This window comes from Streptomyces sp. x-19, assembly GCF_046549115.1.
GTDB classification, from domain to species: Bacteria; Actinomycetota; Actinomycetes; order Streptomycetales; family Streptomycetaceae; genus Streptomyces; species Streptomyces albulus_C.
The window spans coordinates 1-57065 of sequence record NZ_JAJPWK010000030.1 but is presented as its reverse complement, the minus strand read 5'-3'; the positions used below and the strand labels follow the sequence as shown (position 1 = coordinate 57065).

46 protein-coding genes and 7 tRNA genes are annotated in these 57065 nt (G+C 73.4%); 32 read left to right on the top strand and 21 right to left on the bottom strand.

All coding sequences use genetic code 11. The features are described from left to right. The first annotated feature begins 28 nt into the window (after positions 1–28). The 7 genes from ACLJT4_RS37330 to ACLJT4_RS37300 all read left to right on the top strand — a co-directional run bounded on the left by ACLJT4_RS37330 (position 29) and on the right by ACLJT4_RS37300 (position 7395). A complete protein-coding gene (locus tag ACLJT4_RS37330; protein WP_275464007.1) occupies positions 29–1561 on the top strand; it encodes an MFS transporter in 1533 nt (510 codons plus the stop codon). A 156-nt stretch (positions 1562–1717) separates the two neighbouring features. Further along, complete coding sequence (locus tag ACLJT4_RS37325) at positions 1718–2131, top strand: DUF3151 domain-containing protein (protein WP_016578474.1); 414 nt, start codon at positions 1718–1720, stop codon at positions 2129–2131. Between the two features lie 168 nt (positions 2132–2299). Beyond that, entirely contained in the window at positions 2300–3190 is an 891-nt protein-coding gene (locus ACLJT4_RS37320; protein ID WP_411129414.1) for a tryptophan 2,3-dioxygenase family protein, read from the top strand. Beyond that, the gene (locus tag ACLJT4_RS37315; RefSeq protein ID WP_411129412.1) at positions 3183–4508 is read left to right on the top strand and encodes a kynureninase; all 1326 of its coding nucleotides are present in this window, start codon (positions 3183–3185) and stop codon (positions 4506–4508) included. The genes ACLJT4_RS37320 and ACLJT4_RS37315 overlap by 8 nt, the downstream gene beginning before the upstream one ends. After that, positions 4505–5257, top strand: a complete 753-nt coding sequence (locus ACLJT4_RS37310; protein ID WP_411129410.1) for an alpha/beta hydrolase family protein — start codon at positions 4505–4507, stop codon at positions 5255–5257. Before ACLJT4_RS37315 ends, ACLJT4_RS37310 begins: the two co-directional genes overlap by 4 nt. A 132-nt stretch (positions 5258–5389) precedes the next feature. Then, positions 5390–6742, top strand: a complete 1353-nt coding sequence (locus tag ACLJT4_RS37305) for a sensor histidine kinase (RefSeq protein ID WP_411129437.1) — start codon at positions 5390–5392, stop codon at positions 6740–6742. Continuing rightward, positions 6739–7395 (top strand): response regulator, encoded by a 657-nt coding sequence (locus ACLJT4_RS37300; RefSeq protein ID WP_020929250.1) that lies wholly within the window; start codon positions 6739–6741, stop codon positions 7393–7395. The genes ACLJT4_RS37305 and ACLJT4_RS37300 overlap by 4 nt, the downstream gene beginning before the upstream one ends. 137 nt (positions 7396–7532) lie before the next feature. On the opposite strand, the gene ACLJT4_RS37295 is transcribed toward ACLJT4_RS37300, so the two are convergent. Continuing rightward, positions 7533–9191: an ABC transporter permease gene (locus ACLJT4_RS37295; protein WP_411129407.1), complete on the bottom strand. Its 1659-nt coding sequence runs from the start codon at positions 9189–9191 to the stop codon at positions 7533–7535. Then, positions 9188–10165, bottom strand: a complete 978-nt coding sequence (locus ACLJT4_RS37290) for an ATP-binding cassette domain-containing protein (RefSeq protein ID WP_411129405.1) — start codon at positions 10163–10165, stop codon at positions 9188–9190. The genes ACLJT4_RS37295 and ACLJT4_RS37290 overlap by 4 nt, the downstream gene beginning before the upstream one ends. Before the next feature lie 93 nt (positions 10166–10258). On the opposite strand from ACLJT4_RS37290, the gene ACLJT4_RS37285 reads away from it, so the two are divergent. After that, positions 10259–10819 carry a GbsR/MarR family transcriptional regulator gene (locus ACLJT4_RS37285; RefSeq protein ID WP_411129403.1) on the top strand — a complete coding sequence of 187 codons (561 nt, stop codon included), beginning with the start codon at positions 10259–10261 and terminating at the stop codon, positions 10817–10819. Positions 10820–10870: 51 nt separating this feature from the next. Here ACLJT4_RS37285 and ACLJT4_RS37280 read toward each other — a convergent pair whose 3' ends face one another. After that, the gene (locus tag ACLJT4_RS37280; protein WP_411129401.1) at positions 10871–11890 is read right to left on the bottom strand and encodes a hypothetical protein; all 1020 of its coding nucleotides are present in this window, start codon (positions 11888–11890) and stop codon (positions 10871–10873) included. A 237-nt stretch (positions 11891–12127) separates the two neighbouring features. Between ACLJT4_RS37280 and ACLJT4_RS37275 the strand changes: the two genes are divergently transcribed. Beyond that, a complete protein-coding gene (locus tag ACLJT4_RS37275) occupies positions 12128–13414 on the top strand; it encodes an adenylosuccinate synthase (RefSeq protein WP_411129399.1) in 1287 nt (428 codons plus the stop codon). Between the two features lie 83 nt (positions 13415–13497). On the opposite strand, the gene ACLJT4_RS37270 is transcribed toward ACLJT4_RS37275, so the two are convergent. Beyond that, positions 13498–15039 (bottom strand): protein kinase domain-containing protein, encoded by a 1542-nt coding sequence (locus ACLJT4_RS37270; protein WP_411129397.1) that lies wholly within the window; start codon positions 15037–15039, stop codon positions 13498–13500. Positions 15040–15400: 361 nt separating this feature from the next. Here ACLJT4_RS37270 and ACLJT4_RS37265 point away from each other — a divergent pair, with 361 nt between their 5' ends. The 4 genes from ACLJT4_RS37265 (at position 15401) to ACLJT4_RS37250 (ending at position 19383) form a co-directional block, all read left to right on the top strand. Then, positions 15401–16201: a polyphosphate polymerase domain-containing protein gene (locus ACLJT4_RS37265; protein ID WP_037632263.1), complete on the top strand. Its 801-nt coding sequence runs from the start codon at positions 15401–15403 to the stop codon at positions 16199–16201. 239 nt (positions 16202–16440) lie between these two features. Beyond that, entirely contained in the window at positions 16441–17799 is a 1359-nt protein-coding gene (locus tag ACLJT4_RS37260) for an aspartate aminotransferase family protein (protein ID WP_411129394.1), read from the top strand. 153 nt (positions 17800–17952) lie between these two features. After that, positions 17953–18636: a GntR family transcriptional regulator gene (locus tag ACLJT4_RS37255; RefSeq protein WP_411129392.1), complete on the top strand. Its 684-nt coding sequence runs from the start codon at positions 17953–17955 to the stop codon at positions 18634–18636. A gap of 96 nt (positions 18637–18732) precedes the next feature. Beyond that, positions 18733–19383 (top strand): hypothetical protein, encoded by a 651-nt coding sequence (locus tag ACLJT4_RS37250; RefSeq protein ID WP_016571036.1) that lies wholly within the window; start codon positions 18733–18735, stop codon positions 19381–19383. A 59-nt stretch (positions 19384–19442) separates the two neighbouring features. Here ACLJT4_RS37250 and ACLJT4_RS37245 read toward each other — a convergent pair whose 3' ends face one another. After that, the gene (locus tag ACLJT4_RS37245; RefSeq protein WP_411129390.1) at positions 19443–20255 is read right to left on the bottom strand and encodes an SLATT domain-containing protein; all 813 of its coding nucleotides are present in this window, start codon (positions 20253–20255) and stop codon (positions 19443–19445) included. 291 nt (positions 20256–20546) lie between these two features. Here ACLJT4_RS37245 and purD point away from each other — a divergent pair, with 291 nt between their 5' ends. The 3 genes from purD to ACLJT4_RS37230 all read left to right on the top strand — a co-directional run bounded on the left by purD (position 20547) and on the right by ACLJT4_RS37230 (position 25826). Next, the gene (gene purD / locus ACLJT4_RS37240; RefSeq protein WP_411129388.1) at positions 20547–21803 is read left to right on the top strand and encodes a phosphoribosylamine--glycine ligase; all 1257 of its coding nucleotides are present in this window, start codon (positions 20547–20549) and stop codon (positions 21801–21803) included. Positions 21804–22256: 453 nt separating this feature from the next. Further along, positions 22257–24164, top strand: coding sequence for a hypothetical protein (locus ACLJT4_RS37235; RefSeq protein WP_411129386.1), 1908 nt, complete (start codon positions 22257–22259; stop codon positions 24162–24164). 180 nt (positions 24165–24344) lie between these two features. Next, positions 24345–25826 (top strand): N,N-dimethylformamidase beta subunit family domain-containing protein, encoded by a 1482-nt coding sequence (locus ACLJT4_RS37230; RefSeq protein ID WP_233660352.1) that lies wholly within the window; start codon positions 24345–24347, stop codon positions 25824–25826. Between the two features lie 46 nt (positions 25827–25872). Here the strand turns inward: ACLJT4_RS37230 and ACLJT4_RS37225 are convergent, their stop codons facing one another. Continuing rightward, on the bottom strand, positions 25873–26781 hold the full coding sequence (locus ACLJT4_RS37225; RefSeq protein WP_411129384.1) for a LysR substrate-binding domain-containing protein: 909 nt from the start codon (positions 26779–26781) through the stop codon (positions 25873–25875). Positions 26782–26882: 101 nt separating this feature from the next. Between ACLJT4_RS37225 and ACLJT4_RS37220 the strand changes: the two genes are divergently transcribed. Both ACLJT4_RS37220 and ACLJT4_RS37215 read left to right on the top strand, forming a co-directional pair. Continuing rightward, positions 26883–28118: an MFS transporter gene (locus ACLJT4_RS37220; RefSeq protein WP_411129382.1), complete on the top strand. Its 1236-nt coding sequence runs from the start codon at positions 26883–26885 to the stop codon at positions 28116–28118. A 109-nt stretch (positions 28119–28227) separates the two neighbouring features. Continuing rightward, positions 28228–29127, top strand: coding sequence for a phosphoribosylaminoimidazolesuccinocarboxamide synthase (locus ACLJT4_RS37215; RefSeq protein ID WP_411129380.1), 900 nt, complete (start codon positions 28228–28230; stop codon positions 29125–29127). A 57-nt stretch (positions 29128–29184) separates the two neighbouring features. Here the strand turns inward: ACLJT4_RS37215 and ACLJT4_RS37210 are convergent. The 4 genes from ACLJT4_RS37210 to ACLJT4_RS37195 form a co-directional block, all read right to left on the bottom strand. Next, a tRNA-Gly gene (locus ACLJT4_RS37210) sits at positions 29185–29257 on the bottom strand. Positions 29258–29751: 494 nt separating this feature from the next. After that, a tRNA-Gly gene (locus ACLJT4_RS37205) sits at positions 29752–29824 on the bottom strand. 74 nt (positions 29825–29898) lie between these two features. Next, positions 29899–29970: transfer RNA gene (locus tag ACLJT4_RS37200), tRNA-Gly, on the bottom strand. A gap of 119 nt (positions 29971–30089) precedes the next feature. Next, a complete protein-coding gene (locus tag ACLJT4_RS37195) occupies positions 30090–30410 on the bottom strand; it encodes a histone-like nucleoid-structuring protein Lsr2 (RefSeq protein WP_390022596.1) in 321 nt (106 codons plus the stop codon). 299 nt (positions 30411–30709) lie between these two features. Here ACLJT4_RS37195 and purS point away from each other — a divergent pair, with 299 nt between their 5' ends. From purS to ACLJT4_RS37165, 6 genes are all read left to right on the top strand, one after another. Next, positions 30710–30973, top strand: coding sequence for a phosphoribosylformylglycinamidine synthase subunit PurS (gene purS, locus ACLJT4_RS37190; protein ID WP_016573038.1), 264 nt, complete (start codon positions 30710–30712; stop codon positions 30971–30973). Continuing rightward, positions 30970–31674, top strand: coding sequence for a phosphoribosylformylglycinamidine synthase subunit PurQ (gene purQ / locus ACLJT4_RS37185; RefSeq protein ID WP_016573037.1), 705 nt, complete (start codon positions 30970–30972; stop codon positions 31672–31674). The genes purS and purQ overlap by 4 nt, the downstream gene beginning before the upstream one ends. Beyond that, complete coding sequence (gene purL / locus ACLJT4_RS37180; protein WP_411129377.1) at positions 31671–33920, top strand: phosphoribosylformylglycinamidine synthase subunit PurL; 2250 nt, start codon at positions 31671–31673, stop codon at positions 33918–33920. The genes purQ and purL overlap by 4 nt, the downstream gene beginning before the upstream one ends. A gap of 163 nt (positions 33921–34083) precedes the next feature. Next, on the top strand, positions 34084–34623 hold the full coding sequence (locus tag ACLJT4_RS37175) for an ArsR family transcriptional regulator (RefSeq protein WP_411129375.1): 540 nt from the start codon (positions 34084–34086) through the stop codon (positions 34621–34623). A gap of 26 nt (positions 34624–34649) precedes the next feature. Continuing rightward, positions 34650–34853: a hypothetical protein gene (locus tag ACLJT4_RS37170; RefSeq protein WP_103377261.1), complete on the top strand. Its 204-nt coding sequence runs from the start codon at positions 34650–34652 to the stop codon at positions 34851–34853. A 127-nt stretch (positions 34854–34980) separates the two neighbouring features. After that, on the top strand, positions 34981–35778 hold the full coding sequence (locus tag ACLJT4_RS37165) for a sterol carrier family protein (protein ID WP_411129373.1): 798 nt from the start codon (positions 34981–34983) through the stop codon (positions 35776–35778). Between the two features lie 82 nt (positions 35779–35860). Here the strand turns inward: ACLJT4_RS37165 and ACLJT4_RS37160 are convergent, their stop codons facing one another. Further along, the gene (locus ACLJT4_RS37160; RefSeq protein WP_411129371.1) at positions 35861–37405 is read right to left on the bottom strand and encodes a sulfatase; all 1545 of its coding nucleotides are present in this window, start codon (positions 37403–37405) and stop codon (positions 35861–35863) included. A 250-nt stretch (positions 37406–37655) separates the two neighbouring features. After that, positions 37656–37781 carry a putative leader peptide gene (locus tag ACLJT4_RS37155; protein WP_376171736.1) on the bottom strand — a complete coding sequence of 42 codons (126 nt, stop codon included), beginning with the start codon at positions 37779–37781 and terminating at the stop codon, positions 37656–37658. Between the two features lie 127 nt (positions 37782–37908). On the opposite strand from ACLJT4_RS37155, the gene purF reads away from it, so the two are divergent. Both purF and purM read left to right on the top strand, forming a co-directional pair. Further along, the gene (gene purF, locus ACLJT4_RS37150; RefSeq protein WP_016575264.1) at positions 37909–39468 is read left to right on the top strand and encodes an amidophosphoribosyltransferase; all 1560 of its coding nucleotides are present in this window, start codon (positions 37909–37911) and stop codon (positions 39466–39468) included. A 33-nt stretch (positions 39469–39501) separates the two neighbouring features. Further along, positions 39502–40572: a phosphoribosylformylglycinamidine cyclo-ligase gene (gene purM / locus ACLJT4_RS37145; RefSeq protein WP_411129368.1), complete on the top strand. Its 1071-nt coding sequence runs from the start codon at positions 39502–39504 to the stop codon at positions 40570–40572. A gap of 119 nt (positions 40573–40691) precedes the next feature. On the opposite strand, the gene ACLJT4_RS37140 is transcribed toward purM, so the two are convergent. Both ACLJT4_RS37140 and ACLJT4_RS37135 read right to left on the bottom strand, forming a co-directional pair. Beyond that, complete coding sequence (locus tag ACLJT4_RS37140) at positions 40692–40940, bottom strand: DUF3073 domain-containing protein (RefSeq protein WP_016575266.1); 249 nt, start codon at positions 40938–40940, stop codon at positions 40692–40694. 310 nt (positions 40941–41250) lie between these two features. Continuing rightward, complete coding sequence (locus ACLJT4_RS37135; RefSeq protein WP_411129366.1) at positions 41251–42369, bottom strand: Leu/Phe/Val dehydrogenase; 1119 nt, start codon at positions 42367–42369, stop codon at positions 41251–41253. A gap of 190 nt (positions 42370–42559) precedes the next feature. Here ACLJT4_RS37135 and ACLJT4_RS37130 point away from each other — a divergent pair, with 190 nt between their 5' ends. Together ACLJT4_RS37130 and bldC are read left to right on the top strand one after the other, a co-directional pair. After that, complete coding sequence (locus ACLJT4_RS37130) at positions 42560–43396, top strand: hypothetical protein (RefSeq protein ID WP_411129364.1); 837 nt, start codon at positions 42560–42562, stop codon at positions 43394–43396. A gap of 502 nt (positions 43397–43898) precedes the next feature. After that, positions 43899–44105 (top strand): developmental transcriptional regulator BldC, encoded by a 207-nt coding sequence (gene bldC / locus ACLJT4_RS37125; RefSeq protein WP_003980577.1) that lies wholly within the window; start codon positions 43899–43901, stop codon positions 44103–44105. Between the two features lie 530 nt (positions 44106–44635). Here the strand turns inward: bldC and ACLJT4_RS37120 are convergent. From ACLJT4_RS37120 to hrpA, 3 genes are all read right to left on the bottom strand, one after another. Further along, positions 44636–44872, bottom strand: a complete 237-nt coding sequence (locus ACLJT4_RS37120; protein ID WP_411129361.1) for a DUF6274 family protein — start codon at positions 44870–44872, stop codon at positions 44636–44638. A gap of 222 nt (positions 44873–45094) precedes the next feature. Then, positions 45095–45169, bottom strand: a tRNA-Asp gene (locus ACLJT4_RS37115). Between the two features lie 105 nt (positions 45170–45274). Next, complete coding sequence (gene hrpA, locus ACLJT4_RS37110; RefSeq protein WP_411129359.1) at positions 45275–49270, bottom strand: ATP-dependent RNA helicase HrpA; 3996 nt, start codon at positions 49268–49270, stop codon at positions 45275–45277. A 224-nt stretch (positions 49271–49494) separates the two neighbouring features. Here hrpA and ACLJT4_RS37105 point away from each other — a divergent pair, with 224 nt between their 5' ends. Further along, positions 49495–50574, top strand: coding sequence for an ABC transporter permease (locus tag ACLJT4_RS37105; protein WP_411129357.1), 1080 nt, complete (start codon positions 49495–49497; stop codon positions 50572–50574). Between the two features lie 183 nt (positions 50575–50757). On the opposite strand, the gene ACLJT4_RS37100 is transcribed toward ACLJT4_RS37105, so the two are convergent. The 4 genes from ACLJT4_RS37100 to ACLJT4_RS37085 all read right to left on the bottom strand — a co-directional run bounded on the left by ACLJT4_RS37100 (position 50758) and on the right by ACLJT4_RS37085 (position 52757). Continuing rightward, positions 50758–50831: transfer RNA gene (locus tag ACLJT4_RS37100), tRNA-Phe, on the bottom strand. 4 nt (positions 50832–50835) lie between these two features. Beyond that, positions 50836–50910 (bottom strand) — tRNA-Asp (locus tag ACLJT4_RS37095). Between the two features lie 47 nt (positions 50911–50957). Beyond that, positions 50958–51030: transfer RNA gene (locus tag ACLJT4_RS37090), tRNA-Glu, on the bottom strand. Between the two features lie 83 nt (positions 51031–51113). Further along, positions 51114–52757, bottom strand: a complete 1644-nt coding sequence (locus ACLJT4_RS37085; protein ID WP_411129355.1) for a metallophosphoesterase — start codon at positions 52755–52757, stop codon at positions 51114–51116. A gap of 86 nt (positions 52758–52843) precedes the next feature. Here ACLJT4_RS37085 and ACLJT4_RS37080 point away from each other — a divergent pair, with 86 nt between their 5' ends. From ACLJT4_RS37080 to ACLJT4_RS37070, 3 genes are all read left to right on the top strand, one after another. Beyond that, positions 52844–53194, top strand: a complete 351-nt coding sequence (locus tag ACLJT4_RS37080) for a metallopeptidase family protein (RefSeq protein WP_016578497.1) — start codon at positions 52844–52846, stop codon at positions 53192–53194. 133 nt (positions 53195–53327) lie between these two features. After that, the gene (locus ACLJT4_RS37075; RefSeq protein WP_411129353.1) at positions 53328–54104 is read left to right on the top strand and encodes a hypothetical protein; all 777 of its coding nucleotides are present in this window, start codon (positions 53328–53330) and stop codon (positions 54102–54104) included. 230 nt (positions 54105–54334) lie between these two features. After that, on the top strand, positions 54335–56617 hold the full coding sequence (locus tag ACLJT4_RS37070; RefSeq protein ID WP_411129351.1) for a DEAD/DEAH box helicase: 2283 nt from the start codon (positions 54335–54337) through the stop codon (positions 56615–56617). The last annotated feature ends 448 nt before the right edge of the window (positions 56618–57065 follow it).

Below are 57065 nucleotides of genomic sequence, written 5' to 3'. Positions count from 1 at the left end.
CCGCCGCGGAACGGGGCATGCTCACGGTATGGACGTACCGGCGGGGAACGAGCCGGGCGGGGTGCGGCTGGCCTCGGCGCAGGGCCGCTGGGTGCTGACGACCACCGTCCTCGGCTCCGGCATGGCGATGCTCGACAGCACGGTCGTCAACGTGGCGCTGCCCAGGATCGGCGCGGACCTCGACGCGGACCTGGCGGTGCTCCAGTGGACAGTGACCGCCTACATGCTCACCCTCTCCGCCCTGATCCTGCTGGGCGGCTCGCTCGGCGACCGGTACGGCCGGCGCCGGATCTTCGTCATCGGCGTGGTCTGGTTCGCGGCGGCCTCACTGCTGTGCGGGCTGGCACCGGGACCCACGGTGCTGATCACCGCCCGGGCGCTCCAGGGCGTCGGCGGGGCGCTGCTCACCCCCGGCTCCCTCGCCCTGATCCAGGCGGTCTTCCATCCCGACGACCGGGCCCGGGCGGTCGGCGCCTGGTCCGGTCTGGGCGGGGTGGCGGCGGCGATCGGCCCGTTCGTCGGCGGGTGGCTGGTGGACGGCGCGGGCTGGCGCTGGGTGTTCTTCCTGAACGTGCCGGTGGCGGTGGCCTGCGTGCCGATCGCGCTGCGGCACGTCCCCGAGAGCCGGGAGCGCGGGGCGGGCGAGGCGCAGGGCTTCGACGTGGCCGGTGCCGTCCTCGGCGCGCTGGCGCTGGCCGGGGTCACCTACGCGCTGATCGAGGCGCCGGGGCGGGGTGCCGCGCCCGGCGTGATCGTGCCCGCGGTGGCCGGGGTGCTGCTCGGCGCGGTCTTCCTCCGGGTCGAACGGCGGCGGCCCGATCCGATGCTGCCGCCGAAGATCTTCGCGAACCGCCAGTTCAGCGCCGTGAACGCGGTGACGGTGTGCGTCTACGCCGCGTTCGGAGGGTTCTTCTTCCTCGCCGTGCTCCAGCTCCAGGTGGTCGCCGGCTACTCGGCGCTCCAGGCCGGCACCGCGCTGCTGCCCACGACCGTGCTGATGCTGCTGCTGTCGGCCCGTTCCGGCGAACTGGGCCAACGGATCGGCCCGCGCATCCCGCTCACCGTCGGCCCGGTGCTCTGCGCGCTCGGGATGCTGCTGATGACCCGGGTGGGCCCCGGCGCGTCCTACGTCGTCGACGTGCTGCCGGCGCTGGTGGTGCTGGGCGCCGGCATGGTGACCCTGGTCGCCCCGCTCACCGCCACCGTGCTGGCGTCGGTGGACGTCGACCGGGCCGGCCTGGCCAGCGGCATCAACAACGCCGCGGCGCGGGCCGCCGGCCTGGTGGCGGTGGCCGCCCTGCCCCTCCTCGCAGGGATGGGCCCGGAGGCGTACCGCTCGGCCCCCGCGTTCGCCGCGGCCTTCCGCCGCGCCATGCCCCTGTGCGCCGCGGTCCTGCTGCTCGGCGCCCTGATCGCCTGGCTGACCGTCCGCGGCGACGTCCTGCGCCCCACCGCCCCCGAGACCGCCGAACCCTGCCACGCCGAATGCACCTACCACTGCGGCGTGACCGCCCCACCCCTGGACCCCGGCGAGGACCACCCCGAACACCCGCCCCCGTAGAGAGCCGCACCTGACCATGTACCCCACCCCCACTTCCCTTCCTCCACCCCCCCAGCACCGCACCCACCAGCCCCGCGCAGCGGCAAACATCCCCACGGCGGGAAAGCCGACAACGTGGGAAGGCGCCCCAGCGCAGCGACCAGGCAGACTGGGACCATGCCCATTCACGAGAACCTCCTCGGGGGACCGCCCCCGACCCACCTGCCCGACGACCCGGAGCCCCGTGCGCTGCTGGCCTCGGGCACCGCGCCGGCCGACGTCGCCGCGAAGTACCCGGCCTCCTCCCTGGCCTGGGCCCAGCTGGCCGACGACGCCTTCGAGGCCGGCCGGGTCGTGGAGTCCTACGCCTACGCCCGCACCGGGTACCACCGTGGTCTGGACGCGCTGCGCCGGGCCGGTTGGAAGGGCCATGGCCCGGTGCCGTTCGAGCACGAGCCCAACCGCGGCTTCCTGCGCGCGCTGCACGCCCTCGCCCGCGCCGCCCAGACGATCGGCGAGCAGGAGGAGTACGAGCGGTGCTCGACCTTCCTGCGCGACTCCTCGCCGACCGCGGCCGACACGCTCGGCTGAGTCGCCGCGGGGCCGGCCGCAAGATCGCGGCCGGCCCTTGCGCGGTGGTGGTGCAGCACCGATGATTTCAGTGGGCCGGGTCATCCCGCGCCCGAGGGGACCGGGGCTCCCGAGCCGACGAGGAAGGAGCGGACCGCTACCCGGTAGTTCGCACCTGAGGAGTCCCTCATGTCGCAACCGTCTCCCACCCATCCCGCGGATCGCGCTCCGGCGCCGGACGCCGCGGTCAGTGAGGCGGACCCGCCCTTCGGCCCCGACCTGAGCATCGGCGCCGGCGCCCCCACCCCGTACGAGGACTACGTCCGCGCGAGCGTCCTCACCCATCTCCAGCAGCTCCACTCCGACGACCCGGGTGAGATGGTCTTCCTGGTCACCACCCAGGTGATGGAGCTGTGGTTCACCGTCCTCGTCCACGAGTGGCACACCGCCGCCGAGGCGCTGCGCCGGGACGACGTGCCGGTGGCGATGGACGCGCTGCGCCGTTCCACGTGGGAGCTGGAGGCGCTGAACGCCGCGTGGAAGCCGCTCGCCCGGCTGACGCCCGCACAGTTCAACGCCTACCGCGACGCGCTCGGTGAGGGCAGCGGCTTCCAGTCCGCGATGTACCGGCGGATGGAGTTCCTGCTCGGCGAGAAGTCGGCGTCGATGCTGGTGCCGCACCGCGGCTCCCCCCAGGATCACGCCGCGCTGGAGAAGGCGCTGCACGAACCGAGCCTGTACGACGAGGTGCTGCGGTTGTTGGCCCGCCGTGGCCACCCGGTCCCGGAGGCCGTCCTGCGGCGCGATCCGACCCGGCGCCACGAGGCGGATCCGGCTGTCGAGGAGGTCTGGGCCGCGGTCTTCGCCGGCCCGCAGGACTCCGAACTCGTGCGGCTCGGCGAGCTGTTGACGGACGTCGCGGAGTTGGTCTGGCGCTGGCGCAACGATCATCTGGTCGCGACCCGGCGGGCCATGGGCGCGAAGATGGGCACCGGCGGATCCGCGGGCGTCGCCTGGTTGGAGAAGCGGGCCCGCAAGAACGTCTTTCCCGAGTTGTGGACGGCGCGTAGCCATGTCTGAGAGCCCCGAGACGCCGACGAGCCCCGGTCCCGCCGCTGCCGTGGCCCGCACGCAGGCGGCCCGCGCCGCGGAGTTGGACGCCGGCGGGCCCCTGGCCGCCACCCGCGACCGGTTCGTCCTCGACGACGCCACCGTCTACCTCGACGGCAATTCGCTGGGCGCGCTGCCCCGGTCGGTGCCGGGGCGGATCGCCGAGGTGATCAACCACGAGTGGGGCGAGCTGCGCATCCGGTCCTGGACCGAAGCCGGTTGGTGGACCGCGCCCGAGCGGATCGGCGAGAAGATCGCCCCGCTCATCGGGGCGGCCCCCGGCCAGGTGGTGGTCGGCGACTCCACCAGCGTCAACGTCTTCAAGGCGGTGACCGGCGGCATCCGGATGGCCGGGAAGGGCTGTACGGAGATCCTGGTCGACGCCACGACCTTCCCCACCGACGGCTACGTCGCCCGGTCCGCGGCGCGGATGGCGGGCCTGGCGGTCCGGCCGGTCGAGCCCGCGCGGATCGCCGACGAGGTCACCGAGCGGACCGCGTTGGCGCTGGTCAACCACGTCGACTACCGCACCGGCGAGCTCAACGACATGGCCGCGATCACCTCCGCGTTGCACAGCGCGGGCGCGCTGGCGGTCTGGGACCTGTGCCACAGCGCCGGGGCGCTGCCGGTCGCGCTGGACGCCTGCGGGGTGGACCTCGCGGTGGGCTGCACCTACAAGTACCTCAACGGCGGCCCGGGTTCGCCCGCGTACCTCTACCTCCGCACGGGCCTCCAGGAGCGGTTCGAGTCGCCGCTGCCCGGCTGGAACTCGCACGCCGACCCGTTCGGCATGGATCCCGGCTACGCCCCCGCCGACGGCATCCTGCGCGGCCGCGTGGGCACCCCCGACATCCTCTCGCTGCTGGCGCTGGAGGCGGCGCTGGAGGCGTGGGAGGGCGTCGCCATCGAGGACGTGCGGGCCAAGAGCCTGGCGCTGAGCGACTTCTTCCTGGAGTGCGTCGCGGCGTACGCACCGGCCGGGCGGGTCCGTTCGGTCACCCCGGCCGAGCACCGGCGGCGCGGCAGCCAGGTGTCGTTGGCGTGCTCCCCCGACCCGTCCGCGCCGGCCGAGGAGGGCGGGACGCCCGTGGCCGGCCGGGTCATGGCCGAGCTGATCCGGCGCGGTGTGGTCGGCGACTTCCGCCCCCCGGACGTGCTGCGCTTCGGCTTCACGCCGCTCTACACCACGTTCGCGGACGCGGAGCGGGCGGCGTGGGTGCTCGGCGAGGTGCTGCGCGACCCGGCCGCGGCGGGACCGCCGCCGGCGGTCGGCGGTGCCGCCGGGTGAGCGCGGCGGACGAGGAGGCGGCGCTGCTGGGGCTCGCCCCGGTGGCGCCGGACCGCACGCTCGCCTACGGCCCGCACCCCGACCAGGTCGTGGACCTGTACGGGGCGGGGGCCGGGCCCCTCGTCGTCCTCCTGCACGGCGGGTTCTGGCGGGCCGCCTACGACCGGCGCCACCTCTCGCCGTGCGCGGCGGAGCTGGCCCGGCGGGGGCTGCCGGTCGCGCTCGTCGAGTACCGCCGGGTCGGTGCGGGCGGTGGTGTGCCGGAGACGTTCCTGGACGTCCCGGCGGCCATCGAGGCGGCGGCCGGCGCGGCGGACCCCGCGGGCCGGCCCCGCGAGGTCGTGCTGGTCGGGCACTCCGCCGGCGGCCACCTGGCGCTGCTCGCCGCGGCCCGTCGCGGTACGCCGGTGACCCGGGTCGTCGCGGTGGCCCCCGTCGCCGACCTGGCGCGCGCCCACGCGCTGGGCCTCAGTGGCGGCGCGGTCGCCGAACTCCTCGGTGCCGGGCCCGGTTTCGCCGGCCGGCTGGCGGCCGCCGACCCGCTGCGCCACCCGCCCGCCGGCGTCCCGGTCACGCTGCTGCACGGCACCGACGACCAGGACGTCCCGCCGGAGCTCTCGCGCCGCTACGCCGCCGCCCACCCGGCCGCCACCGCGCTGCGCGAGCTGCCCGGCACCGGCCACTACGCCGCGTTGACGCCCGGCACCGGGGCCTTCGGCATCCTGCTGGGGCTGGTGCGCGGCGGGTGAGCCGCGCGGTACCGGGGCCGCCGCGTCCGCGCCGTGTAGTACTTGAGACGGACGGTGGCAGATCCGCTTCGGTGGGGACGTCCCGAGGGAGGTTCGCTGCGTACCGTGGTGTGCGTGAACGAGACGACCCAGATGCCGGGCCACCCGCGCTCGGAGGCGCGAATAGTCCACGGCTTGCTGCACTCGCTGCGCCGTGACCTGTTCGTCGGTGCCTTCGCCTTCCGCCCGCTGCCGCCCTTGGACGACGCCAAGGTCGCCCGGTGGCTGCCGTGGCTGCCCGGCCGGGCCCGGCGGTTGACCCGCTGGCTCCCGCACTGCGCCGTGGGACTCTTCGCGGCCTTCGTCTTCATGGGGTCCGCGACCTCCGGCTACGGCGCCAGCCCGGCGCGCGAGATGCTCGACATCGTGCTGGCGCTGTTGGTCGCGGTGCCGCCGGTGCTGACGCTCTCCCGGCCGGTGGGGGCCTTCTGGCTGTCGCTGCTGGCGTTCGTCGTGGGCGGGCTCGGCTCCCGGTTCCTGTCGCCCTACATCAACGTCTGGGGGGAAGCCGCCTTCATCGTCCACCTCGCGGTGATGACGCTGGTGGTGCTGCGCACCCGGCCGCGGTTGGCGGTCGAGACGTGGGTGGTCACCATGGCCGTGGGGGCGGTGGTCTCGGTGCTCGCCGGCCGCGGCGAGCTGGGGCAGATGCCGCCGGTGGCGTTCTTCTCCGGGGTGGTGCTGGTCTCCGCCGCCGCGGTCCGGGCCTGGCGCGAGGAGCGCCGGCAGGTCGTGGTGACCCAGAGCGTCACCGCCGAGGAGCGTTCCCGCCGCACCCTGCTGGAGGAGCGCGCACTGATCGCCCGGGAACTGCACGACGTGGTGGCACACCACATGTCGGTGATCGCCATCCAGGCGGAGGCGGCGCCGTACCGGGTCACCGACCCGCCGCCGGAGCTCGCCAAGTCCTTCGCCACCATCCGGGAGAACGCGGTCGCCGCGCTCACCGAACTCCGCCGGATCCTCGGCGTGGTCCGCTCCGAGGACCCCGACGCCTTCGCCGAACGCGACCCGGAGGCCCCGCAGCCGACCCTGGCCAGCCTCGACGGGCTGCTGGACAGCGTCCGGGGCGCGGGGCTGACCGTGGAGGCGGTGACCACCGGGTCCGTGCGGCCGCTGCCGCAGGGCGTGGGGCTGTCGGCGTACCGGATCGTGCAGGAGGCGCTGAGCAACGCCCTGCGGCACTCGCCGGGCGCGGACGCGCGGGTGGAGGTCTCCTACGTGCTCGGCGGGATCGGGCTGCGGATCGTCAACGGTCCGGCGAGCCGGCTCGCCAAGCCGTCGCCGGGCGCCGGCCACGGGCTGCTCGGCATGCGGGAGCGGGTGCAGATGCTCGGTGGTGAGATGACAGCCGACCGCACCGAGGACGGGGGCTTCGAGGTCGCGGCCTTCCTCCCGGTGCTGAACACGGCGGGGGACACCGCGCCGGGCGGGAGCGCAGCATGATCCGGGTACTGATCGTCGACGACCAGGTGATGGTCCGCGAGGGCTTCTCCGTGCTGCTCAACGCCATGCCGGACATCGAGGTGATCGGCGAGGCCGTCGACGGCCGGCAGGCGGTGCAGAAGGTTGCGCTCCTGAAGCCGGACGTGGTCCTGATGGACATCCGGATGCCGGAGATGAACGGCCTGGAGGCGACCCGCGAGATCGTCGCCGCCGACGCGGACGCCAAGGTGCTGGTGCTGACCACCTTCGACCTGGACGAGTACGTCTACCAGGCGCTGCGGTCCGGGGCCAGCGGCTTCCTGCTCAAGGACGCCTCGGCCGGCCAGCTCGCCGAGGGCGTGCGGATCGTCGCCGCCGGCGAGGCGCTGCTCGCCCCCACCGTCACCAAGCGCCTGATCAACGAGTTCTCCCGGCTGGGCTCGCCGCGCGCCCCGGCCCAGGAGCGGATCGGCGACCTGACGGAACGGGAGACCGAGGTCCTGGTGCTGGTCGCCCAGGGCCTGTCCAACGGCGAGATCGCCGCCCATCTCGTCGTCGCCGAGTCGACGGTGAAGACGCACGTCAGCCGGATCCTGGTGAAGTTGGGGCTGCGCGACCGCACCCAGGCGGCGGTCTTCGCCTACGAGGCACGCCTGGTGACGCCCGGCGGCTGACGGACGTGGGACGTGGGGTGAGCCCCGTCCGCACTGTCCACACCCTGTGGACAGTGCCGCGCGCCGACGGAGTCCGCGCCGACCGGAGTACCCGCCACCGGAGCCCGCGCCGGCTCCGACGGCGCCCGGCCGCGGGATCAGCCGATGTCGCGCCGGCGGAGTCCGACCAGTCCGACGCAGAGCAGCACCGCCGTCAGGGCCGTCAGCCAGAGGAAGGGCGCGGCCGTCACCGCCCCGCCGGGCAGCTTGGGCAGGTGCGCGTACGGCGAGAGGTCCAGCGCCCACCGGGGCAGGCGCAGCACCGGACCGAGCCAGCCCAGGGCGAGGCAGCCGCCGGTCAGCGCCCAGACCGCGCCGGTGGCCGCGGGCAGCACGCCGAGCACGGCCGTCGCCACCGCGGCGAGCGTCCACGCCGCCGGGACCTGGGCGAGGGCCGCGGCCAGCACCCGGCCGGTGCCGCCGGCCACGTCGCCGACCGAGGCGCCGTAGGCCACGCCCAGCGTCAGCCCGCCGGCGGCCAGCACCGCGGCGGTGCCCACCAGCGCGAGGACCAGGTGGCCGGCGGCCCAGCGCAGCCGGCCCACCGCACCGGCCAGGACCGGTTCGGCCCGCCCGCCGGTCTCCTCCGTGCGCAGCCTGAGCACCGCCCCCACCGCGTGGAGCGCCGCGACCATGCCGAGCAGGCCGATGATCGTGGCCAGGAAGGCGTCAGCCAGCGACTGCTGTCCGCCGAGCCGCTCGAAGATCTCCCGGGTCCGTTGGTTGCCGCCGACCATCCCCGCGGCGCCCTTGGCGATCCCGCCGAACACCGCCCCGGCCAGGGCGAACCCGGCCGCCCAGCCGGCCAGAGAGGCCCGCTGCAACCGCCAGGCCAGGCCGCCCGGCCCGCCGAGCGAGCGCGCCGCGCGGGCCGGGCCGGGGCGGGCCGGCAGGAAGCTCATGCCCAGGTCGCGGCGGGCGGCCAGGGCGTAGGCCGCCGCGACCGCCAGCGCCGTGGCGGCGGCGAACAGCAGGAGCACCCACCAGCGCTCGCCGGCGAAGGCGCGCAGGTGCTGCGCCCAGCCGACGGGGGAGAGCCAGGTGAGCACGGCGGCGCCACCGCTGCCGGGGGCGCCGGCGCCGTCGGACGCGTCGCCGGCGGCGCGCAGCGCGAACGCGGCGCCCAGGGCCGCACCGGTCAGCCCCCTGGCCAGCCGCGCGCTCTCGGTGAGCTGGGCGGCGATCGCGGCCAGGGCGGCGAAGAGCAGGCCCACGCCGCCGATGGCGAGGCCGAGGGCGAGCGAGCCGCCGACCGGCCGGCCGGTGGCGGTCAGCCCGGCTGCGGTCAGCGCGGCGACCCCGGCGTCGGCGATCAGTGCCGCCAGCAGGGCTGCGGTCAGCGGCGCCCGGCGCCCCACCATGGCGGCCAACAGGAGCTCCTGGCGGCCGGTCTCCTCCTCCTCGCGGGTGTGCCGGACGACGATCAGCAGGCTCATCAGGGCCGCCAGCACCGCCCCGAGCCCGACCATCCGCCAGGCGACCAGGCCACCCAGCGAGTCGGCGAGGACCGGTCCGTACAGGGCGCGCAGCGAGCCGTTGGCGTTCATCGACGCGGCCAGCTCGGCGCGCCGGGCGGCGGTGTCGTAGAGCGCGGCGAAGGACGGGCCGGTGGCGACCACCACGAGGCCGAGGGCCAGCACCCAGCCCGGGATCATCAGCCGGTCGCGGCGCAGCGCCAGGCGCAGCAGGGTGCCGGTGCCGGCCAGGTGGCGCGGCCCCGCGGGACCGACGGCGGCCGGTGCGGTCAGGGCGCTCATCGGGAGACCGCCCCTTCGGCGCGGGCGGCGTCCCGGCGGCGGGCGTCGGGGCGGACGTCGTCCTGGTAGTGCCGCAGGAAGAGCTCCTCCAGGGTGGGCGGGGTGCTGGTGAGGCTGCGCAGACCGGCCGCGCCGAGCGGGCCGAGCACCGCGCCGAGCCGGTCGGTGTCGGCCTGGAGCCGCACCCGGCAGGCCGGGCCGCCCTGGAGCGGCTGGACGGTGAGGCCGTGGACGCCGGGCAGTCCGTCGAGTCCGGCCGGCGGGCCGGCCAGCTCGGCCACCACGGTGGTCCGGGTCAGGTGGCGCAGCTCCCCCAGCGAGCCGGATTCGACGGTGCGGCCGCGGCGGACGATGCTGACGCGGTCGCAGAGCGCCTCCACCTCGGACAGCACGTGGCTGGAGAGCAGGACCGTGCGGCCGCGGTCGCGCTCCTCGGCGACGCAGCTCTGGAAGACCTCCTCCATCAGCGGGTCCAGTCCGGAGGTCGGCTCGTCGAGGACCAGCAGGTCGACGTCGGAGGCGAAGGCGGCGACCAGGGCGACCTTCTGGCGGTTGCCCTTGGAGTAGGCGCGGCCCTTCTTCGTCGGGTCGAGCTCGAAGCGCTCCAGCAGCTCGGCCCGCCGGGCGGCGTCCAGCCCGCCGCGCAGCCGTCCGTACAGGTCGATGACCTCCCCGCCGGAGAGGTTGCGCCACAGGGTGACGTCGCCGGGGACGTAGGCGACACGGCGGTGGACCTCGACCGCGTCGTGCCAGGGGTCCCGGCCGAGGACCTGCGCCGTGCCGCGGTCGGCGCGCAGCAGGCCGAGCAGGACGCGGAGGGTGGTGGACTTCCCGGCGCCGTTGGGGCCGAGGAAGCCGTGCACCTCACCGGCCTCGACGGTCAGGTCGAGGCCGTTCAGCGCGTGGGTCCGGCCGAAGGACTTGTGGAGGTCGGCCACCCGGATCGCGGGGACGGGGGAGATCGCCGTGGTCATGGTTTCGAAGATACGTTCATTTCACAAATTTGTGAAGTTAAGAAACCGTATAAAGTTGAGGGACCGGCTCTGAACAGGGGAGATGATGCCGAGATGAGCGAGCAGCGACAGCGGGACACGGGCCGGGCGGCCGCCCGCGACGACGCGGCGGTCCTGACGTTCGTGGAGCGGTTCGCGGCGCAGATGGTCGACGCGGGGATGCAGCGGATGCCGGCCCGCGTCTTCTCCTGCCTGCTGGCCTCCGACTCCGGCGTCCTGACCTCCGCCGAGCTGGGCGAGCGGCTCCAGGTGAGCCCGGCGGCCGTCTCCGGCGCGATCCGCTACCTCTCGCAGGTCGGCATGGTCGGTCGCGAGCGCGAGCCCGGCTCCCGCCGCGACCGCTACCGCGTCCACAGCGACCAGTGGTACGAGGCCCTGACCCGCCGGGACAGCGTCCTGACCCGCTGGGAGGACGTGCTGCGCGAGGGCGTGGACAGCCTCGGCCGGGAGAGCGCCGCCGGCCGTCGGCTCGGCGAGACGCTGGCCTTCACGGAGTTCATGCAGCAGGAGTTGGTCGGCATGATGGACCGCTGGCGCGACCACCTCGCACTGCTCCGCACCGAAGAGACCACCGACGAGGGCGCGCCCGGGCCCGACCCGGCCCGTCGGCGCTGACCCGCGCCCCCGCCCACCCCCGCCCGCCGGGCCCGCGCGCCGCGCCCCCGCTCACCCCTGCCGGGGCAGCTGCAACCGCCAGGCGCCCGGCTGCAGCGTCCAGGTCCGGGTCCGCACCGGCCCGCCGACCAGGGCGTCCGCGCGGTAGTGGAAGTCCGCCCCGGAAACCGTCACCGCCCGCGCCCGGGCCCGCAGCGGCCGCTCCCCGCCCGGCCAGTGCACGACCACCTCGGCCAGCCCGCCCGGCCGCCCGGCCGGGACGTCGTCCACGGCCCCGTCGTCGCCGGCCCACGGCACCACCGACACGCCGCGCACCGGCCGGTCCAGATCCGCCAGCAGCGCGCCGTCCGCCTCGATCCGCAGCCGCAGTCGCTGCGCGGGCACCCGTCCGCGCCGCCCCGCGCCCTCGTCGGCCGCGCCTGGTCGGGGAGCGCCCCAGCGCCCCGCCGTGGGCGTGGTGAGCAGCGACAGCGCCGTACGGGCGGTGCGGGCCGCCGGCCTCCACCAGGACCGGTGCCCGACCGTCGGATCCGTGCCGGGGCCCGCGCCGCCGTCGTCCGCGACCCGCTCCGGAGCCCCGCAGACGGCCCGCCCGTACGGGACCTCCGCCGCCACGCCGGAGGTCCCGTACGCCCCGTACTCCGGCAGCGTCCCGGAGGTGTCACCGCACGGGATCCGCAGCCCGCCCAGCACGATGCCGTCGCTGTCGTCCGTGAGCAGGTCCATCGGCCGCTCCCCGCCGTCGAGGACGGTCCGCGCGGCGGCCACCGTGTCCGTGGGCACGCCCAGCGTCCGGCTCAGTGCGACGGCCTCCGGCGGGCCCACCGGGACCAGCGACAGCGGCACCCCGGCCAGCTCGCGCTCCTTGTGCAGCAGGCCCACGGCCCGCAGCAGCGCCCGGTCGTCGCCGATCACCACCGGGCGGCGCCGGCCGCGCCGGGCCAGTGCCTGGGCGAACTCCTCCGGCCCCTCCGGCAGGCAGATCTTCGCCCCGGCGCCGGCGCACAGGACGTCCTTCGCGATCCGCACGGACTCGCCGTCGGTCCTGCGGGCGACCGGGTCGATGACCACAAGCAGGGGGCACCCCCGAACGGACGCCGCGGGGGAGTGCCCAGAAGACTGCGCCGACACCTCGGTCCTTCCTCAGGTAGCATCTCGGTGCAAGAGCCCCTTGCGCTATTGCGCCAGGGGCTTCGTCTATTCCGGGGCACCGGTCCGACGGCTCCGGCGACGACGTACGCGTGAACACGCGGGCGTCGCGCCTTCCACGCACGTTGGACATGCCCCGCCCGGAAGGGGTGTACGCCTGTGCCCGCACTTGTGCTGCTCGGTGCTCAGTGGGGTGATGAGGGCAAGGGAAAGGCCACCGATCTGCTCGGTGGGTCAGTGGACTACGTCGTGCGTTATCAGGGCGGCAACAACGCCGGCCACACGGTCGTCGTGGGCGACCAGAAGTACGCACTGCACCTCCTCCCTTCCGGAATCCTCTCGCCGGGGTGCACCCCGGTCATCGGCAACGGCGTCGTCGTCGACCCGGCGGTCCTGCTCTCCGAGCTGAGCGGACTCAACGAGCGCGGCGTCGACACGTCCAAGCTGCTGTTGAGCGGTAACGCGCATCTGATCACGCCGTACAACATCACCACCGACAAGGTGACGGAACGGTTCCTCGGCAAGCGGAAGATCGGCACCACCGGTCGGGGCATCGGCCCGACCTACGCCGACAAGATCAACCGCACCGGCATCCGGGTCCAGGACCTCTACGACGAGTCGATCCTGACCCAGAAGGTCGAGGCGGCCCTCGACGTCAAGAACCAGCTGCTCACCAAGCTCTACAACCGCCGCGCCATCGAGGCCGGGCAGGTCGTCGAGGAGCTGCTGGGCTACGCCGACCAGATCAAGGGCTACGTCGCCGACACCACCCTGATCCTCAACAAGGCCCTGGACGACGACAAGGTCGTGCTCTTCGAGGGCGGGCAGGGCACCCTGCTCGACATCGACCACGGCACGTACCCCTTCGTGACCTCCTCGAACCCGACCGCGGGCGGTGCCTGCACGGGTGCGGGCGTCGGCCCCACGAAGATCAGCCGGGTCATCGGCATCCTCAAGGCGTACACCACCCGGGTGGGCGCCGGACCGTTCCCGACGGAGCTGTTCGACGAGGACGGCGAGGCGCTGCGCCGGATCGGCGGCGAGCGCGGCGTCACCACCGGGCGCGACCGTCGCTGCGGCTGGTTCGACGCGGTCATCGCCCGGTACGCGACCCGGGTCAACGGCCTGACGGACTTCTTCCTCACCAAGCTCGACGTCCTCACCGGCTGGGAGCAGATCCCGGTCTGCGTGGCCTACGAGATCGACGGCAAGCGCGTCGAGGAGCTGCCCTACAGCCAGACCGACTTCCACCACGCGAAGCCGGTCTACGAGATGCTGCCGGGCTGGTCCGAGGACATCACCAAGGCCAAGACCTTCGCCGAGCTGCCGAAGAACGCCCAGGCGTACGTCAAGGCGCTGGAGGAGATGTCGGGCGCCCCGATCTCCGCGATCGGCGTCGGCCCCGGCCGGACCGAGACGATCGAGATCAACTCGTTCCTGTCGTAACGGGTTCGGCACGACCCCGGCGGTGCGGTCCTCGCGGACCGCGCCGCCGATGACGGGGTGACGGTGGGGCGAGCGCCCCGCCGTCACCCCTTCTTCGTGTACAGCAGCGGCGCCAGGCCGCCCGCGTCGTCGAAGGTGCGCCGCAGTTGGCCGCCCATCAGCTCCAGGGTGCTGGGGGAGCCGGGGCGGCAGGTGTCGGGCGGTCCGGAGACCACGGTGGAGGGGCCCAGGCGCACGGGCGGGCCGGCGCTCTTGAGGGTGGCCACGAACCGGCATGCGTACGTGGGCCCGGTGGCCTCCATCCGGAGCACCGCCTCGCCGGGCTTGCCCTGGACCAGGGTGAAGCGGCGCACGTCCAGCCGGGAGTCGCCGATCGTCGTCGACCAGATGCCCAGGTACTCGGCGGGGATGCCGCCGGGCGGCGTCGTGGGCCGGTCCGTGGTCTTCTCGGTGGCGGCGGCGCTGCCGTCGCCGGGCGCGCCGAGCAGTGCGTACGCGGCGGCGGTGCCCCCTCCGGCCAGCACCAGCGCGGCCGCGACCAGCAGCGTCCGGCCGGTGCGGCGGCGGCGCGCCGGGGCGGGGACGCCCGGTGGTGCCACGGTGGCGGGCGAGGCGACGGCGGTCTCCGCGGTGGGCGTGCGGGCCGTGCCGTCCTGCGGGTCCTCGGTCTCCAGCAGTTCCACCGCGTGCCGCCCCAGACGGGCGACGAGCGCCCCGGGGAGCCATGGTTCGTCCTCGGCCGCCCCGGAGGCGTCCGGGACGTCCTCGGCCCACGCCACCAGTTCCTCGGGCGTCGGGCGGCGGGCCGGGTCCTTCGCCAGACAGGCGGTGACCAGCTCGCGCAGTCCTTCGGGGAGCCCGGTCAGGTCCGGCTCCTGTTCGGCGATGCGGTACATCATCGCGTGCGGCAGGGTCGTCTCCGAGCCGAACGGCGGGCGGCCGGTGGCCGCGTAGACCAGCACCGAGCCGAGGCAGAAGACGTCGCAGGCCGGCGTGAGCGGCTCGCCGCGGACCTGTTCGGGCGCCATGAAGCCGGGCGAGCCGACCGCGGAGCCGGTGTGCGTCACCGCGCTGGTGCTGACGCCCTCCAGGGCCCGCGCGATGCCGAAGTCGATGACCCGCGGCCCGTCGAGGGTCAGCAGGACGTTGGACGGCTTGAGGTCGCGGTGGATGATGCCGGCGGCGTGCACGGACCGCAGGGCGCGGGCCAGTCCCGCGGCCAGGATCCGCACCGTGCGTTCCGGCAGCGCACCGGTGCCGCCGACGGTCTGTTGGAGGGAGGGGCCGGCGATGTAGCCGGTGGCCAACCACGGGGTCTCGGCCTCGGTGTCCGCGTCCAGGACGGGCGCGGTCCACTCGCCGCCCACCGTGCGGGCGGCCCGCACCTCGCGGCGGAAGCGGGCCCGGAACTCCTCCTGGTGGGCCAGTTCCGTCCGCACCAATTTGACCGCGGCGGTCCGGCCGCGGTCCGACCGGGCCAGGAACACCCGGCCCATGCCGCCCTCGCCGAGCCGCCCCAGCAGGCGGTACTCGCCGATCCGCTGGGGGTCGTGCGTGTCGAGCGGTGCCAGCCCTCCGAGCCCTTTGGCCCGTCCCTGCTGCCCCGCCCGTCCTGGCTGTGCCATGATCCGCCGCCCCTTTGCCCGGCTTTCCCCGCCCCCGCTCGGTGGGAGCGGTCACTCGTCCGCGGTGAGGATATCGAGGCCGGGCGCACGGCCGGTGGGGCGGTATTCGGCCAAGCCGCTGGGCCGTTGGGGCGGGCCGTGGTCCTGCGGGTCGCGAGGGCCGATCCCGTGGTGCGACGTACGGGCCGGTGGCTGAGGTGCCGTCAGTGTCACTGCGCTGGCCGGGAACTGACGCAACGGATGACTGATTCCGTGTTGTGGAACTCTTCAGGGTTATCGATCGTAAAGAAAGGAGAAAAACCGCAGAGAGCGACGACAGGACCCGCACGATCCCCCGTCCCCAATACCCCAAGGAGACCGTGTGATACCCGCCGTACGAGCCCTTGCGCGGGCGGCCATGGCCGCCCGCCCCGTCCCGCTGGCCGAGGTCCAGGCCCGCGCCGAACTCCTGGCTCGCTTCAGCACCACCTACCTCGTCCCGGTCGACGTCTTCGCCGCGTTCGCGGCCGAACTCACCGACCGCAACCGCCCCGGCGGCCCGTTCGCGGCCCTGTGCATCAACGGCCGCCGCTGGTTCCGCTACCAGTCCGTCTACTACGACACCCCCGACCTGCGGTCCTTCCACGACCACCGGCAGCGCAACGTGCTCCGCTTCAAGATCCGCGAACGGCTCTACGCCGACACCGGCGAGCGGCAGTTCGAGGTCAAGCTCAAGGGCGAGCACGGCCGCACGGTCAAGCACCGGCAGCCGCTGCTCCCCGGCGACCAGGCCCTGGGCGAGGCCCCGCGGGACTTCCTCGCCACCGTGCTCGACCGCTCCTACGGCATCGAGGCCCCCACCGAACTGGGCCGCTCCATCGAGACCGACTACCAGCGGGCCACCTTCGTCGCCGACGGCCAGCGCGTCACCTGCGACGCCGCCCTGGTCTGCCGCGACCTGGCGACCGGCCGCACCGTGCGGGCCGACGGCGGGCTGGTCGTCGTCGAGACCAAGACCGCCGGCCGGCTCACCGAGGCCGACCGGCTGCTGACCGAGTACGGCGTCCAGGCCGCCGACTTCACCAAGTACTGCGGCGGTCTGTCGGCGCTCCGGCCGAACCTGTACGCCAACCACTGGCGCGGGCCGGTCCGGACCGCCTTCCCCACCGCCGCGGCGGCCTGAGCCGGTGCGCGGGGCGACCAGCCCTGAGCGCCGCGGCTCCTGACGATGCCCGGGGGCAGGTACCCCCACCCCCGGGCATCCCTGGAGATTCCTCCAGGACCGTAGACATTCTGTCCGCGCGCGTGGTGAGCGCCATACACACTGTCGGTACCGGTCAGCGCACCGTGATCCTTAGGCTGGGAGCCGTTCGCCGTTCCTGTCCAGCGACGGACCCCCGCGACCGATCCGAGGTACTGACCGTGAGCACGTTGCCCCCCGACCCCGCCGTCGGCGCCGCCGTCAAGGCCGCCGACCGCGCGCACGTCTTCCACTCCTGGTCCGCCCAGGGCCTGATCGACCCGCTGCCGGTCGCCGGTGCCGAGGGCTCGTACTTCTGGGACTACGACGGCAACCGCTACCTCGACTTCGCCTCCCAGCTGGTCAACACCAACATCGGTCACCAGCACCCCAAGGTCGTCGCGGCCATCCAGGAGCAGGCCGGCAAGCTCTGCACCCTCGCCCCCGGCTTCGCCGTGGACGTCCGCTCCGAGGCCGCCCGGCTGATCGCCGAGCGCACCCCCGGCGACCTGGACAAGATCTTCTTCACCAACGGCGGCGCCGAGGCGGTCGAGAACGCCGTCCGGATGGCCCGGCTGCACACCGGCCGCGCCAAGGTGCTGTCCACCTACCGCTCGTACCACGGCGCCACCGCCGCCGCGATCAACCTGACCGGCGACCCGCGCCGCTGGGCCTCGGACACCGGCGCGGCCGGCGTCGTCCACTTCTGGGGCCCGTTCCTGTACCGCTCGCCGTTCCACGCCGAGAACGAGGCCCAGGAGTGCGAGCGCGCCCTGGCCCACCTGGAACAGACCATCGCCTTCGAGGGCCCCCAGTCGATCGCCGCGATCATCCTGGAGACCGTGCCCGGCACCGCCGGCATCATGGTCCCGCCGCCCGGCTACCTCGCCGGCGTCCGCGAGATCTGCGACCGCTACGGCATCGTCTTCATCCTCGACGAGGTGATGGCGGGCTTCGGCCGCACCGGCCACTGGTTCGCCGCCGACCACTTCGACGTCACCCCCGACCTGCTGACCTTCGCCAAGGGCGTCAACTCCGGCTACGTCCCGCTCGGCGGCGTGGCCATCAACGCCGAGATCGCCGCCACCTTCGACCAGCGGCCCTACCCCGGAGGCCTGACCTACTCCGGTCACCCGCTGGCCTGTGCCTCCGCCGTCGCCACGCTCAACGCGATGGCCGAGGAGCGGATCGTGGAGAACGCCGCGGAGATCGGCGAGAAGGTCATCGGCCCCGCGCTGCGCGAGATCGCCGGGCGGCACCCGTCGGTCGGCGAGGTCCGCGGCCTGGGCGTCTTCTGGGCCCTCGACCTGGTCCGCAACAAGGAGACCCGCGAGCCGCTGGTGCCCTACAACGCGGCCGGCGCCGACAACGCCCCGATGGCCGAGTTCGCCGCGGCCTGCAAGCGAGGCGGCCTGTGGCCGTTCGTGAACATGAACCGCACCCACGTCGTCCCGGCCTGCACCGTCACCGAGGCCGAGGTCAAGGAGGGCCTCACCGCCCTCGACGAGGCCCTGACCGTCGCGGACGCGCACACCGTCTGAGCGCGTCCACCGGACAGCACCTGCGCGCGGCCCCGCCCTTCGTGGGCGGCGGCCGCGCGCGTGGTTTCACGTGAAACCGTGGCCATCCCCTCGCCTATGGTGGGGGCGGGCCGCTCCCACCTGCGGTCATGGACGTCGAAGGAGACGCACCGAATGGCCCCGGGCTCGGACAGCTCCAGCTCAGTGATACGACGCAGCACCCTGCGCGAGCAGATCGCCGACGCGCTGCGCGACGAGATCCTGGCCGGCCGGCTGCCGTCCGGTCATCCGTTCACCGTCAAGGAGATCGCCGACCAGTACGGCGTCTCCGCGACCCCGGTGCGCGAGGCGCTGCTCGACCTGTGCGCCCAGGGCCTGCTCGACATCGAGCAGCACCGCGGTTTCAAGGTGCACGCCTTCACCACCGCCGACTTCCGCGCCATGGTCGAGGCCCGCACCCTGATCATCGAGGGCATCTTCCGCAGCGACGCGGAACGGGCGCTGCTGGCCACCCCCGCGGAGGTGCTGATCTCCATCCGCCGCCGTGCCGAGGAGGCCGAACGCGCCGCCCGGGCCGGCGACCTGGACGTCCTCATCGGCTATGACCTGCGGTTCTGGCGCGAACTCAGCGGCATCGTCCAGAACCCCTACATCAGCGACTTCCTGGACCGGATCCGTGTCCAGACCTGGATGTTCGCGGTGCCCCTGCTGCGCCGCGACCCCCGCCTCAAGGACCGCCTGTGGCACGGTCACAGCGAGTTGGCCGAGGCCCTGCTGCGGCACGACCTGCCGGACGCCCAGCGGCTGATCGCCGAGTACAACGAGCACTCCCTCGCTCTCGTGGGAACGGCCGGGTAGCACTACGCTGTCCCGACCATCGGCCGTAATGGGCCGTACCCGTGGCTGTACGTGCGCCGGTGCCCTCTGTCCCCTACCGGAAGCGAGCCCCCACCCGTGGCATGTGACCTGTGGCTGGTACCCCTCGTCGATGTGCTGTGCCACAGCCCCGACAACCCGTTCTCCGAAGAGATCGCCGCCTACAACGAGGCCCTGGTGGACGCGGGCCTGCCGGAGATCCCGGTCTTCTCCTACATGCCGGGCCTCTCCGGTGACGTGGCACCGGTCGCCGGCTTCGACTACGACGCGCTGCACTTCCTGCGCCGCGCCTACCTGCTGCAACTGTGCGGCCTGGAGGTGACCCCGGTCGACGAACTGGGCGGCGACTACGAGCAGTTGCTGGAGATGTTCGAGACCACCGCGCAGCAGTCCCACCTGGTCTGGCACTACGACCACGCGGGCGCCTACGTCCCGGTCGACTTCCCGCACCCGCTCGCCACCGAGGAACTCCTGGCCGGCGGCGGCCCACTGGGCTCCTCCCACGGGCTGTTGCGGGACCTCGAACTGGTCGCCCCGGCACTGGGCATCGATCCGGCGAACCCGCCGGCCGCCCCCGCGCCGCCGGCCGGTCCCACCTCCCTGGAAGAACGGGCCACCGCGGTCCCCACGGACGACGGCCCGTTCGCCCGGGAGCGGCACGTCTGGCTCGGGCTGCACGCGGCCGCCACCCGGAGCCTGGGCCAGGGCTCCATGATCGTCTTCAGCTGAGCGGACCGGCCGGGGCGGCGGGTCCGCCCCGGCCCCACCGGGCCCCGCCCGCTCGCCGCTCAGCGCGGGGCCTCCGGCGGCCGTTGCCGCGGCATGTTCGGCCGCGTGCCGGGCGACCGCAGGAACCGCCCCGGGTGCCCCGGACCCTCCGACCGCGCCGCCGTCCACGGCAGCACGGCGTGGCTGGCCTGCGGCACCGGGGCGGACCGGAACTCCACCATCCAGTCCGTCGTCTCCGTGCGGACCAGCTCGCCGATGTCCTCGTTGAACCGCCGCAGCACGGCGAGGCAGCGTTCCGCCGCCTCGCTCGCGGTGCCCTCCGTCGGCCCGAGCACCTCCCGCACGCTCTCCGCCGCCCAGTCGAACTGGAGCGCCTCCAGCCGCCGGTGGATCGCCTGGGCGGTGGCCAGGTCCCGCATCCACCCCGCGGTCATCCCGAAGTACCGGTCGCAGCCCACGCACACCGCGGCCAGCAGCAGCGTCAGCGCGCCCCAGGGCGCCCCGTGCTCCCAGACACCGGCGAGGTCCAGCAGCGGCAGCGCCCCGCCCGCGGTCACCCCGGCCGCGGCCCCCGTCCGCAGCGCGCGGGCCCCGCGCCGCTTGGCCAGCCGGTCGCGCAGGTACCAGTCGGCGGTGCGCAGGGCGCCCTCCTCGCTCCACAGGTACAGCGCGTCCAGCCGGTCGCCCGGCTCCCCCCAGTCGCCGTGCGGGAACGCCCGCCCCACGAGGTCGCCGCGGCCCCGGAGCGGGCCCGCGGGGCGGCGCTGCGGTCGCCCCTGGTCCCGGTGGCGGTCCGGGGACCGTCCGCGGCCCCGGTCGGCCCCGCCCTCGCCCCGAGGGGGCCCCTCGGGCTGCATCTCCGGCTGACTCACCCGTGCGCTCCCTCGTACGCGGATCGTGAGGTGCGCGGAGGACCTACGGGAGGGCCGAGCACCGCCCCCTTTCCTACCGCCGAACGGCTGGCCTCTGTCCCAAGATCGCCCGTTTTCCGCCCGGAAGTGGTGCGGGATCCGGTATAGGGCGCTCACGGGTCTCACCCGAAAGAGTTGCCGTCGTGCGGGCCGACGGCGAGGGTGCCGGCGTTTCCGGGCGGGATCCCTCCTTGTGCGATCGGGGCACGCCCGGCGGTCGGCCGGTTGGTGCGTTCGTCTAGGCTGCACTGCGTGAAGGTCCTCGTCATCGGCGGCGGCGCCCGCGAACACGCCCTGTGCCGCTCCCTGTCCCTCGACCCCGACGTCACCGCGCTGCACTGCGCCCCCGGCAACGCCGGGATCGCCGAGGTGGCCGAACTCCACGGGGTCGACGCCCTCGACGGGCGGGCGGTGGCCGACCTCGCCGTGGGCCTGGCCGCCGACCTCGTCGTCGTCGGCCCCGAGGCCCCGCTGGTCGCCGGCGTCGCGGACGCGGTCCGCGAGCGTGGCATCCCGGCCTTCGGCCCGTCGGCCCGGGCCGCCGAGCTGGAGGGCTCCAAGGCGTTCGCCAAGGACGTGATGGCCGCCGCCGGCGTGCCCACCGCCCGCAGCTACGTCTGCACCACCCCGGAGGAGGTCGACACGGCCCTGGACGCCTTCGGCGCGCCGTACGTCGTCAAGGACGACGGGCTGGCCGCCGGCAAGGGCGTGGTGGTCACCGAGGACGTCGCGGTGGCCCGCGCGCACGCCAACGCCTGCGACCGGGTGGTCATCGAGGAGTTCCTCGACGGCCCGGAGGTCTCCCTCTTCGCCGTCACCGACGGCGAGACCGTCGTGCCGCTCCAGCCCGCCCAGGACTTCAAGCGCGCCCACGACGGCGACCAGGGCCCCAACACCGGCGGCATGGGCGCCTACAGCCCGCTGCCGTGGGCCGACCCCAAGCTGGTCGACGAGGTGCTGCAGACGGTCCTGCAGCCCACCGTCGACGAGCTGCGCCGCCGCGGCACCCCGTTCTCCGGGCTGCTCTACGCGGGTCTGGCGATCACCTCACGCGGCGTGCGCGTGATCGAGTTCAACGCCCGCTTCGGCGACCCTGAGACCCAGGTCGTGCTGGCCCGCCTGAAGACCCCGCTGGCCGGCCTGCTGCACGCCGCGGCGACCGGCGCCCTGGCGACCTTCCCGCCGCTGCGCTGGAGCGACGGCGCCGCCGTCACCGTCGTCATCGCCTCCCACAACTACCCGGGCACCCCGCGCACCGGCGACCCGATCGACGGCCTGGCCGAGGTCGCCGAGCAGGACGCCCCCGACGCCTACGTGCTGCACGCCGGGACCCGGCGCGGCGCGGACGGCGCGGTGCTCAGCGCGGGCGGCCGGGTGCTGTCCGTCACCGCCACCGGCGCCGACCTGGCCACCGCCCGCGAGCGCGCCTACCGCTCCGTGGGCCGGATCGCGCTGGACGGCGCGCACCACCGCACCGACATCGCCGCGAAGGCGGCCGCCGGGGAGTAGGGCACGGCGGCTCCCGGCCGCTTCGGCGGCCCGCGCGGAGCAGAGTCGCCACTGGGCGTCACGGACTGGGGCATGTGTCATTTCCTTGACATATGCCCCAGTTGCGTTGTGGGCGGGCCACCCGGCGGGAAGCCGCCCAGAACGGTACGCATCCGGCTCCCGGCTTTACCCAAAGCCATTCCATCGAGTGACCACGCGAGCATCCTGCTGACGAACCCCGCACCCCCAACTAAGGTGCGGCGCAAGCGTCCTGCGGTCGCGGCGCCGGATTCCGGCGTCGGCGTCCCGGCGGCGTCCGGCAACTGGCCCACCGACATTGCGATGTCAGTGGCCGGTGCCACAGTGGTGGGGAGTGGGCTCGCTCGCTCGCCCGCACACCGCACGACCTTCGTCCGTCCGTCCCGCGTTCTCTCCGTCCCGCGCCAAGCAGGACCGCAGGGGGTGTACAGGCTCGTGGCAAGTCCGGAAACAGGCGTCCTGGCGGCGCGTGGCCGCGCCCTCGCGGTGCTCCGCGTCCGCGGTGCGGCGCTGGCGCTCGCCCTGCTGCCGGCCGCGGTCGCCGTGGTCCTCCTGGTGGGCGGCGCCACCGGCCGGCTCGGCACCGAAGGCGGCTGGGCCGTCGCCCGGTGGGCCGTCGGCTCCCTCACCGTGCTGAGCCTGCTGCTGGCGACGCTGGTCTCGGTGGTCGTCGCCCGCGCCCGGCCCGCGCTCAGCCCCTCCGTGCCGGTCGCCGAGGAGGCGGCCCCGGACCTCTACCGCCTGGTCCGCGACCTCGCCGACCGCCTCGACGTCCCGGCCCCGTCCGCGATAGCCCTCACCCCGGACTGCGACAGCTGGTTGGAGGACCGCACGCACCGCGCCCACGGCCCGCCGCGCCCCGCCCGACGGGCCGGCCGCCGGGCGCCGGAGGCCCCGGTCCTGGTCATCGGTTCGCCGTTCCTGTGGTGGATGCGGGTCGCCGAGCTGCGCGCCCTGTTGGCCCCCGTCGTCGCCGGCACCGGCCCGTCCGCGCATCCCGACATAGCCGCCGCCCGCCGCTTCATCCGGGGACTGGACGCGGCCGCCGGGGTCGCCGCCCGCGCCCGGGGCCCGCTGCGCGCCCTCCCGCTGCGCTTCGTCGGCCGGGTCGCCCGGCTGCTGCTGCGCGCCGTCGGCGACCACGTCGTGCTGATGGAGCGCGGGGTCGCGGCCGCCGCCTCCGAGCGCGCCCAGGGCGTCGACTACGGCCTGCGGATCGTCGCCCAGGAACAGGTCGGTCTGGCCTACGCCGGCTGGGACCGGCTGCTGACCCGGGTCGCGCTGCCCGCGTGGCGGATGGGTCGCTGGCCCTCCCGGCTGGACGCCGGCGTGGTCTCCGCGCTCACCGAGCTCTCCCGCCGCGACCGGCTCGCCCAGGGCTTCGCCTCCCGTTTGGGCGAGCGCCCCGCCTGCGACCTCCTGGAGGAGCCCGGCACCATCGATCGCGCCGCCTCCTTGCTGGCCGCCCGCCTCTTCCACGGCGGCCCGGCCGAGCCCGGCCCCAACTGGTCGCCGGTCGCCTGGCAGCAGTACCCCGAGGAGATCGTCGACCGGAAGTGGCGGCTGGAGGCCGCCCGCCTCCACCGGGTCCTCGACGAACTGCCGGCGGCCGGCCCGGCCGACCCCGACCGGGCGGCGGCGGACCGCACCCCGGCGGACGCGCCCGCCACCGCCACCGCACCGCCCCTGACCTACGCCGGCGCCCGCGCCCGTACGCCCGCGGCCCCGCACGGCCAGGGCCTGTCCCGGGCCCTCGACCCCGCCGCCCCGTCCCCGGGCTCCCCCCTCCGTTCGCACCGCACGGAGGCGCCCGCACCGGCCGGCACCCCCGGTGCGGGCGAGCCGCCGGGCGCCGCCGAGGCCGCCGCCCCCGCGCCGCTCCCCGGCCCGACGCTGGCCCGGGTCATCGACCGGCTGGCCCGCGACCCCGGCTCCGGCGACCTGGTCGCCGCCCGGCTCGGTGCCGAGGTCGCCCGGGAGGAGCGCGAGGAGGCCGCCCGCCAGGCCACTCGCTCCGGGCGGGACGGCACCGCCGACCCCGGCCGGGGCGACGACCCGGCCGACGGCGGCCTCCCGCTCTTCCCCCTCCAGCCGCCCCGCACCGCCCGCGAACTGCTCGCAGACCACGTCACCGCCATGGTCTGCTGCGCCGCCGTGGACACCGCCGGAGCCGCCCCCGGCCTGGACTGGCTCGACGGCCCGGCCCTCCTCGTGGACGGCGCCCGCCGCGCCGATCTGGGCCGCCCGGTCCTCAGCCTGGTCGACGACGGTGACGCCGAACCGCTCCGCGGCTGGCTGCACCGGATCGGGGTGCGTCCGGAGAAGCCGGTCCGGCTGGCGTGAGCCCCGGTGTGCGGGGTGCCCGCCGGGCCGGCTGAATGTTCCCTTCCAGTTCGTGCTTCGGGCCAAGGGCACCTAAATTCACGACGAAGGGTGACGAAGTGAGTGCGTAATGTGATGTGCTGGGGGGTGGGTAAGGCCCGGTCGGCCGCGGCCATGGGGGACGCGGGAGGGGAGTGGAAGGTGGCGACGGAACAGATCAGGCGCTGGGAATCGGGCGCCCTCGCCCACGCGGTCACGGATCCGTTCGGGCAGGGCCCGTTGCCCTGGCTGCGCGGCAGCGAGACCTACTTCGACTCCGGCCGGATCATTCCCTGGTACGTCGATCCCGCCGTCGCCCGCGGCGACCTGCGACTGCCCGCGCCCCGAAAACACAACGGCCCCCGCACCGCCGACGACATCCACCGCCAGATCAAGGGGTTCGCCGTCCGCGGCACGGTGGCCCCCGGCGAGGCCATCGACTTCCGGGTCTCGGTCGATCCGCCGCAGCCGTTCAGCATCGACGTCTACCGCATCGGCCACTACTCCGGCGCCGGCGCCGCCAAGATCACCACCAGCCCCCGGCTCGCCGGCATCGTCCAGCCGGCCCCCCTGCTCGTCGGGCGCACCGTCTCCTGCCACCACTGGTGGCTGTCCTGGCGCCTCCAGGTCCCCACCTACTGGCAGCTCGGCGCCTACGTCGCCGTCCTGACCACCGTCGACGGCCGCTACCGCTCGCACATCCCGTTCACGGTCCGCGACGACCAGCCCGCCGACCTCCTCCTGCTGCTCCCCGACGTCACCTGGCAGGCGTACAACCTCTACCCCGAGGACGGCCGCACCGGCGCCAGCCTCTACCACGCCTGGGACGACGGGGGCGCCCTCCTCGGCGAGCGGGACGCCGCCACCACCGTCTCCTTCGACCGCCCCTACGCCGGCGCCGGTCTGCCGCTGCACGTGGGCCACGCCTACGACTTCATCCGCTGGGCCGAGCGCTACGGCTACGACCTCGCCTACGCCGACGCCCGCGACCTGCACGCCGGCCGGGTCGACGCCACCCGCTACCGCGGCCTGGTCTTCCCCGGCCACGACGAGTACTGGTCGGTGCCCATGCGCCGCACGGTCGAGGCCGCCCGCGACAGCGGCACCTCCCTGGTCTTCCTCTCCGCCAACACCATGTACTGGCAGGTGGAGCTCTCCCCGTCACCGGCCGGCCCCGACTCGCTGCTCAACTGCCGCAAGCGCCAGGGCCCCGGCCGCCCCGCCCTCTGGCGCGAACTCGGCGATCCGGAGCAGCGGTTGATGGGCATCCAGTACGCCGGCCGGGTCCCCGAGCCCGCCCCCCTCGTCGTGCGCAACGCCGACCACTGGCTGTGGGAGGCCACCGGCGCCCACGAGGGCGACGAACTCCCCGGCCTGGTCGCCGGTGAGGCCGACCGCTACTTCCCGCGCACGAGCCTGCCCGCGCACACCCGCCGCATCCTGCTCTCGCACTCCCCGTACCGCGACGGCGAGGGCGTCCGTCGCCACCAGGAGACCTCGCTGTACCGCGCCCCCAGCGGCGCCCTGGTCTTCTCCTCCGGCACCTTCGCCTGGTCGCCCGCCCTCGACCGGCCCGGCCACGTCGACCAGCGCGTCCAGCGCGCCACCGCCAACCTCCTCGACCGCATCTGCAAGCGCGACTGAGCCCGCACCGCGCCCGGGCCGGCCGACGGCGCTCCCCGCACGAGCACTACCGCGCCGCGTACTGCCCCAACTCCCGTGCCAGCGCCACCGTCAGCGCCCGGAAGATCCGCACCTCCGGATTCGGGTCCCCGGACCGCGTCGCCAACACGCTCTGCGCGCTCGGCGCGTCCAGCACCGGCACGAACACCGTCCCCGGCCACGGGTAGTACCGCGCGAAGGACTTCAGCCCCGACCCGGCACCGCGCCCCGCCGCCACGCTCGTCAGCACGTCGTGCGGGTTCAGCGCGCAGTCCGGCGCCCGCCGCTCGCCCTCCTGGAAATAGAGGTAGTCGACGAACGGCCGCGGGGTCCGTGCCGGCAGCCGCAGGAACGGCAGGCCGAGGACGTCCGCGACCCGCACCCCCTCCAGCGCCGCGTCGGCCAGCGGCGAGCGCGCGGAGACCGCCACGATCCGCTGCTCGGTCGTCAGGACGTCCACCTCGATGCCCTCGGCCCGCACCAGGGGCCGGACGAACGCCACGTCCACCCGGTCCTCGCGCAGCGCGCTGCAGTGCTCGGTGAAGTCCAGCTGGACCAGCGACACCGGCACGTCCGGCCGCGCCCGCCGGAACGCGTTCACCGCGGCCGGCGTCACCTCCGCCGATCCGTGGCCCATCACCCCGACCCGCAGCCCGCGCCCCGGCGACGGCCGGCCCTGGACGGCCTCGGACACGTCCTGGACCGCGGCGTTCGCGGCGGCCAGCAGGGTCCGGGCGTGCGACACCAGCCGCTGGCCGGCGACGGTCGGCAGCACCGGGCCCCGACCGCGGTCCAACAGCCGCGTCCCGAACTCCCGCTCCAGCTGCTGCACGTGCTGGGTGACGGCGGCCGGCGACAGGAACAGCCGGGCCGCTGCCCGCCCGAAGTGCTGCTCCTCGACCACCGCCAGGAACGAAGACAGCCGGCGCAGATCCATGTCCGCCACGATAGGCCGGGGCCCGAGCCCGCGGCCCGCGCCGTTCACGTTTCCTGAACGGAGGCGGCGCGCCGGGCCGCCCGCGTCGTACAACGTCCCTCATGCCCCTGTCATACGCCCCGGCGGCCCCGGTCGGCGCCGCCGCCACCGCGGCCCCCGCGCCCCGCCACTGGCTCCGCGCCGGCTGGCTGATGACCGCCTCCGGGTGGAGCGCCAACCAGTACTCCTCCCTCCTGGGCGCCTACCGCGCCCACCTCGGTCTGACCGCCGCCACCACCACCGCCCTGTTCGCCGTCTACGTCGTCGGCCTGATCCCCGGCCTCCTCGTCGGCGGCCCGCTCGCCGACCGCCACGGCCGCCGCCGGGTCGCCCTCACCGCCCTGGGCGTCTCGGCCCTGGCCACCTGCCTGCTGATGGCCGGTCCGGCCGCCCCGGCGCTGCTGTGGCCGGGCCGCTTCGTCACCGGCGTCGGCGCGGGCACCCTGCTCACCGCCGGCAGCGTCTGGATCAAGGAACTCTCCACCCCGCCGTACGGCACCGCGCCCAGCCCCGGCGCCGCCGCCCGCCGCTCCGGCCTCTTTCTCTCCGCCGGCTTCGCCACCGGCGGCCTGGCCGCCGCCCTGATAGCCCAGTGGGCCCCGCACCCGATGGTGCTGGCCTACCTCCCGCACCTGGTCCTGGCCGCGGCCGCCGCCCTGAGCGCCCGCCGCGCCCCCGAGACGGTCCCGGCCCGGACCGCGGACGCCACTGCCCCGGAAACCACCGCGCCCGCCCACCGCGCGCCGTTCCGCCGCCTCGTCGCCCCGGTGGCCCCCTGGGTGTTCGCCGCCCCCTCGATCGCCTTCGCGGTCCTGCCCGGCCTCGTCGACACCGCCCTGCACGGCTGGCAGACCGTCTACGCGGGCGTCATCACCGCCGTCACCCCCGGCGCCGGCCTCCTCGTCGCCCCGCTCGCCCGCCGGCTGAGCGCCCGACACCGCCTCGCCACCGCCGCCACCGGCCTGCTCGTCATCGCCGCCGGCCTGGGGACCGGGGCCCTCGCGGTGGCCCACGCCCAACCCGCGGTGGCCCTGTGCGCCGCCGCCCTGCTCGGCGCCGGCTACGGCCTGTGCGTGGCCTACGGCCTGACCGAGGTCGCCGCGCTGGCGCCCCCGCACCACCTGGCCCGCCTCACCGCACGCTTCTGGGCCGTGTGCTACCTGGGCTTCTGCACCCCGTACGCGGTCACCCTGCTCGGCGGCGCCTTCGCCCCGCCGGCGATCCTCCTGGGCATCGCCGCGGCGGCCCTGCTCACCCTCGCCGCCGTCCTCCGCCTCGGAGCCCGTTCCTCCGCTTGACCTCGCGGGACGACCGGCCGCCGCCCCCGACGCCGACCCTGCGGCGGAGCCCCCGCGCCCCGTACGGGAGAATCACCCCGACTCCTGGATCAACCTACGCGGAGGCAGCGTGTCCGGATTCGTAGAAAAGCCCGAGCCCGTGCAGGTCCCGGGGCTCACCCACCTGCACACCGGCAAGGTGCGCGACCTCTACCAGAACGCCGACGGCAACCTGGTCATGGTCGCGAGCGACCGCATCTCCGCCTACGACTGGGTGCTCCCCACCGAGATCCCCGACAAGGGCCGGGTCCTGACCCAGCTGTCCCTGTGGTGGTTCGACCAGCTCTCGGACCTGGTCCCGCACCACGTGCTGTCCACCGAGGTCCCCGAGGGCGCCCCCGCCGACTGGGCCGGCCGCACCCTGGTCTGCCACTCCCTGGCCATGGTCCCGGTGGAGTGCGTCGCCCGCGGCTACCTGACCGGCTCCGGCCTCGCCGAGTACCAGCAGTCCCGCACGGTCTGCGGACTGGCGCTGCCCGAGGGCCTGACCGACGGCTCCGAGCTCCCCGCCCCGTTCTTCACCCCGGCCACCAAGGCCGCCGTCGGCGACCACGACGAGAACGTCTCCTACGAGGAGGTCGCCCGCCAGGTCGGCGCCGAAACCGCCGCCCAACTCCGCCAGCTGACCCTCGCGGTCTACGGCCGGGCGCGCGACGTCGCCCGCGAACGCGGCCTGATCCTCGCCGACACCAAGTTCGAGTTCGGCTTCCACGAGGAGCGCCTCACCCTCGCCGACGAGGTCCTCACCCCCGACTCCTCGCGCTTCTGGCCCGCCGACCAGTGGCAGCCGGGCCGCCCCCAACCCTCCTTCGACAAGCAGTTCGTCCGCGACTGGCTGACCTCGCCCGCCGCGGCCTGGGACCGCACCGGCGAACAGCCCCCGCCGGCCCTCCCGCAGGAGATCGTCGACCGCACCCGCGCCAAGTACCTGGAGGCGTACGAGCGCCTCACCGGTCGTCCCTGGGCCTGACACCCGCGCCGGAAGACGACGAAGGCCCCGGTCGTGATGACCGGGGCCTTCTCCCTGAGCGGACGACGAGGCTCGAACTCGCGACCTCAACCTTGGCAAGGTTGCGCTCTACCAACTGAGCTACGTCCGCACGCTCCGTGCTCCGGCGTCCGTTCCGGTCGCCACTGCGCGGTGCGGGCCCCACTATAGCCAACTTCCCGGCCGCCGACGCACGCCCGTGCGCACCGGCCCGGCCGCCGCCCGTCGAGCCCGGGGCCGCCCGCCGCACCGCCGCGCCCGCACCCCGCGCACGGCCCCCGCCGTCGCCGACCCAACTCCCTGCCGGCGCCGTGCCCTTCGTGCCGGCCCACGGTCCCGGCTCTCGGCTGCCATTCCCGGCGCCCCGCCCACCCGGCGTCAGCCGCCCCGGCACCCGGGCCCCGACGGTGTGTCCACCGCCACAGTCCGCCGCGGCCCCCACCCCGCCCCGTTCGCCCGCCCACGGGCTCAGGGTCCGCGCTTTGCCGGCGGAAAGTCCCCCTGCGCACCCGCGAACGTTTCGGGGGCGACGCCCTCGGGCCCGGCGGTTTTCCGCCCCGGAAAACGACAAAGACCCCGGTCGTGATGACCGGGGTCTTTTCTCTGAGCGGACGACGAGGCTCGAACTCGCGACCTCAACCTTGGCAAGGTTGCGCTCTACCAACTGAGCTACGTCCGCAGGCATCCACTCGGCTTTCACCCAGTGGCGCGACAGCTACTCTACCTGATCCTTTGGACCGGTTGAACTGTCAGAGCGGGTGACAGGGATTGCACACTGCGCCTCCCCCTTGGAAAGGGGGCGCTCTACTACTGAGCTACACCCGCGTGACTCCTCGGGGCCCGGCCTTTCGGCCTCGCCCCTCGGCGTGCTCCAGACTCTAGCTGATCAGTAGGGGTGCTGTGCAAGTCGGCGGTGTGCGCACCCGCGGACGCCGGCAAGTCGGTTAGTGGTTGGCGGCGTTGAATGCCTCGTAGACCTTCTTGGGGATCCGGCCGCGCGGCGGGACGTCCATCTGGTGGGAGCGGGCCCAGGCGCGCACCGCCGCCGGGTCGGGGGTCACCGCGGTGCGGTGGAAGGCCTTGCCGGACTTGGCCCGCTTGCGGCCGGCCTCCACGAACGGGGCGAGGGCGCCGCGCAGTTTCTTCGCATTGGCGGGATTGAGGTCGATCTCGTACGACTTCCCGTCCAAACCGAAGATGACCGTCTCTGCGGCTTCTCCTCCGTCGATGTCATCGGAGAGCGTTACTACTACGCGCTGCGCCACGGATATCGGTCCTTTCGGGGAGCAACCCCTTGTTGACGTGGGGTGATGCTCCGGATCCGGCTGATTGGGATCAATGCTTTTTCATTTGTACAGCGATGGGCAATGCATTGTGAAGCCCATTTAATTTCGTCAGCGTGTCTTGCCGCAATCTGGCCCCCCGTTCTTTTCGGAGATTTTTCCTGCGGGCACTCCCGTCGATACCGGCTCGTGATCGGAGGTACTGCATATCTATGCGCGTAGATTTTCGAACACGGTACTGTGAGGACACCGCCTTACGCACCACACCACCGGGAGTGCCAGTGGCACGCGTCGTAGTCGACGTCATGCTCAAGCCGGAGATCCTCGACCCGCAGGGGCAGGCGGTGCAGCGCGCACTGCCACGCCTGGGATTCGAGGGGATCGCCGACGTCCGTCAGGGCAAGCGTTTCGAACTTGAGGTGGAGGGTCCGGTCGACGACGCCGCCCTCGCCCGCATCCATGAGATGGCCGAGACCTTCCTCGCCAACACCGTCATCGAGGACTTCACCGTGCGGGTCGACGAAGCCGTGCGAGCCGAGTCATGACGGCTCGCGTCGGAGTCGTCACCTTCCCCGGCACGCTCGACGACCGGGACACCCAGCGCGCGGTCCGGGCGGCCGGCGCCGAGGCGGTGCCGCTGTGGCACCGCGACAAGGACCTCCACCAGGTCGACGCCGTGGTCCTGCCCGGCGGCTTCTCCTACGGGGACTACCTGCGGGCCGGCGCGATCTCGCGGTTCTCACCGGTGATGGAGACCGTGATCGAACAGGCCCGGGCCGGCATGCCGGTGCTGGGCATCTGCAACGGCTTCCAGGTGCTCACCGAGACCCACCTGTTGCCCGGCGCCATGCTGCGCAACAACCACCTGCATTTCATCTGCCGCGACCAGAAGCTGCGGGTGGAGAACGCCACCACCGCCTGGACCACCGACTACGCGCCGGGCCAGGAGATCAGCATTCCGCTGAAGAACATCGACGGTCGCTATGTCGCCGACGAGCGGACGCTGGACATGTTGGAGGCCGAGGGTCGGGTGGCCTTCCGCTACGTCACCGACGGCCCGTCCGGCGACGGTTACGGAAACCCCAACGGTTCGCTCCGCGACATCGCCGGCATCACCAATGAGGCGGGCAACGTCGTCGGTCTGATGCCGCACCCCGAGCACGCCGTCGAGCCGCTGATCGGCACCGGCCGCACCGACGGCCTCGGGTTCTTCACCTCGATCCTGAAGAAGCTGGTCAACGCATGAGCCTCGACACCGTCAAGCACGCCGCCGGGACGCCGGACGCGGGCCAGCCCTGGGCCGAACTCGGCCTCAAGGAGGACGAGTACGCGCGGATCCGGGAGATCCTCGGTCGGCGCCCCACCGGCGCCGAGCTCGCGATGTACTCGGTGATGTGGTCCGAGCACTGCTCCTACAAGAGCAGCAAGGTCCACCTGAAGCAGTTCGGTGAGAAGGCCCCCGAGAACGACGCGCTGCTCGTCGGCATCGGGGAGAACGCCGGCGTCGTGGACGTCGGCCAGGGCTACGCGGTCACCTTCAAGGTCGAGTCGCACAACCACCCCTCGTACATCGAGCCCTACCAGGGCGCGGCCACCGGCGTCGGCGGCATCGTCCGCGACATCCTCGCCATGGGCGCCCGCCCGGTCGCGGTGATGGACCCGCTGCGGTTCGGTGCCGCCGACCACCCCGACACCAAGCGGGTGCTCCCCGGCGTCGTCGCGGGCATCGGCGGCTACGGCAACTGCCTGGGTCTGCCCAACATCGGCGGCGAGGTCGTCTTCGACCCCTGCTACCAGGGCAATCCGCTGGTCAACGCGCTCTGCGTGGGCGTGATGAAGCACGAGGACATCCACCTCGCCAAGGCGTCCGGCGCCGGCAACAAGGTGATCCTCTACGGCGCCCGCACCGGCGGTGACGGCATCGGCGGCGTGTCCGTGCTGGCCTCCGAGACGTTCGACGACAGCAAGCCGACCAAGCGGCCCGCCGTGCAGGTCGGCGACCCGTTCCAGGAGAAGCTCCTCATCGAGTGCACCCTGGAGATCTTCCGGGAGAAGCTGGTCGCCGGCATCCAGGACCTCGGCGGCGCCGGGCTGTCCTGCGCCACCAGCGAGCTGGCCAGCGCCGGTTCCGGCGGCATGCGGGTCGAGTTGGACACCGTTCCGCTGCGCGACTCCTCGCTCTCGCCCGAGGAGATCCTCATGAGCGAGTCGCAGGAGCGGATGTGCGCGATCGTCGAGCCGGGCAAGGTCGACCGCTTCCTGGAGATCTGCGAGAAGTGGGACGTCATCGCCACCGTCATCGGTGAGGTGACGGACGGCTCGCGGCTGGAGATCTTCTGGCACGGCGAGCAGATCGTGGACGTCCCGCCGCGCTCGGTCGCCCACGAGGGCCCGACCTACCACCGGCCCTTCGCCCGCCCGGACTGGCAGGACGCCCTCCAGGCCGACGACGCCGGCAAGCTGCCCCGCCCGGCGAACGCCGCGGAACTGCGCGCACAGGTGCTCCAGTTGGTCGGCTCGCCCAACCAGGCGTCCAAGGCGTGGATCACCGACCAGTACGACCGCTTCGTCCAGGGCAACACCGTGCTGGCGCAGCCTGAGGACTCCGGCATGGTCCGGATCGACGAGGACACCAACCTCGGTGTGGCCGTCGCCACCGACGGCAACGGCCGGTACGCCAAGCTCGACCCGTACGCGGGCGCGCAGCTGGCGCTGGCCGAGGCGTACCGCAACGTCGCCGCCACCGGCGCCCGGCCGCTGGCCATCTCCGACTGCCTGAACTTCGGCTCGCCCGAGGACCCGGCGGTGATGTGGCAGTTCGCCGAGGCCACCCGCGGTCTCGCGGACGGCTGCCTGACGCTGGGCACGCCGGTCACCGGCGGCAACGTCTCGCTGTACAACCAGACCGGTGACGTCGCGATCCACCCGACCCCGGTGGTCGCGGTGCTCGGCGTCATCGACGACGTGACCCGCCGCACCCCGGTCGGCTTCGCGGAGGAGGGGCAGCTGCTCTACCTCCTCGGCGACACTCGCGAGGAACTGGGCGGTTCGGCCTGGTCGCAGGTGGTCCACGACCACCTCGGCGGACTGCCGCCGCAGGTGGACCTGGAGCGCGAGCGGCTGCTCGCCGAGATCCTGATCTCCGCCTCCCGCGACGGCATGGTCGACGCGGCGCACGACCTCTCCGACGGTGGCCTGGTCCAGGCGCTGGTGGAGTCGTGCCTGCACGGCGGCAAGGGCGCCCGGGTGGTCGTCCCGGACGACCTCGACCCGTTCGTCTTCCTGTTCTCGGAGTCGGCGGGGCGGGCGGTCGTCGCGGTTCCGCGCAGCGAGGAGCTCCGCTTCACCGACATGTGCGGTGCCCGGGGGCTGCCGGTCACCCGGATCGGTGTCGTCGACGGTGACGCACTCGTGGTCCAGGGGCAGTTCGACATTCCGCTGGACGAGCTGCGGACGGCCCACGAGGCCACCGTCCCGGGGCTGATCGCCTAGCGCCCGCACCAACGGGACCGCTCGCGCGCCCCGTTGTCCTTCGTGTCGGAACGGCTCGCCAGGAATGCCTGGCGGGCCGTTCCGCCGTTCGCCCCGTCGTTCCGGCGCGGCCGTCGGTCGATGGGGCCTTGCTCGTAATTACGTAATTGCGTAATCTCGTGGTGTGGATCTGGAGCAGCGGGTGGCCGAGCTGGAACGCCGCCTGGCCGAGGTGGAACGCGCGGTCGAGGAGACCGGCGCCGCCGCCGCGACGCCGCCCGCGGCCCGCCCGCCGGAGCGGAACCCGGGCGACGCGCTCTGGGCCCTGAACGGGCTGAAGGAGCAATTCGCCGGTCTGGGCGCCGTCAACGGCGGCGTGCTGTTCACCGGGGCCGTTCGGACCCCGGCCGGGCTGCGCTACGAGTGGCAGTACGGGCTGCCCACCGACACCGTCATGGACGGTGACTGGGCGGCGGCCGCCGAGTCCTTCGCGGCGCTCGGCCAGCCCGTTCGGCTGCGGCTGCTGCGCGAGATCCTCGGTGGTCGCTGCACCGCCGCCGAACTCACCGGGCTCGACGGCACGGGCACGACCGGCCAGATCTACCACCACCTACGGCAGTTGACCGCTGCCGGGTGGTTGCACACGGCCGCCCGCGGCCGCTACGAGGTACCGGTCGAGCGGGTCGTCCCGCTGCTGGTGATGCTGACTGCCGCCGGGCGCTGACGCCCGGTAGACCTAGGGGAGGTCCCTTGTCCGAGAACCGTTCGATGTGGTCCGCCGCAATAGCCCTCACCGCGCTGGGCGCCGCGCTGTTCGCGTTCGCCGTCCAGCTCCACCTGGCCGACGAGGAGACGTACGTGGACGGGCTCTCCTACTTCGCCGGGACGGCGTGGGGCCTGGCGCTGGCCGTGGGGGCCTTCGCGTGGCAGGGCCGCCGCCTCAGCAGCGGCTGACCGCGCCGGGCCGAGGGCCGACGGCGGCGCGCGCGGGCCGGGGCCGGGTGGGGCGCCGCCGCCCGGCCCCGGCCCGCGCTGCCACCGATCCGGGCGGCTGTCAGTGCTGCCGCCTAGGCTTGCTCGCATGTCACCTGCCGCCCGCGCACCGCGTGCCCGCCGGTACGACCCGGCCAAGACCCGCGCCGCCGTCACGACCCAGTACGCCCACGTCCGTCGGGTCGTCGGGGCCCTGACGCCGGAGCAGTTGGCGCTGCCGACCCGGCTCGGGGACTGGACGGTGCGGGAGTTGGCGGCGCACCTGTCCATGGCGGTCGGCAGCGTGGTGCGCGCCCTGCGGCTGCCGGCCCCGCCCGAGGCGGAGGTCACCCTGCTGGCCTGGCCGTCCGCGACCGCGCAGTACGCCGCCGGCATCGACGAGTTCGTCCACGAACTGGCGGCCCGAAACGACCCGGCACAGCTGCTGGAGCGCACCGCCGAGGAGCTCGCCGAGGTGCTGCCGCGCGAGCCGGACGACCGGGTCATCCCGTGCCGCCCCGGCGCGATGCTGCTCGGCGACTTCCTGGTCACCCGCTGCGTCGAACTCGTCGTGCACACCGACGACCTGGCCGTCGCCCTCAACCAGGAGATCCCCTTCGACCGGCACGCCCTGGCCACCGCCACCCGGCTGCTGGCCGACGGGCTGGCCGCCAAGGCCCCCGGTGGTTCGGTGGAGGTCCGGGTGCCGCCGTTCGCCGTGGTCCAGTGTTTCGAGGGCCCCCGGCACACCCGCGGCACCCCGCCCAACGTCGTCGAGACCGACCCGCTGACCTGGCTGCGGCTGGCCACCGGCCGGTGCGCGTGGGCCGAGGCGGTGGACGCGGCCGCGGTGAGCGCCAGCGGCGAACGGGCCGACCTCGGCGGCCTGCTGCCCGTCATGAGCTGAGCACGGGGCACGCGCCGACCCGGGGCGGGGCGGGTGCGGGACGCCGGCCCCGCCCCGCCCCGGCCGGCCGGGCCCGTCGGGGTCACCGCTTCGGATAGGGCAGCAGCGTCCGGTCCACCGCCTCCCAGGCCGTCCGCAGCCGCGCCAGCAGTTCCGGTTCGTGCCCCGCCCGGTCGGCCTGCTCGCGCGGATCGGCGGTGAGGCGGAAGAGCTGGTCCGCGCCGCCCGTGCCCCGGTAGTACTTCCAGTCGCCGCGGCGTAGCGCCCGCTCGCCGCGCACCCGCCAGAACAGGTCGCGCTCGGCCGGCCGTTCCCCGCGCAGCAGGTAGCCGGCCAGGCTCGTCCCGTCCAGGGGGTGGTCGCGGTCCGGCCGGGCGCCCGCGACCTCCAGGAGCGTGGCCGTCCAGTCCGGGGTGAACACCGGCTCGTGGCTGACCTGCCCGGGGTCGATCCGGGCCGGCCACCGCACGATCGTCGGCACCCGGATGCCGCCCTCCTTCAGCGACGCCTTGTTGCCGGAGAGCGGCCAGTTGTACGACCAGCGTTCCCCGCCGTTGTCGCTGGCGAAGAAGACGAGGGTGTCCTCCTCCTGGCCGGAGCGCCGCAGCGCGGCCAGCACCTCGCCGACCGAGCGGTCCAGGTCCTCGACCATCTCGCGGTACTTCTCCAGCGAACCGCCGTCCTCGTGGAACAGCGCGCTCCGGTCGCCCGCCTTGATCCGGCGGACGATCTCGGCGCTCTCCTCGGTGTCGCCGTCCGCGATCCACGGCCAGTGCGGCGTCGTGTAGTTGAGGTTCAGCAGCCAGGGCCGGTCCGCGCCGCGTCCGCCGGTGCGCTTGCCGGCCTCGGTGACGTGCTCCACCGCGCGCTCGGTGAGGATCCGGGTGTAGTAGCGCAGGTCCCGGTATTCCGCATCGCCCTCGTAGAGGTCGTACTCCCCGGCGAGCCCCAGCTTCGAGTAGTACTCCAGGGCCCCGCCGAAGTTCCCGAAGAAGGTGTCCCAGCCGGATTTGGTGGGGCTGTAGTCCGGCAGGTAGCCGCAGTGCCACTTGCCGATCAGCGCCGTGGCGTAGCCGGCGTCCCGCAGCAGCGAGGCGAGCGTGGGGTGGTCGGGCGCCAGGCCCACGCCGCGGTCGGCTATCGGCTCGGCGAGCCCGCCGGTGGTGCGGCCCGGGTAGCGGCCGGTGTAGAGCGAGAAGCGGGTGGGCGAGCAGGTCGCCGACCCGGAGTACCCCTGGGTGAAGCGGACGCCCTGACGGGCCAACCGGTCCAGGTGCGGCGTCCGGATACCGGACGCCCCGTACGAGGAGAGGTCCGCCCAGCCCAGGTCGTCGCCGAGGATGAAGAGGATGTTGGGGCGCCGCGAGCGCCGCCCCGGGGCGGCCCGGAACGGCCGCTCCCCGGGCTGCTCCGGGACGGCGGCAGCGGCGGCCGGAGCGCCCGCCAGGGTTCCCAGCCCGCCGACGGCGGCCGCGGCGCCGACGCCGGCGAGCCCGCCGAAGGCGCGTCGGGACAGACCCGGATTCGGGTGGGCAGGGGCCTCGTGGGACGGAGCCGCGTCGGCGGGGGAGCCGTGGGCGGCGGGTTCGTGGGCGGGGCGCTCGTGGACGGGGTCGACGGACGACATCGGTACGGGTCTCCAGGGAACTCGTGCGGGCCGGGGCGCCGCGCGTCGGCCCCCGGGGACGGCGGGAGACGGGCGGGCGAGCGAACGTCGCGCATCTCACACCGACCGGACAGCGGGCATCGCGGACATCTCGCCGCGTACTGCGCGGCGAGGGGTGGGGCGGAGCCCTGGCGGTCGACCGGGAGGAAATGCGAAAGTGCAGCTCAGGGGCGGCGGCGCGGCGTCAGGCGCGGTGCGCGGCCACCCGTTGTCACCCGCGGTGACAGATCGCGCTGGCCACGCGACCGAGGTCGACGTGGCGGCGGCGCACGAGGCGCGGCGCGCGGCGGGGCGCCCGGTGACACGCCAGGCGCGCCAAGGGCTGCGGGGTCTGCATGGGCGGAAATCCTGGCCGGGTGGCCGTGGGCACGTCAAGCATGCTTAACGCCCCGTTCATGCACTCCTCCAGCTCGCAGGCCATCCCCGGTTCGGATGAATCCGCGACCTGCCCTAGACTCTGAGGCGTGCCACGTGGTGACGGACGACTCAACCACGACCTGCTCCCCGGTGAGAAGGGCCCCCAGGACGCTTGCGGCGTCTTCGGAGTCTGGGCCCCGGGGGAAGAGGTCGCCAAACTCACCTACTTCGGGCTGTACGCGCTGCAGCACCGTGGACAGGAGTCCGCGGGCATCGCGGTGAGCAACGGCTCCCAAATCCTCGTCTTCAAGGACATGGGCCTGGTTTCCCAGGTCTTCGACGAGACTTCCCTCAGTTCCCTCCAGGGCCACATCGCCGTGGGCCACGCCCGTTACTCCACCACCGGTGCCTCGGTGTGGGAGAACGCGCAGCCGACGTTCCGCGCCACCGCGCACGGTTCGATCGCGCTCGGCCACAACGGCAACCTGGTCAACACCGCCGAGCTGGCCAAGATGGTCGCCGCGCTGCCCCGCGAGGGCGGCCGGGCCACCCAGGTCGCGGCCACCAACGACACCGACCTGGTGACCGCGTTGTTGGCCGGCCAGGTCGACGAGGACGGCAAACCGCTGACCGTCGAGGAGGCCGCGCCCCGCGTCCTGCCGAAGGTCCAGGGCGCCTTCTCGCTGTGCTTCATGGACGAGCACACCCTCTACGCCGCCCGTGACCCGCAGGGCATCCGCCCGCTGGTGCTCGGCCGCCTCGAACGCGGCTGGGTGGTGGCCTCCGAAACGGCCGCCCTGGACATCGTCGGCGCCAGCTTCATCCGCGAGATCGAGCCCGGCGAGATGATCGCCGTCGACGAGAACGGCCTGCGCAGCTCGCGCTTCGCCGAGGCCCGCCCCAAGGGCTGCGTCTTCGAGTACGTCTACCTCGCCCGGCCGGACACCGACATCGCCGGTCGCAACGTCTACCTCTCCCGGGTGGAGATGGGCCGCAAGCTGGCCGCCGAGGCGCCCGCCGACGCGGACCTGGTGATAGCGACTCCGGAGTCCGGCACCCCGGCCGCCGTCGGGTACGCGGAGGCCAGCGGGATCCCCTACGGCTCCGGTCTGGTCAAGAACTCCTACGTCGGCCGGACCTTCATCCAGCCCTCGCAGACCATCCGCCAGCTCGGCATCCGCCTCAAGCTCAACCCGCTCAAGGAAGTCATCCGCGGCAAGCGCCTGGTGGTCGTCGACGACTCGATCGTCCGCGGCAACACCCAGCGCGCCCTGGTCCGGATGCTGCGCGAGGCCGGCGCCGCCGAGGTCCACATCCGGATCTCGTCGCCGCCGATCAAGTGGCCGTGCTTCTTCGGCATCGACTTCGCCACCCGTGCGGAGCTGATCGCCAACGGTGCGAGCGTCGAGGAGATCGGCAAGTCGCTGGGCGCCGACTCGCTGGCGTACATCTCCATCGACGGCATGATCGAGGCGACCGCGATCGACAAGCCGAAGCTGTGCCGTGCCTGCTTCGACGGCGAGTACCCGATGGAGCTGCCGGACCCGGAGCTGCTGGGCAAGCACCTCCTGGAGTCCGAGACCAAGACCCCGGCCGCGTCCGACGTGGACGGCGTCCAGACGCTCACCGCCGGGATCGGCGGCGCCGACGCACTGCGGCGCCCGTAGAGCTCGTACCCACCCAAACGAAAGTTCTCAGCCATGTCCGCTGAATCCACCGGTGCCAGCTACGCGAGTGCGGGTGTCGACATCGAAGCCGGCGACCGCGCCGTGGACCTCATGAAGAAGTGGGTGGCGAAGGCCACCCGCCCCGAGGTCGTCGGCGGGCTCGGCGGCTTCGCCGGCCTCTTCGACGCCTCCGCGCTCAAGCGCTACGAGCGTCCCCTGCTGGCCTCGGCGACCGACGGCGTCGGCACCAAGGTCGACATCGCCCGCAAGATGGGCGTCTACGACACCATCGGCCACGACCTGGTCGCGATGGTCGTCGACGACCTGGTCGTCTGCGGTGCCGAGCCGCTGTTCATGACCGACTACATCTGCGTGGGCAAGGTCTTCCCGGAGCGGGTCGCGGCGATCGTCAAGGGCATCGCCGAGGGCTGCGTGCTGGCCGGCTGCGCGCTGGTCGGCGGCGAGACCGCCGAGCACCCGGGCCTGCTGGGCGAGGACGAGTTCGACGTCGCCGGCGCCGGCACCGGCGTGGTCGAGGCCGACCGGGTCCTGGGCGCGGATCGCATCCGTACGGGCGACGCGGTGATCGCGATGGCGTCCTCCGGGCTTCACTCGAACGGGTACTCCCTGGTCCGCCACGTCCTTTTGGACCGGGCCGGTATGTCCCTGGAGCAGGAGGTCCCGGAGCTCGGTCGCACGCTCGGCGAGGAGCTGCTGGAGCCCACCAAGATCTACTCGCTGGACTGCCTGGCGCTGACCCGCACCTGCGAGGTGCACGCCTTCTCGCACGTCACCGGCGGCGGTCTGGCCAACAACCTGGCCCGGGTGATCCCGGACGGCCTGCACGCCACGGTCGACCGCAGCACCTGGGCGCCGGGCGCCATCTTCGACCTCGTCGGCACCGCCGGCGCGGTGGAGCGCCTGGAGCTGGAGAAGACCCTGAACATGGGCGTCGGCATGATCGCCGTCGTCCCCCAGGAGTCGGTGGACGTCGCCCTGGCGACCCTCGCGGACCGCGGCGTGGACGCCTGGGTCGGCGGCGAGATCGTCGAGCGCGGCGATCACGCGGAGGCAGTGACCCTCACCGGTGACTACGCGAGCTGACACCGCCGTCGCGGGGGGTCACCGGCCCGGTGGCCCCCAGGGCAGCACAGAACCCGGTCCTGGGCATTCCCTGGACCGGGTCCGTAATGATGTTATGAATCCCGCGAGCGCGCAGAATGTCAGGCGCGACGACGCTGGTTCGAGGAGTGGCCTTCTTCCTCGTCGTCGTCGGCGTTATACCGTTCTGCGTACTGCGCGTACGGGTCGTCGTCCTCGTCCTCGCCCTCGAACGGCTCTCGATTCGGAGGCTGCTGGTTCGACTGCGTTGAAAGCTCGTCGGCCAGTCGCGAGAGATCCGTCCCACCGCTGCTGTACTTCAGCTGGCGGGCGACCTTTGTCTGCTTGGCCTTGGCCCGGCCGCGCCCCATGGGTCGACCCCCTCAGTGACGGGGCTCGTCGGCCCCAGAGTCTTGACACGCGTTCATGATTCAGAGCGGGCTCTCGACAGAGAGACCGGTCCGTAGGGCTTTAACGGTACCTGCTTCTGCGGCCATACGGTACGTCGCCCGCATCACCCACCGCTCGGCACGACCGGCGTGGCGCCCCGTCCACGCTGGTCAACTGCGATTTTAACCTGTCCCGTACGGCGACCCGCCGACGGGTGGTGAGGGATGTCTCCCCAACTGCCCGTGGCGGGCCGCACAAGGGTGTGTTTCCGGCCACGCGGGCCGGGGGCCGTCAGGCCCTGCGGGCCTCCGCCATCCGCGCCTCGGCGAGCCGGTCGGCCGCCGCCGCCGGCGGGATGCCATCGGCCTTCGCATGAGCGAATATCGCCAGCGTGGTGTCGAAGATCTTCGCGGCCTTGGCCTTGCACCGGTCGAAGTCGAAGCCGTGCAGCTCGTCGGCCACCTGGATGACGCCGCCGGCGTTCACGACGTAGTCGGGGGCGTAGAGGATGCCGCGGTCGGACAGGTCCTTCTCCACGCCCGGGTGCGCGAGTTGGTTGTTGGCCGCGCCGCACACCACCTTCGCGGTCAGCACCGGCACCGTGACGTCGTCCAGCGCCCCGCCCAGCGCGCACGGCGCGTACACGTCCAGGCCCGGCGTGCGGATCAGCGCCGCCGTGTCGGCGACGGCGGTGACCTGCGGGTGCCGGTCGAGGACCCGGTCCACCGACTCGGTCCGGACGTCCGTGATCACGACCTCGGCGCCGTCCTTGAGCAGGTGCTCGACCAGGTGGTGGCCCACCTTGCCGACGCCCGCGACGCCGACCTTGCGGTCCCGCAGGGAGGGGTCGCCCCACAGGTGCTGGGCCGAGGCGCGCATGCCCTGGAAGACGCCGTAGGCGGTCAGGACCGAGGAGTCGCCGGCGCCGCCGTTCTCGGGTGACCGGCCGGTGGTCCACCGGTTCGTCCGGGCGACCACGTCCATGTCGGCGACGTAGGTGCCGACGTCGCACGCGGTGACGTAGCGGCCCCCGAGGGACGCCACGAACCGGCCGTACGCGAGCAGCAGTTCGTCGGTCTTGATCAGCTCGGGGTCACCGATGATCACCGCCTTGCCGCCGCCGTGGTCCAGCCCGGCCAGCGCGTTCTTGTACGACATCCCGCGCGACAGGTTCAGGGCGTCCAGCACCGCCTCCTCCTCGGAGGCGTACGGGTGGAAGCGGGTACCGCCGAGGGCGGGCCCCAGGGCGGTGCTGTGGAGGGCGATCACGGCCTTGAGGCCGCTGGCCCGGTCCTGGCAGAGAACGACTTGCTCGTGGCCGCCCTGCTCCGTGCGGAACAGGGTCTGCAGGACGCCGCCGGTGGCGTCGGCAGCGGCAGGACGTACGTCGGTCACTGTGGTGACTCCCATAGTCGCGGAGGACGCCCTCCTGCGGGTGGGGAGGGCCGGTTGGGACGAGCGTAAGTCCTGGAGGGCGGGTTGATCGGTCAGGTCGGGAGGATCACCCTCTCCCGGGGGACGGGCGTGGGACGATCTGCCGTATCCGGGCCGGGCGGGGTGGGCAACTCCGGTCGGTGGGCATTCCATTGGAGGAGCGGGCGTGGCCTTGGCGTCATCGGTGCGGGTCCCGTATGTGGCCTATCTGCGGGTCTACGAGCCGCTGGCCGCGTTCCCCGAGCCGGAGCGCTCCTACTGGGCGCGTTACGCCACGCGCGAGGTCACACCCACGGCCGAGGACGAGCAGCGCCGGGCGCTGGCCGACCTGCTGCCGACCCCGCCGGTGCCGGTGCCGGTCCACGAGAGCGGCGACGCCTTCGTGGCCGTCGTGGACGACGTGACCTGCGTCTGCCCCTGGCGGACCCGGCTGCGCGGCTGGCAGGCGTTGGAGGCCCTGGAGGAACTGCTGCCGGCCTCGGTGCTGGACGCCGCGCTGCCCCCGGTGGTGCGCCGCCAGGCGGCCACCGACTACGAGCGCTGGCGCGAGCGCAACCCCGATGCACGCCCCTGGATCCGCGCGGCCACCTGGCACGTCCCGGTCCGTTGGTTCGTCCTCTTCGACGACGACGAGCGGGAGTACGCGGAGGGTGACCCGGCGCCCGCGCTGCGTTACCGCACGCCCATGGTCCAGGCGCGCCGACGGGTCGCGCGCGGACTGCGCACGCTCCGGGACGCCCTGGAAGAGGGGCCCCTCATCGACGGCCTGGTAGATGTGGGGCGCTGGCTCGAAGACTTCCACCCGCGTTCGCTCGTGGAGCTGGACTACGGAGGGCTGGTGCACGCGGTGCCCGAGGGGCAGCTCGTCGAGGATCGTTCCGCCGCGGAGGTGGCGGAGGGGCTGGCGGCGCTGCGCGAGGGGGACGGCGAGCGGGCCGGTGCCGCGTACGAGAAGCTCTCGCAGCGGTGGAGCGCGGTGCGCGAACGCCAGTTCTCCAGCTGAACGCCGTGAGCCCGGGGCGGAGTTGCCGGGTGCGGAGTCCCCACTGATCGGACGTACGGGACGTAGGTCCTGATCCGGGCTATTACCCCAAGCGTGACCTAAAGCACTGACTTCGGGTCTTGCTCTCAAGGTGCACCCTCGTGCCAAAATAGGACAAGGAGCCTGACTTGGGCTCCTTCCGTCCAACTAAGGGCGGATAGATCGGTATTGCGCTCCTTGGGGGGTCTCATGGCGGCTGATCACGTTGTGACTGATCGTCACGGGGGTGTGACTGTCCGCTATGGCATGGTCCATCGGCATCCGCCAAGGTTGAACACCTGAGAGGGCAATTCCATCGGTTTGGCCGACGTGGCTGGACAGATGGTGTAGTTGTAGTGCCGAGGACAAGCCGTTCGTCCTATAACCGACTCGGCCCGCGTCCGCCATTTCGGGCAACGTGGGTCAAGGTGCAGAATTTAGAGGAAAGAACCGTGATGGTTCGGTTCTCCCGAGGAGGCCGCTCATGACCGCTCGCACCCCTGACGCCGAGCCGCTGCTTACCCCCGCCGAGGTCGCCACGATGTTCCGCGTGGACCCGAAGACGGTGACCCGCTGGGCCAAGGCAGGCAAGCTCACGTCCATCCGTACGCTCGGAGGGCATCGGCGTTACCGCGAGGCTGAGGTCCGCGCACTGCTCGCGGGTATCCCGCAGCAGCGCAGCGAGTCCTGAATAACCGCATAACCAGGCTGTTTTCGGGCCCCCCAACCCGGAAGCGCCCGTTTTTGTGCACAGCTCCACCTGCTTCACCACGCTCCACCACAGCTCCATACGACGCGGTGCCTGCCCCAACAGGTGTCACACCCCCTCCGGGTACGTCATTGATCGCGCTGGACTCCGCCGGGTCCGGCGCGATCACTTTTTTGTGTGCGCCCGCTCCCGGGCCGCTCGCGACGCTTGGGTCACCCTGGCGCCGGTCGGCTTCGGCAGGGCCGCCATGCCCTCCTCAGGGGCTTTGAGGGGGTCCACCAGACCGGACCTGGCGGTCTTCTTTGGGGATGCTGGGAAGGTAGTGCAATTGCACATATTAAATTGACCCGCTGTCACTGGGTGGTAAGTTCCCCATCCCGTGAAACTTGTTCGGTGACTCCCGTCACATCCCTGAGTTCTTGAACGGTGAACGATGCTGGGGTATAGCGCCTTTTGGCCGTTCTTGCCTCAACAGCCTTTCACCGCGTGGCCGGTGGCGCAGGCGTCCTTGGTCACCGGAGGCCGGGACTTTCGTCCTCCGCCGGCGGCTCGCAGGCGGCCCGGGAGGGGTCGGGGGCGCTCGGGGGCGCGACGGGCCCGGACGGGGCGTCGTGCGGCTCCATGGCGAGCCGCAGGAGTTGGTGGCAGACGGGGCACTGCCGGGTCAGGTGGCGGTAGCCGTAGCGCAGCGCCGCCGACAGGTGGGCGCGCAACAGCGCCCTGGTCTCGTGCCGTACCGCGGTCGTCATCGCACGCCACCTCCAGGCCCCACACCTCTTGGTGAGTGAGTACCGGCGGCAGGTGCCGCCGTCAAGACGGCCGCACGCCTCTCCCCGTGCCCGGCGGGGCCTTCGGGCCACCTCGCGCCACCCTCCGTGGGGGCGGCGGTTCGCGACGGGGAACCAGGGAATCCCCGTGCGCGGCGGACAACGCAACGGCCCGCACCGGAGAACGGTGCGGGCCGTGAAATGCGGTCCTGACGGGATTTGAACCCGCGGCCTCCACCTTGACAGGGTGGCGAGCACTCCAAACTGCTCCACAGGACCTTGATCTTCGCTTTCCGCTTGCGGCGGGCTGCGAAGCAAGACTCTACAGCAGGTCAGGGGGTGCGGTCGAACTCGGTCCCGGCTGCCGCCCCGCGCTCGGCTCGGCTACGGCGCCGCGGCGTCCACCGCCTTCATGATCCGCTTGTCGGAGACCGGGTACGCGGTGCCCAGGGCGTGCGCGAAGTAGCTCACCCGCAGCTCCTCGATCATCCAGCGGATCTCCCGGGCCGCGGCCGGCACCGGGCGTCCCTGGGGGAACTGCTCCAGCAGCCAGGCGTATTCGTCCTGCATCTCCTTCACCTTCGCCATCCGGCTGCGGTCCCGTTCGGCGTTGGTGGGCAGTTGCGTCAGGCGGCGGTCGACGGCGACCAGGTAGCGCATCAGGTCCGGCAGCCGCTTGGCACCGTGGGCGGTCACGAAGCCCGGCTTGATCAGCTCCGCCAGCTGCTCCTTGACGTCCGTCAGCGACGGCAGCAGGGACGCGAACGAGGTCGCCTTCAGCCGGCGCTCGCACGCCTGCCAGGCGGCCAGCACCTCCTGCACCTGCTGGATGGTCTTCAGCGTCGCGTCGACGAGGTCGGCCCGCACCGCGTCGAAGAGCTTGCGGAACGCCTCCTCGTCCCAGGCCGGACCGCCGCGCGCCGCGATCAGCCGGTCCGCCGCCGCGGTCACGCAGTCCTCGAAGAGCGCCGCGATGGAGCCGTGGGGATTGCGGGAGAGCGCCAGCTTCTGCTGGTTGCTCAGCTTGTCCTGGGCGAACTTGGCCGGGTTGGCGGGGACGTTGAGCAGGATGAGGCGGCGGGTGCCGGCCCACATGGCCGCCAGTTGCTCGGCCTCGGTGTCGAACAGCCGCACCGCGACGCTGCTGCCCTCGTCGACCAGCGCCGGGTACGCCTTCACCGGCTGGCCGGCGCGGCGGGTCTCGAAGGTGCGTGGCAGCGTGCCGATCGTCCAGGACGTCAGCCCGGTGCGCTGCTCCGGGCCGGCCGGCGGGGTCTCGCCCCGGCCGCCCCTGCGGTCCTTGCCGGGACGCTCGGCGGCCTGCTCGAAGGCCCGGGAGATGGCGGCGCGGGTCTTCGGCTTCAGTTGGAGCCGCAGCGCCTCCAGGTCCTTGGCCTCGGCCAGCTTGCGGCGTCGTTCGTCGACCACCCGGAAGGTGATCTTCAGGTGGTCGGGGACCTTGGCGAGGTCGAAGTCCGCGGCCTCCACCGGCACCCCCACCATCCGCTGCAGGCCGGCGGCGAGCGAGGTCGTCAGCGCGCCCTGGAGGGGGACGGTGGAGTCCAGGAACCGGGCGGCGAAGTTCGGCGCCGGGACGTAGTTGCGGCGGATCGGCTTGGGCAGCGAACGGATCAGTTCGGTCACCAACTGCTCGCGCAGGCCCGGGATCTGCCAGTCGAAGCCCTCGGCGGCCACCTGGTTGAGGACCTGGAGCGGGACGTGGACGGTGACGCCGTCCGCGTCCGCGCCGGGCTCGAACTGGTAGGTGACCTTGAACTTCAGCTTCCCCTGGCGCCAGGAGTCCGGGTAGTCGTCCTTGGTGACCGCCTCGGCCGACTCGTTGATGAGCATCGAGTGCTCGAAGTTGAGCAGCTCCGGCTCTTCCCGGTGCTTCTTCTTCCACCACGCGTCGAAGTGCGCCCCGGAGACCACGTCCGCGGGGATCCGCTGGTCGTAGAAGTCGAAGAGCGTCTCGTCGTCGACGAGGATGTCGCGGCGTCGGGCGCGGTGCTCCAACTCCTCGACTTCGCCGAGGAGTTTGCGGTTGTCATGGAAGAACTGGTGGTGGGTGCGCCAATCGCCCTCCACCAGGGCGTTCCGGATGAAGAGGTCACGGGAGACCTCGGGGTCGATCCGCCCGTAGTTGACCTTGCGCTGGGCCACGATCGGGACGCCGTAGAGCGTCACCCGCTCGTAGGCCATCACCGCGGCCATCTTCTGTTCCCAGTGCGGTTCACTGTGGGTCCGCTTCACGAGGTGCTCGGCCAGCGGCTCGATCCACTCCGGCTCGACCCGGGCGTTGACCCGCGCCCACAGCCGGGAGGTCTCGACCAGCTCGGCGGACATCACCCAGCGGGGCGGCTTCTTGAAGAGGGCGGAGCCGGGGAACACCGCGAACTTCGCGCTGCGGGCGCCCAGGTACTCGTTCTTGGCGTCCGCGTCCTTGAGTCCGATGTGCGAAAGCAAACCGGCGAGCAATGACGTGTGGATGTGGTCCGGCGCCGCGTCCGTCTCGTTGAGGTGGACGCCCATGCCCTTGGCGACCGTGCGCAGCTGCGTGTAGATGTCCTGCCACTCGCGTATCCGCAGGTAGTTCAGGAACTCCGTGCGGCACATCCGGCGGAAGGCTGACGAGGAGAGCGCCTTTTGCTGCTCGCGGACGTAACTCCAGAGGTTGAGGAACGCCAGGAAGTCCGACGTCTCGTCCTTGAAGCGGGCGTGCTGCTGGTCGGCCTGCTGCTGCTTGTCCGACGGGCGCTCGCGCGGGTCCTGGATGGACAGCGCCGCCGCGATCACCATGACCTCGCGGGCGCAGCCGTTGCGGTCCGCCTCCAGCACCATGCGGGCCAGCCGCGGGTCCACCGGCAGCTGGGAGAGCTTGCGGCCCAGCGGGGTCAGCCGTTTGCGGGCGTCCTTCTGCGTGGCGTCCAGCGCGCCCAGCTCGCGCAGCAGGTCGATGCCGTCCTTGATGTTGCGGCGGTCCGGCGCGTCGATGAACGGGAACTTCTCGATGTCGCCGAGGCCGGCCGCGGTCATCTGGAGGATGACGGAGGCGAGGTTCGTCCTGAGGATCTCCGCGTCGGTGAACTCCGGGCGGGTCAGGAAGTCGTCCTCGGAGTACAGCCGGATGCAGATGCCGTCGCTGGTCCGGCCGCAGCGGCCCTTGCGCTGGTTGGCGCTGGCCTGCGACACCGGCTCGATGGGCAGCCGCTGCACCTTGGTGCGGAAGCTGTAGCGCGAGATCCGGGCCATGCCGGGGTCGATGACGTACTTGATGCCCGGGACGGTCAGCGAGGTCTCGGCGACGTTGGTGGCCAGCACGATCCGGCGGCCGCTGTGCCGCTGGAAGACGCGGTGCTGCTCGGCGTGCGACAGCCGGGCGTACAGCGGGAGCACCTCCGTCGCCGGCAGGTTCTTCTTGTTGAGCGCGTCCGCGGTGTCCCGGATCTCGCGCTCGCCGGAGAGGAAGACCAGGACGTCGCCGGGGCCCTCGGCCTGGAGCTCGTCCACCGCGTCGCAGATCGCGGTGATCTGGTCGCGGTCGGGGTCCTGGCCGCCCTCCTCCAGCAGCGGGCGGTACCGCACCTCCACCGGGTACGTGCGCCCGGAGACCTCGACGATCGGCGCGTCCCCGAAGTGCCGGGAGAACCGCTCGGGGTCGATGGTCGCGGAGGTGATGACCACCTTCAGGTCCGGGCGCTTGGGCAGCAGCTGCGCCAGGTACCCGAGGATGAAGTCGATGTTGAGGCTGCGCTCGTGCGCCTCGTCGATGATGATCGTGTCGTACTGCTGCAGCTCGCGGTCCGTCTGGATCTCGGCGAGCAGGATGCCGTCGGTCATCAGCTTGACGAGGGTGTCGCCGCCGACCTGGTCGGTGAAGCGGACCTTCCAGCCGACCGCCTCGCCCAACGGGGTCTTCAGCTCCTCGGCCACCCGCTCGGCGACCGTACGGGCCGCGATCCGGCGCGGCTGGGTGTGGCCGATCAGGCCCCGGACCCCGCGCCCCAGCTCCAGACAGATCTTGGGGATCTGGGTGGTCTTCCCGGAGCCGGTCTCGCCCGCGACGATCACCACCTGGTGGTCGCGGATGGCCGCGAGGATCTCGTCCTTCTTCTGGCTGACCGGGAGTTCCGGCGGATAGCTCACCGCGGGCATCGCCTCGCGCCGCTGCGCCACGCGCAGCTCCGCCTCGTCGAGGCCGGCGGCGATCTCGGTGAGCACCGCGGCCCGCGCCTCGGGCTTGCGGATCCGGCGCGCGCCGTCGAGCCGGCGCCCCAGCCGCTGCTGGTCGCGCAGCATCAGCTCGGGAAGTCGCTTCAGCAGGGAGGGCAGCGTGGAGGCGGCGCCGTCGGACGGGGCGGAGGCAGGCTGACTGGACATACGTCCCCCAGGATCTCACCTCGCGGAAAAGACTGGCGAACGATTTGCCGGCGGCGGCCTGTCCCCCACCCCCACCTGCGGTGATCGTCGCGGCCCGGGCCCGGCGCGCGCCGGCGCCGCGGCCGGGACGGCCCGGCCCCCCGACGGGCCGCGGCGGGAACCGGCCCGCTCGGCTCGGGAGCCCCGAGCGGTATGCCCGACATGGGTGGTTTAGCGTGTTGAGCATGCGTGATCATGAAGAGGACGCCGCTCCCCATGGCGCACACGGCCGGCCCCGGAGCTGGTCGCAGCGGTGGACGGCCTTCGCGGCGTCGCCCTTCCTCCCGGCGGTCGTCCTGATGTTCATCCTCGCCGCGGCGGCCGGCCTCTTCGCCGGCTCGTACACCTACGCCATGGCCAACCCGGCCCCGCGCCACATCCCCACCGCCGTGGTCACCACCCCCGCCGCCCCGCAGCAGCGGGCCTTCGTCGCCGGCATGGAGCAGGCCCTGAACGCCTCCCTCCAGCTGACCGACTACGCCACCTACGCCGACGCCCGGAACGCCGTCGACGAGCAGCGCGAGTTCGCGGTGCTGCGCGCCCACGGGCGCGGGGTGGGACTGGACGTCTCCGGCGCCTCGGGCGCGTCGGTGGCCCAACTGCTGTCCGAGGCCGCCGCGAAGGTCGGTCCGGCCACCGGCGTGCCCGTCACCGTCCGCGACGTCACACCGCTGCAGCACGGCGATCCGCGCGGGCTGGCGCTCTTCTACATCTCCCTGGCAGCCGTGATCATCGGCTTCGTCGGCGCCATCCAGCTCAGCGTGCACGCCCGCGCCCTCAACCCGGCCGAACGGACCGCCTTCACCGTGGCCAACGCCCTGCTCGGCGGCTTCGCCATCGCCGCGGTGGCCGACTGGTGGCTGGGCGCGCTCCGGCTGCCGTTCGTCGAGTCCTGGATGATCCTCGCGCTGACCATGTTCACGTCCGGCATGGTCTTCACGATGTTCAACACCCTCATGGGCCGCTGGGCGATGATCCCCACCTGGGGGCTGATGGTCCTGCTCGGCAACCCCTCGTCCGGCGGCGCGGTCTCCTGGCCGCTGCTGCCGTCCGCCCTCGGCCAGATCGGCCGCTGGCTGCCACCGGGTGCCTCCGTCAACGCCCAGCACACCGCGGTCTACTTCGGCGGTCACCAGCACGCCTTCCCGTTCCTGGTACTGGCCGGCTGGTCGGCGCTCTCCTGCGCGGTCTTCTGGGGCTGGCGGCACCGCCACCCGGGCGGCCGCGAACCGTCCCCGTCGCCCGCGCACGCCGCCGACGCCTGAACCCGCGGCGGTGCTCTGCGGGCCCGTCCGGCCCGGGCTTCGGCGCGGGCCCGCCAGCGGGGCGGAACTTCCCACCCGGCCGCTCCGGCACGTTCTTTCTCGGACCTGCGGAATTCCCGACGAAGAACCCGACAAAGAAGAAGGTCCCGGTTCAGATGAACCGGGACCTTCTCCCAATGGGTGTGGCTGGGGCCGGGGTCGAACCGGCGACCTTCCGCTTTTCAGGCGGACGCTCGTACCAACTGAGCTACCCAGCCGCAGCGGTCCTGACGGGATTTGAACCCGCGGCCTCCACCTTGACAGGGTGGCGAGCACTCCAAACTGCTCCACAGGACCTTGCATTGTGCGAGGTGGCTTGCACCAGTCTCGCACACGGTGGTGCGTGCCCCCAACGGGATTCGAACCCGTGCTACCGCCTTGAAAGGGCGGCGTCCTGGGCCACTAGACGATGAGGGCTGATGGCCCGCCTTGGCGCCGTTTCCGGCTCCGTCGGGGACGTGAGAAGCATATGGGATGGGAGGACCGTTCGCCAAAACGGTTTACCCGGGCCCGTCGGAAGCCGTCGCCGACGGGCCGGCTGACGGGGTGCCGCCCGGCGCCGCGGGCCGGTTCTCGCGGGGCAGGTGACGGCTGACCTCGGCGCGGGTCAGACCCAGTCCCCCCAGCGTGATCTCGTCCCACGCCTGGAGCCGTTTGGTGGTGCGGTCCAGGTAGAGCACCGACGCCTGGACGGGCGCGGGCTGCTTGTTCTGGACGGCCCGCAGCCCGCCGCCGCCCGTGGAGCCCTCGACCATCAGCCGGGTTCCCTGGGGGAGCGTGGTGATCTCGCGGTGGTGGACGTGGCCCGCCAGCGCCAGCGGGACCAGGCCGTCGGTCTCCGTCACCGCGGTCGGGTTGTGGGCGAGGGCGATGTCGACCGGGGTGCCGGCGAGTCGTTGGGTGCGCAGCGCGTCGGCGAGTCGGCCGCCGGCGGTGCGCTCGGCCGCGTCGCCGGCCGGCGCCACCGAGCGGTCCGGGGTGAACTGCGGGTCGCCGACGCCCGCGATGCGGACCCCGGCCACCTGGGCGACCCGCCCGCCGTCGAGGACGGTGACGTGCTTGCGGGCGGTCAGGTAGCGCTGGGTGCCGCGCGAGTCGTGGTTGCCGCGGACCCAGACGTACGGCGCGCCCAGGGTGGAGGCCGGGTCCAGGAAGTGGTTCTCGGCAGTCGAACCGTGGTCCATGGTGTCGCCGGTGTCGATGATCACGTCGATCCGGTACTGCTTCACCAGCGAGGCGATGAGGTGCCAGCTGGCCGGGTTCAGGTGGATGTCGGAGACGTGCAGCACCCGGAGGGTGGTCGGGTCGGGCTGGTAGGCGGGCAGCGTCGATGCGGTGTCGTAGAGCTTGCTGACGTTGGTGACCAGACGCGCCAACTCCTTTTGGTAGACGTCGAATTCGCTGACGATGCTGCGGGCGTTGCCGACCACGGACGGGGCGGAGGAGAGGAGCCCGGAGAACCGCGGCTCCAGTACGGACTGGGGGTTCCAGGTGGCGTACGCGGTGGCGCCGGAGGCGGTGAGCAGGGCGAGGGCGAGACCGCCGGCGGCCAGTGCGCGGCGCGGCCGCCGGTAGACGACCAGGCCCAGCGCGGTGGCGCCGCAGACCGCCGCGGCGCAGGAGGCCGCCACCAGGCCGGCGGCGCCACGCAGCACGTCGTGGGTGACCTGCGCCTGGAGGCCGGCGAACCGTTCGGGATGGTCGACCAGTTCCGCGGAGCGCGCCGGGTCCAGCCGATCGACGTCCACGTCGAGGCGGATCGGGGCGGCGTGGCTGTCCAGTTCCAGGTCGCCCAGCGGCGGGACGGTGATCCGGGTGCCGCCGGCCAGGGACGGGCGCAGCGCCATGCTGGTGTCCACCGGGCCGACCGGGGCCCGGACCCCGCCGAGGGCCAACAGCCCCAGCCAGGCGCCGAGCACGCTCACGGCCAGCAGGCCGAGCGCCCGGGCGTACGGACCGGCGGACGGCCCGGGCGCGGCGCCGGGTGCCGCGCGGCGGACGGTCGGTGAGCGCCGTCCGGTGCCGGGTGGTCCGGGTGCGGCCGGGTGGCTCCGGCGACCGGGGCGGCGGGGGCCCGGGAAGCGGAGGCGGAGGCGGCCTGGCGGGTCGGGGCGGGGTGTCCGGGAGCGCGCGGCGCGGGCCATTGGTCCCCTATGCCCGCTGTGCCGGCCGTCATGCGGGACGGGCCGGTTCCGCCCGCGGGCGGGCGGCGGTGACGGACAATGGGGGCGTGCTGGAAATGACGCGCGAGGAGTTCGAGGAACTGGTCGCCGAGGCGCTGGACCGGATCCCGCCGGAGTTGACCCGGCTCATGGACAACGTGGCGGTCTTCGTCGAGGACGAACCGCCGGCCGACGATCCCGACCTGCTCGGGCTCTACGAAGGGACCCCGCTCACCGACCGCGGCGAGTGGTACGCGGGCGTCCTGCCGGACCGGATCACCATCTACCGGCGCCCGACGCTGCGGATGTGCGACACGCGGGAAGACGTGGTCGCGGAGACCGAGGTGACGGTCGTTCACGAGATCGCACACCACTTCGGGATCGACGACGCGCGGCTGCACGCGCTCGGCTACGGCTGACGACCCCCGCCCGCGCCGGCCGGATCCGGTGCGGGTGTCCGCCGCCGCGTGTCCTCCACCGGGGGGCGGGAGTTGGGCAGGGCGTCCGACGCCGTCCCGCGCCCCGGATCCGGAGGTCCCGCCCGTGAGCCCGATGCCCCCTCGTCCACAGTCCGCCGCCGATCCGTCCCCGCCGGGGGCCGCCGCCCGCAGAGGGGCCGCCGGGGCGGCCGGGCGCTCGATGGCGCGCGTCACGGCCGCCGCGGTGACCGTCTCCGCGCTGGCCGCCTCACTGGCCGGCTGCATGAGCGTCAGCGATCCCGGACAGCCCGCACCGTCCGGCAGCGCCGCCCGGCACGGCGACGAGAAGGGGCGGCCCCACCGACCCGGCGGGCTGACCGTCGACGGGCGGGGCGGCGGTCCGCACCGGACGGGCCACGGCGGGCCCGCGCAGCCGGCGGACGGCGGTGCCGGGCCGGCCGGCGAGGACGACGCCGGGGCCTCGCCGAGCCCCGAGCCGTCCGCGCCGCCGTCGGCCCCGGTGGCGCCCCCGCAGCCCGCCCAGCCGTCCGGCCCCGAGCCGGGGCCGGCGCACGGCAGGCCCCCCGGCCCGGGCGGCCCCGCGGGCCCGGCGCAGCCTTCGCCGTCCCGTTCCGCCCACCCGTCGTCCCCGCCCAGCGCACCGGCCCCCGGCACGCCGAGCGCCCCGCCCGCCGGGCCGTCGGGCGGGCCTGCGTCACCGGCCGGCGGCGCGCAGGCGTCCGGACCGTCGCCGCTGTCCCCGAAGCTCTCCCCGAAGTCGTCGGGGGCGGCAGGGGTGGCAGGGACGTCCACGGCTGCTGCGTCGTCGGGCGCGCGCTCGCCGGTGCCGGGGAGCGGCTCCGCATCGCTGTCCGCGGGGGTGTCGCCGCAGGTGGAGTGGGACGCCTGAGGGTCTGAGCGGGGCCGGCGGGGGTGGGGTGTGGCCGGGCTCATTTGCCTTGCGGGGGGAAGGGTGCGTATGGTGGTAGATCGTTTGATCCCATTTGCCCGGCGCCTGAAAACAGCGCGCCGTGTGGCGCGTTCTCTCCCTTGCCGTGGCTGACCGCATAGAGGCGGTCTTTGCGAAATCACACGGAGTTGTGGGCGCGTGCCGAGACTCCGGAAGGTTTCGCATTTCGCATGTCCGTTTCCCTTGATCAGTCCGCCCTGCCCGCGAACGACGAGCAGCCCGAGCCCACCGAGACCCAGGCGGTCGTCGCCGACGAGCTGACGCCGGCGGTGGACGCCGTCGAGGCCGAGGCCGCTGAGGCCACCGAGGCCGCTGCCGAGGCCGTCGACGCCGCCGAGGACGACGACGCCCAGACCGTGACGTTCGCGGACCTCGGGCTCCCCGAGGGCGTCGTCCGCAAGCTCGCGCAGAACGGCGTCACCACCCCCTTCCCGATCCAGGCCGCGACCATCCCGGACGCGCTGGCCGGCAAGGACATCCTGGGCCGCGGCCGCACCGGCTCCGGCAAGACCCTCTCCTTCGGTCTGCCGACCCTGGCCCGCCTGGCCGACGGCCGCACCGAGAAGAAGAAGCCGCGCGCGGTCATCCTCACCCCGACCCGTGAGCTCGCGATGCAGGTCGCGGACGCCCTGCAGCCCTACGGCGACGTCCTCGGCCTGAAGATGAAGGTCGTCTGCGGCGGTACGTCCATGGGCAACCAGATCTACGCCCTGGAGCGCGGCGTCGACATCCTCGTCGCCACCCCGGGCCGGCTGCGCGACATCATCAACCGCGGCGCCTGCTCCCTGGAGGACGTCCAGGTCGCCGTCCTCGACGAGGCCGACCAGATGTCCGACCTGGGCTTCCTGCCCGAGGTCACCGAGCTGCTCGACCAGGTGCCCGACGGCGGTCAGCGGATGCTGTTCTCGGCCACGATGGAGAACGAGATCTCCACGCTGGTCAAGCGCTACCTGACCAACCCGGTCAGCCACGAGGTCGACAGCGCCCAGGGCAACGTCACGACCATGACCCACCACGTCCTCGTCGTGAAGCCGAAGGACAAGGCGCCGGTCACCGCCGCGATCGCCGCCCGCAAGGGCCGCACCATCATCTTCGTCCGCACCCAGCTGGGCGCCGAGCGGGTCGCCGAGCAGCTGATCGAGGCCGGCGTCACGGCCGACGCGCTGCACGGCGGCATGACGCAGGGCGCCCGCACCCGGGTCCTCGCGGACTTCAAGGACGGCTACCTCAACGCGCTGGTCGCCACCGACGTCGCCGCCCGCGGCATCCACGTCGACGGCATCGACCTGGTCCTGAACGTCGACCCGGCCGGCGACCACAAGGACTACCTGCACCGCTCGGGCCGCACCGCCCGCGCCGGCCAGTCCGGCACCGTCGTCTCGCTGTCGCTGCCGCACCAGCGCCGGCAGATCTTCCGCCTGATGGAGGACGCGGGCGTCGACGCCTCGCGCCACATCGTCGGCGGCGCCGGTGCCTTCGACGAGGAACTGGCGCGGATCACCGGTGCGCGTTCGCTCACCGAGGTCCAGGCCGATTCGGCGAACAACACCGCCAAGCAGGCCGAGCGCGAGGTCAGCGTCCTCACCAAGGAGCTGGAGCGGCTGCAGCGCCGCGCCACCGAACTGCGCGAGGAGGCCGACCGGCTGACCGCCCGGGCCGCCCGCGAGCGCGGCGAGGACCCGGCGGAGGCGCTGGCGGTGACCGCGCAGGCGGCCGCCGAGGCGGCTGCGGAAGCGGCGACCGAGGCCACCGTGCCGGCGCAGGCCGGGCCGAGCGACCGTCGCCCCGAGCGCCGGGACGACCGTGGTGGCGCCGGTCGTGACCGTCGCGACGAGCGCGGCAACTTCGAGCGCCGGGACCGTCGTGACGACCGCGGTGGTCGTTCCTTCGACCGTCGTGACGAGCGGGGCGGCTTCGGCCGGGATCGTCGTGACGACCGCGGTGGTCGTTCCTTCGACCGTCGTGACGACCGTCGTGACGAGCGCGGTGGCTTCGGTCGGGACCGTGACCGGGACCGTCGTGACGACCGCGGTGGCCGTTCCTTCGACCGTCGTGACGACCGTCGTGACGAGCGCGGTGGCTTCGGTCGGGACCGTGACCGGGACCGTCGTGACGACCGCGGTGGCCGTTCCTTCGACCGCCGTGACGACCGTCGCGACGACCGCGGCGGCTTCCACCGGGACCGCGGCGAGCGCCCGGCCCGTCCGTTCAACCGCGACGACCGCTCCGGCAGCCGTCCCACCGGTGGCTTCCGCTCCGGCGGCGACCGTCCGTTCAACCGCGACGACCGCTCCGGCGGCCGGCCGTCCTCCGGTTACCGTTCCGGCGGCGACCGCCCCTACGGCCGGCGTGACGACCACCGTGGCTCCGGCAGCGCCTCTGGCAGTGCCTCTGGCAGTGCCTCCGGCTTCGGCCGTCGCGAGGACAAGCCGCGCTGGAAGCGCAACGGCTGAGTCGGCCGTGACCGGCGGCGTGGCTGATACCCGCCGCTGACCCGCACCACCCGCACCACCCGCCCAGGGCCCGTACGGCATCGAAGTGCCGTACGGGCCCTGGGTTTTGACGTGCTGCGGGCGGCCGGGACGGGCTGCGGGTCGGCGGGGGACGCGGGCGGCTCGTGGCGCCCGGGAAGCAGCCATGGCCGGGGAATCGGGGGCGGCCGGCACCGGTTGCGGCACGCCGTTGATCGGCCAGATCCCCGATGCCTTCGGGCTGCGGCGCGTCCTCCGGCTATGCTGCTCGGTGCGGGCCATTAGCTCAATTGGCAGAGCAGTGGACTTTTAATCGAATTCTGTCGAGTAGCCGCTCGGCCGAGCCGAGTCCCGGAACCCTCGCGCATATCGCTCTGACCTGCATGTTCGGTAACCCGACTGGTGATTCCCGGTCGGGTTTTGCCATGCC

Bases quoted from the DNA above. Each gene is read 5' to 3' on its own strand.
- ACLJT4_RS37325 (WP_016578474.1), top strand. From the start codon at position 1,718: ATGCCCATTCACGAGAACCTCCTCGGGGGACCGCCCCCGACCCACCTG.
- ACLJT4_RS37290 (WP_411129405.1), bottom strand. From the start codon at position 10,165: ATGACCACGGCGATCTCCCCCGTCCCCGCGATCCGGGTGGCCGACCTC.
- ACLJT4_RS37225 (WP_411129384.1), bottom strand. From the start codon at position 26,781: ATGGATCTGCGCCGGCTGTCTTCGTTCCTGGCGGTGGTCGAGGAGCAG.
- ACLJT4_RS37300 (WP_020929250.1), top strand. From the start codon at position 6,739: ATGATCCGGGTACTGATCGTCGACGACCAGGTGATGGTCCGCGAGGGC.
- ACLJT4_RS37165 (WP_411129373.1), top strand. From the start codon at position 34,981: ATGTCACCTGCCGCCCGCGCACCGCGTGCCCGCCGGTACGACCCGGCC.
- purM (WP_411129368.1), top strand. From the start codon at position 39,502: ATGTCCGCTGAATCCACCGGTGCCAGCTACGCGAGTGCGGGTGTCGAC.
- ACLJT4_RS37295 (WP_411129407.1), bottom strand. From the start codon at position 9,191: ATGAGCGCCCTGACCGCACCGGCCGCCGTCGGTCCCGCGGGGCCGCGC.
- ACLJT4_RS37085 (WP_411129355.1), bottom strand. From the start codon at position 52,757: ATGGCCCGCGCCGCGCGCTCCCGGACACCCCGCCCCGACCCGCCAGGC.
- ACLJT4_RS37330 (WP_275464007.1), top strand. From the start codon at position 29: ATGGACGTACCGGCGGGGAACGAGCCGGGCGGGGTGCGGCTGGCCTCG.
- ACLJT4_RS37070 (WP_411129351.1), top strand. From the start codon at position 54,335: ATGTCCGTTTCCCTTGATCAGTCCGCCCTGCCCGCGAACGACGAGCAG.
- ACLJT4_RS37220 (WP_411129382.1), top strand. From the start codon at position 26,883: ATGCCCCTGTCATACGCCCCGGCGGCCCCGGTCGGCGCCGCCGCCACC.
- ACLJT4_RS37315 (WP_411129412.1), top strand. From the start codon at position 3,183: ATGTCTGAGAGCCCCGAGACGCCGACGAGCCCCGGTCCCGCCGCTGCC.
- bldC (WP_003980577.1), top strand. From the start codon at position 43,899: ATGACCGCTCGCACCCCTGACGCCGAGCCGCTGCTTACCCCCGCCGAG.
- ACLJT4_RS37120 (WP_411129361.1), bottom strand. From the start codon at position 44,872: ATGACGACCGCGGTACGGCACGAGACCAGGGCGCTGTTGCGCGCCCAC.
- ACLJT4_RS37270 (WP_411129397.1), bottom strand. From the start codon at position 15,039: ATGGCACAGCCAGGACGGGCGGGGCAGCAGGGACGGGCCAAAGGGCTC.
- purL (WP_411129377.1), top strand. From the start codon at position 31,671: ATGAGCCTCGACACCGTCAAGCACGCCGCCGGGACGCCGGACGCGGGC.
- ACLJT4_RS37075 (WP_411129353.1), top strand. From the start codon at position 53,328: ATGCCCCCTCGTCCACAGTCCGCCGCCGATCCGTCCCCGCCGGGGGCC.
- ACLJT4_RS37285 (WP_411129403.1), top strand. From the start codon at position 10,259: ATGAGCGAGCAGCGACAGCGGGACACGGGCCGGGCGGCCGCCCGCGAC.
- ACLJT4_RS37255 (WP_411129392.1), top strand. From the start codon at position 17,953: ATGGCCCCGGGCTCGGACAGCTCCAGCTCAGTGATACGACGCAGCACC.
- ACLJT4_RS37320 (WP_411129414.1), top strand. From the start codon at position 2,300: ATGTCGCAACCGTCTCCCACCCATCCCGCGGATCGCGCTCCGGCGCCG.
- ACLJT4_RS37155 (WP_376171736.1), bottom strand. From the start codon at position 37,781: ATGCAGACCCCGCAGCCCTTGGCGCGCCTGGCGTGTCACCGGGCGCCC.
- ACLJT4_RS37160 (WP_411129371.1), bottom strand. From the start codon at position 37,405: ATGTCGTCCGTCGACCCCGTCCACGAGCGCCCCGCCCACGAACCCGCC.
- ACLJT4_RS37135 (WP_411129366.1), bottom strand. From the start codon at position 42,369: ATGGGAGTCACCACAGTGACCGACGTACGTCCTGCCGCTGCCGACGCC.
- purQ (WP_016573037.1), top strand. From the start codon at position 30,970: ATGACGGCTCGCGTCGGAGTCGTCACCTTCCCCGGCACGCTCGACGAC.
- hrpA (WP_411129359.1), bottom strand. From the start codon at position 49,270: ATGTCCAGTCAGCCTGCCTCCGCCCCGTCCGACGGCGCCGCCTCCACG.
- ACLJT4_RS37305 (WP_411129437.1), top strand. From the start codon at position 5,390: ATGCCGGGCCACCCGCGCTCGGAGGCGCGAATAGTCCACGGCTTGCTG.
- ACLJT4_RS37140 (WP_016575266.1), bottom strand. From the start codon at position 40,940: ATGGGGCGCGGCCGGGCCAAGGCCAAGCAGACAAAGGTCGCCCGCCAG.
- ACLJT4_RS37105 (WP_411129357.1), top strand. From the start codon at position 49,495: ATGCGTGATCATGAAGAGGACGCCGCTCCCCATGGCGCACACGGCCGG.